Consider the following 56,944-nt stretch of genomic DNA (forward strand, 5'->3'; position numbering starts at 1 on the left):
ACACCACATCATGCCCCGACAGGCGCCCGAAGGTCAGCGGCCCGGAGGGTTCACCAAAAGGGGTATGCATGACTTCCCGACGGGTAATCTCCAGTCCGTTTAACGAGGTCAGGCCGGTGCCGCCAATAATGGCAATGGTTGTATCGGTCATTGTAATGTTGCGCCCCTTTAGGCAATTCATTTAAATATTAGGAGTTACGCAGTTAGCTGATTGATTTTGCTAGGTTCGATTTTATATTTTTCGCGTCTCCAACCTGCGTAACTCCTGTTAAATATGAAGAAAAACGGTGGTATGCGTATCAGTGCTCTTTGACCGCATAGATTCCTGGGGCATTGCGCAGATATTCCTTATAGTCCATGCCATAGCCAAAGACATAGCGATCGGCAACCTCCAGCCCGATAAAATCGGCCTGGAGGCCCGGCACACAGCGATCATGCAGCTTGCGCACCAACACCGCACAATACACCGCCTGCGCCCCTTGTTCCCGGCAATCCTGCAAAATCCCTGCTAAGGTATGTCCTTCGTCGAGAATATCATCCACCACCAGCACCACCCGGTCTTTAAGCGGTGTGCGTGGCCGGGCCAGCCAATGCAAGGTATCCGCCCCGCTAAGCTGTCCCCGGTAGCGGGTGGCGTGCAGATAATCCAGCTCCAGCGGAAAATCCAGCCGGGTCAGCAGGTGTCCTGCGGCGACAATACCGCCACTCAGGACGCACAGCACCAACGGATTTTGCCCCGCCAGACGCTGGTTGATAGCCTGCGCCATCCGATCCAGCGCCGTATCAACGGCCTGGGTTGGGTGCAGACAGTCCGCCTCGGCAAGTACCTGGGCGGCATGATTTGGATCAACAGTCATGATGTTTGCCATGAAAAGCCCGCGCCCCACATCGCGGCGCGAGCTTTTCAGTCCCCTCAAAAATTTAGGATTACCGTTGCGCTCAATAGGTAAATGTCACAGTATCGTCGTCCATCGCCTCGCTGATGACATAGGCCCCGCCTACCGTTTCCTCAATCTCGGGAATCAGATCATCGCCCCACAGCTCCAGGGTCGGCGTGCAAATCTTGAATTTCACCCCGGCCTCGTGCGCATCTTTAATAAAGTCATAGACCGACTTGCTGCTGCCATCCTGCACAAACAGGTTCTCCGCCACGCCCTTTTTCGCCAGTTCACCAGCCCGGCCAGTCATGACCACCTCAACATCAAACTCCATCGCCGCCGCCACGGTGGCCTGAAAAAATGGTGCGCCTAACTCGGTGGGATTATGTGGGTCGGTATTGACCATCACAATCATTAGTTTATTGGCCATAAAAACAAGCTCCTAACATTCTGATTATCATTGAATTATGCTGCTTCGCCCACAATGCGCCCGGAAAAAACTGGCACTGCATTATAGGCAGCTACCACAGACCAAGCCAAGCCCCTGGATCGGGATCTTGGCCGGGTGTATAAGCCTATAATTAAAATCTCATAAAAACCAGTGTTTAACCGATAGCGACTCGTCCAGCCTATTGACCTGATGCTGATCTTGGGTGAATCTATGCGTTTTTTGCACGCAACATGGCGGATTTAAACTTGACGCAAAGCGGGCAATATGTACGTTTGGCGTCAATTTCACCCTGTGTCTTGCTATACTGTAGCGGCAAAATGTGTCCTGGTTTCTGATGGTAAAACTCATGGGGTCAGCATCAGAGTCCAGCGTTTACATGTAAATTAAGCTAAAAATTTTGGAGACTTAGTGAATGGCTAACGAAGACGTTGACCAGGAGCGGCGCCGTTTCCTGGTAACGGCAACGAGTGTGGTCGGTGGTGCCGGCGTTGTGGCCCTAGGCTACCCTTTTGTCGCTTCCTGGAAACCCAGCGCCCAGGCACAGGCAGCCGGTGCTCCGGTTGAAGTAAATATCGGCCAGATGGAGCCTGGCCAGCTGATTCGTGTGCAATGGCGCGGTCAGCCGGTGTGGATTTTAAAGCGTAGCGAAGAGATGCTCGCCACCCTGCCAAAACTGGAGCCACGTCTGGCAGATCCTCACTCCGCCGTGGTTTCACAACAACCCGCCTATGCGCAGAATCAACATCGCTCTCTCAAACCTGAAATTGCCGTGATGATCGGGCTTTGCACCCACCTGGGTTGCACCCCGAATTATCGTCCGGATGTTGCCCCGGATGATTTAGGCCCGGATTGGCTGGGTGGATTTTTCTGCGCGTGTCATGGTTCCTTTTTTGACTATGCAGGCCGCGTCTATCGCAATAATCCGGCCCCCACGAATCTCCCTATTCCGCCCCACATGTACTTGTCTGACACCACGATCCTGATTGGTGAAGACGAAGGAGTTGCATGATGCATAAAGCTTTTAGTGCGCTTCTGAGTTGGGTGTTTGCTCGCTACCCGGTCGAAAAACCGTGGAATGAGCACATGGCGCAATACTACACCCCCAAAAACCTCAATTTCTGGTATTACTTCGGCTCGCTGTCAATTCTGGTGCTGGTGATCCAGATTGTCACCGGTATCTGGCTGACTATGTTCTATAAGCCTGATGCCGAGCTGGCCTTTGCCTCGATTGAGTTCATCATGCGCGATGTGGAGTGGGGCTGGTTTATCCGCTACATGCACACCGTGGGTGCCTCGGCCTTCTTCATTATCATCTATCTGCATATGTTCAAGGCGCTGCTGTATGGTTCGTATAAAGAGCCGCGTGAACTTTTGTGGATCAATGGGGTGCTGATTTACCTGGTGCTGATGGGCATTGCCTTTACCGGTTACATGCTGCCCTGGGGGCAGATGTCTTACTGGGGGGCGCAGGTGATCGTTAATCTGTTCCAGACCATCCCCATCATCGGGCCTGATCTGGTGATCTGGATTCGCGGTGACTTTTTGATCTCGGATGCCACCCTCACCCGCTTCTATGCGCTGCATATCGTGGCCTTGCCGCTGGTGCTGTTTTTGCTGGTATTTATGCATATTGTCGCCTTGCATGCGGTGGGTTCCAATAACCCAGACGGCGTGGAAATCAAGGAAAAGAAAGACAAAACCGGCAAGCCGCTGGATGGCATTCCTTTCCACCCCTATTTCACGGTCAAGGATCTGGTCGGCTTCGGGGTGTTCCTGATTGCCTTCTTTGCCATCATTTTCTTTATCCCCGATGGCGGCGGTTACTTCCTGGAAAAACCCAACTATGAACCGGCCAACCCCTTGGTCACCCCGGATCATATTGCCCCGCTGTGGTTCTTTACGGCATGGTATACCGTGCTGCGCGCTGTACCGGATCCATTCCTGGGCGTGGTGGCGATGTTTGGGGCGGTGTTGATTCTGTTCCTGCTGCCCTGGCTGGATCGCAACCCCATCAAGTCGATTCGCTATCGCAGCGACCTGCACAAGTTCAATATCGCCGTCTTTGCGTTCACTTTCCTGGTCTTGAGCTATCTGGGCACCCAGCCGCCCGAGCCGTTTTTGGGTGAGATGGGGCTGCGCTTTAGTCTGGTGTACTTCCTGTTCTTCTTCGTGATCTGGTTCCACAGCCAGCCGCGTTCCAGGGTGTTTAGCTACGCGGCCTTTGTCCTGCTGGTCGGGCTGTATACCATCTATGACTATCTGCGCCTGGAAACCCGTGAGGTACAGCTGATTATGATGAGCTGGCTGATCCCGACGGGTTATCTGGCGCTGTGTTTGTTGGGGCCATTGTTTACCCGCCTGAATGAGGAAAAACCTGTTCCCGACAGAGTGACCTCATAAGCTCAGGATTTTGGTCTGCTACCCGTCGGCCCTTTGCCTGGTTGTCTTTGGTGCTTGAGTACATGGCATGAGTGAACAAGGGCAAAGGCTGGCGGCTTGAGGCGATGACATGCCGCTCGGTGTGTCCGGCAACGCCGCATGATCTGGCGGGTAAAAGCCCCTTATACCGAACAAAGCTGGCCGCGCCCTTGGTGCGGCTTGCGATCCCTCCCTGGCCTTAAAGGCTTGGGTTTCTCGCGGAGAAGCTGATGAACAGATTGTTGATGCTATTACTTGTGTGGATTTTTCTGGTGCCCGGCGCGGCCTTCGCCGCTGGCCCCAGCGTGCCTTTGGATGCGGTCAAGGTCAATGTACACGATCGCGATGCCTTGCAACGCGGCGCCAAGCTTTTTGCGGGTTATTGCATGGCCTGTCACTCGGCGCAATACATGCGCTATACCCACGTTGCCCGTGATCTGGGCTGGAGCGCCGAGGAAATGCGCGAAAACTTCCTGTTTACGCGCAATCAAGCCGGTGATCCAACCCCGATGGGCGACATGATGCAAGCGGCCATCAGTGACAAAGATGCGGTTGAATGGTTTGGTGTGGTGCCGCCGGATCTGACCCTGTCTGCTCGCCTGTACGGTGAAGACTGGATGTACACCTTCCTGCGCAGCTTCTATCTGGATGAATCCCGTCCTTTGGGGGTTAACAACAGCGTCTTTGCCAGCATCGGGATGCCGCATCCCTTGTGGGAACTGCAGGGCTATCAGGAAAAGGTCGGCTATGAAAACAAACGTCCGGTCTTTGAGCTGACCCAGCCCGGCGGCCTCTCACCGGAAGAATACGATTCCGTGGTGCAGGATTTGGTGACCTTCATGACCTATCTGGCCGAACCGATCAAGCTGCAGCGTGAAAGTATCGGCCCCTGGGTCTTGTTGTTTTTAGCCGGTCTGACCTTCCTGTTTTATCTGCTGAAGAAAGAATACTGGAAGGATGTGCATTGATTTGCACCCGCGCAGCCTCTGATCCAGCGCTGCGGCCCGGTTAGCGGTCTGCAGGCGCGGCGCATCAAGGCCCAGGATACACGGTATTCTGGGCCAACGCGGATATGGGGGCTTTAACAGTTGCCGGTTATGCCGTCTTGTCTGTGGTTAGTTCTGCCGCGCCACCACGGACACCCGATCAATGCAAGTCTGGGTAGCCCCCTCCCTGTGCGGCGTCTTTGATCCTCAACCCGAGTTGCCTTTGCTATGCATGCCCCCTTATCCTCCACACGCCCCTACCTGATCCGCGCCATTTATCAATGGCTGGTGGATAACGATCTAACCCCTTATCTGTTGGTCGATGCCCGCTTTCCGGATGTCTGTGTGCCGCAACAGTATGTGCAGGACGGTCGGATTGTCCTTAACCTTGCGCCGATGGCGGTGCATGGTCTGATGCTTGGTAATGAAGAAGTCAGCTTCAGCGCCCGCTTTGGCGGCAAACCGATCAATGTCACCGTACCCATTGCCCGGGTTTTGGCGATTTATGCCCGCGAAAATGGCCAGGGCTTGATGCTGGGGGAAAGTGATGACCCCATAAGCACCGATGAGCCCCACACACCGCTTGAAGAAGCCGCCTCGGCGGATACCCATGCGCCAAACGGAGAAACCCGCCCGCCGCGCAGGGCGCCGAAGTTGCGCGTGATTAAATAAAAGTACATTGCCCCCGGCAAAACTCCCGGTATTTCGCTACAATGCCGCAGTTTTCAAACTTTTAACCCGTTTGTCATGGTGTCCCCAATATGGCCCAAAACGCAGAGCTGTTAAGCAGACCGCAAGCAATGCTTTACACCCTAGGCATCAATCACAAGACCGCACCGGTGGCGATTCGTGAGCGGGTGGTTTTTCCCCCGGACAAGGTAGAACCGGCATTGCAGGAATTGATCAGCGCGGCCCATTTGCCGGAGGCGGCGATTCTATCCACCTGCAATCGTACCGAGATTTATTTCAGTCAAAATACTGAAAATGGCGATGATGCGGTGATCCGCTGGCTCGGCGAATACCACAAATTGCGTCTGGATGAATTCCGCCCGTATCTGTATCAGCATGGTGAGGCAGACGCTGTGCGCCATGTGATGCACGTTGCCTGTGGTCTGGATTCGCTGGTGTTAGGCGAGCCGCAGATTCTTGGGCAGATGAAAACCGCCTATCAGGCCGCCAATACCGCCGGAACGATGGGACGGGAACTGGGGCGTTTGTTCCAGCATGCCTTCTCGGTGGCCAAGAATGTGCGCACCGCCACCGCCATCGGCGCCAGCGCGGTGTCTGTGGCCTTTGCTGCGGTCTCTTTGGCGCGGCAGATCTTTGGGGATCTCAAGCCGCTGACCGCAATGATGATCGGTGCCGGTGAAACCATCGAACTGGCTGCCCGCCATCTGCATACCAATAAAGTGGGTAAATTGCTGGTTGCCAACCGCACCCTGGAACGTGCCAATGATCTGGCCAGCCAGTTTGGCGGTGAAGGGCTGACCCTGCAGCAGATTTCTGAACGCCTTGCGGAGTGCGATATCGTCATCTCTTCTACCGCCAGCCCGGTGCCGATTCTGGGGAAAGGTGCGGTGGAGCGCGCCCTGAAAATCCGCAAACACCGCCCGATTTTCATGGTCGATATTGCCGTACCGCGTGATATTGAACCGGAAGTCAGTGAACTCGATGATGTTTATCTGTACACGGTAGACGATCTGGAGGAGGTGATTCAGGAGAATCTGCAGTCACGGCGCGAGGCAGCCACCCAGGCGGCGGAGATGATCGAGGCTGAAGTGGCCAGTTTTATGGGCTGGCTACGCGCCCAGGAAGCGGTTTGTACCATCCGCGCCTTTCGCCACAAGGCTCACAGCCTGCAGCACGAAGTGCTCGACAAGGCCCTGCAAATGGCGGCTGCCGGACGCTCTACCGAAGACAGCCTGCGCTATCTGGCGCACACCCTCACCAACAAACTGCTGCATGACCCCTGTCACCGGATGAACGATGCGGCCCGTCAGGGACGGGTTGAACTGCTAGAAGCCGCACACAGCCTGTTTAATCTGCCGGAATCGGCCTTGGTGCGCCGTGGTAAAGAGCAACTGTGAAGGACTCCATCCGCCTAAAGCTTGAGGGCATCAGCGAGCGCTTTGAAGAACTCGGGCGCTTGCTCTCGGATGCGGAAACGATTGCCCAGCAGGACCGTTTCCGCCGTTTGTCGATGGAATACAGCCAGCTTGAGCCGGTGGTGGCCTGCTGGCAAGACTATCATCGGGTCACCCAGGATCTGGCCGCCGCACAGGCCATGCGCCGCGATCCCGACCCGGAGGTGCGCGCCCTGGCCGAGGAAGAACTCGGTCTGTGCGAACAGCGCCACGCAGTGCTGGAACTGGATTTGCAGCGCCACTTATTACCCACGGACCCGCACGATCAAAGCAATATTTTCATCGAAATCCGGGCGGGTACCGGCGGTGATGAGGCTGCCCTGTTTGCCGGTGATTTATTTCGCATGTATGCGCGCTATGCCGAACAGCGCGGCTGGCAAATGGAGGTGCTGTCGATGAGCGAAAGCGAACAGGGTGGCTATAAGGAAATCATCGCCCGCATCATCGGCCATGGTGCCTATTCACGCCTGAAATTTGAATCCGGCGCGCATCGGGTGCAGCGGGTGCCGCAAACGGAATCCCAGGGGCGCATCCACACCTCCGCCGCTACGGTGGTGATCATGCCCGAGCCTGATGAAATCGAGGCCCCGCAAATCAACCCCGCCGATCTGCGCATTGATACCTATCGCGCCAGCGGTGCTGGCGGTCAGCATGTTAACCGCACCGACTCTGCGGTGCGCCTGACCCATCTGCCCAGCGGCATCGTGGTGGAGTGTCAGGACGAACGCTCACAGCATAAAAACAAGGCACGCGCCATGAGCCTGCTCGCGGCCAAGCTGTTTGAGGTGGAGCAAAAGCGCCAGCAAGATGCCCAAAGCGCCACGCGCAAAAGTCTGGTGGGCAGCGGCGACCGCTCCGAGCGCATCCGTACCTACAATTTCCCGCAGGGGCGGGTGACGGATCACCGCATCAACCTGACCCTGTATAAACTGGATGTGATCATGGAAGGCGAGCTGGATGCGGTGATTGAACCGCTGATCAATGAGTATCAGGCCGAACAGCTGGCGATTCTTGCCAACGAGAGCTGAGCCGCCATGAGGTGCGCTTGGCACGCTAAGCATTTGATCTGGTCTAACCATTTTCAACAACCCCGCATAAAACCATAAGGACTTCAAAGCCGATGGCTAAAACCATAATGATTGTCGATGATTCGGCCTCGATTCGTCAGGTCGTCAGTATTGCCCTCAAAGGTGCCGGTTATGAGGTGCTGGAAGCCAGTGATGGCAAGCAGGCCCTAGCGCTGTGTGAACAGCAGAAAGTGCATCTGGTGGTCTGTGATGTGAATATGCCGGTGATGGATGGCATCACCTTTGTCAAAGAGCTCAAAGCCCGGCCAATGAGCAAATTTACCCCGGTGATCATGCTGACCACCGAGGCCGGTGATGCCAAAAAGCAAGCAGGGCAGCAGGCCGGTGCCAAGGCATGGATTGTCAAACCCTTTCAGCCGGCGCAGTTGCTGGATGCCGTTGCCAAGCTGAGCCTGCCTTAAGTCTGGCCTGCGATACGCCGCGTGTCTTTTTGAAATCCTGCCGATGCAATGTTTGATCCAAAGCACTGAGGTCAGCTCTGCCCATCTGTGCCTTAAATTTGAAGGCGAGATGAGCATCTATTATGCCCAGCAGATCAAAGAGGCGCTGCTGGAGGCGATGGCGCAGCCCTACGCCACCCTGGAGCTGGATTTAAGCGATGTCACCGAGCTTGACACCGCCGGGGTGCAGTTATTATTGCTGGCGCAGCGGGAAATGAACGCCGCCGGACGCCAGTTGCGCATGTCGCAGCAAAGCCCGGCGGTGGCGGCAGTCCTGGGTTTGTTGCGCCTATAATCCACGGCACCCGCGATGAACCCGAACTCAACGGCCACGGCAGCAACGCCGCTTCCCCCCTTTTTGGTATCACGCGATGCGCAGATGCTGCTGTATATCCGGGTGCAACCTCGCGCCTCACGCGACAAGATTGCGGGCCGTTTCGGCGAACGCCTGAAAATCTGCATCACTGCACCACCGGTTGACGGCGCTGCCAATGAGCATCTGCTGTGCTTTATTGCCCGACACTGCAAGGTCGCCCGCCGTGACGTGGCGCTATTGCAGGGCAACAGCTCGCGGGACAAAACCATTGCCCTGCCGGTGACGGCGGATTTTTCTGCCCTGCTGGCCTTTGCCTGAACGCTCCCCCGCGCATTCCCCCTGCTAGGCGTGAGCCAGGAGGGGGTCAAGCGGGGTTTCTTTTGAGGGGTTTGGTGCCTTGGGATTCCACAGAGGCCCGAACCGTCTCCAGGGATGCACTGCCGACAGAGCCAACATAGCAAGCACGGTGCCAGAACATCGGCTTCCAGTAAAACGCTGCCAAATGCTCCGCAAAACGATTGCGGGCGCGACGGGCGCTGGCCGTCAATTCCTCATGCAGGCATGGACGGCGGTACGATGTCATAAACCGCGTGAGAACTAGATTTGGTGGGGTTTTCCATGGTTGCGCTTTAATGATTTTAATGGAATTATAGCAACCATGAGCATGAATGGACACCGCTTTCGCTGCTATCCCAATCGCACACAGGAAAATATCCTGCTGCGCTGGATCGGCTGTCAGCGATTTATCTATAACAGCAAGGTCAGGGAAGACCGCTATTTTCGTGCCTTTGCCCGAAAAGCCTTGTCGCTGACTGGGCAAAAACCGCCCATTGATCAGCAATACAGTCAATTCATTGGTCCTGATACGGCATGGTTGCGTGAAGTGCCCTCTCAGGTATTGCGCAATGGCGCGGTACGCTGGAAACAGGCCTACCGTCGCTTCTTCCAGAAACTCTCCGGACGTCCAACCCTGCATGGCAAAGGCGGCGAGCAAAGCGTCTGGCTCACGCGGGAACTGTTTGCTTTCGAGGATGATGGCGAAGGCGGCTACTTCCTTCGTATCGGCACGAAAAAACACCCGCTCGGCAGGTTGCGCTATGTTTCGGATCGGCCCCATGACCTACCTGCATCCATCGTCATCAGCATCAATGCCGGTCAATGGCATGTGTCATTTGCCACCGAGGATGATGTGATCTATCCAAAGCCCGCAGAGATCCAGGCCGAATTATCGCAGTGGGATGAAACCGACTTGAGGGCGGCCACCCTCGGCGTGGACCGTGGCATCGCCAATCCGGCCTGTACCTGCGCGGGAAAAGTCTATGACTTCGACCCGGTGCAGAAAGCGCGGATGGAGAAGAAAATACGCCAGCGTCGGCGCTGGCAGCGTCGGATGGCGCGGCGCACCAAAGGCTCATCGGGCTGGCACAAGGCCCGAAAGCGGGTGGCGCGAACCTACACCTACGCAAGCAATGTCCGAAAGGACTTTGCCCACAAGGTCAGCCATGATCTTGTGACTGCGCCGGGGGTAAGGATGGTGGTCATGGAAGACCTGAAAGTAGCGTCCATGAGCCGTCGCCCCAAGGCTAAGGTCAACGACCGGGGCCGACCCGTGGCCAATGGTGCTAGGGCCAAAGCCGGACTCAACAAGGCGATCCTCAATAGCGCCTGGGGGAGAATCAAAACCTACGCTCAATACAAGGCACCGAGAAACAACGTGCTGTTTCTTGTGGTGCCGCCGCACCATAGCTCGCAGGAATGTGCCGTTTGCGGCCACATTCACCCGGACAATCGGCCCAGCCAAAGCCGATTTGTCTGTCAACGCTGCGGGCAGACCGATCATGCCGATCACAACGCCAGCCGGGTGATTGCCCAACGTGGCGTGAGAAAGGTGGTGGGTCAGTGCAAATCCGATCAAAAGGTAGGGGCGGTACGCCCCGAACCGCTGTCCCCGGACAGCTACGCTGGTGGAGATCAAAATAAGCCGCAGGCGGGTCAACACCCGTCCGCGCACCGATCATCGAAACCAGAAACCATGCCTACAACCGCGCAAGCGGTTTAGGGATGGTAGTTCATAGCACCCCGATCCTTTTTAACCCCGGCACACCGCCATGCCTTTTGGACTTGATATACGACATGAGCGACCACGCACTTGAGCACCATCAGCAACTGGTTCAGGCGCTGCTTGATCCGGCACGTTATCCGCATCCGGTGGAGCGCGTTAGCAAAATCGAGACGCATATTTCCACGGTGCTGCTGGCGGGCGATTTTGTTTATAAACTCAAAAAGCCGGTTAATTTCGGTTTTCTCGATTTCACCGCACTGGCCCAGCGGGGCTTTTTTTGCGCCGAGGAGCTGCGTTTAAATCGTCGGCTGGCGCCGGGGCTGTATCTGGATGTGGTGACGTTGACCGGCACGCCGGATCATCCGCAGTTTAATGGCGCGGGTGAGCCGCTGGAATATGCCGTCTGTATGCGCCGCTTTGATCAGGCGCAGATTCTCGATCAGCGTCTTAAAGCAGACAAGCTGCCGCTGGCGTGGATGGATCAGCTGGCCGCTCAATTGGTGCCCTTTCATCAGCAGGCCGCCGTGGCGACGCTGGATAGCCCGCTGGGAGAACCGGAGGCAGTGTACGCACCGATGCAGCAAAACTTTGACCAGCTGCGTCAATGGCTTAAGGAACCGGCGTTGCTGGCGGAGCTGGATGCGCTGGAACACTGGACCCAGACACGCTATCAGGCACTCAAACCGCTGCTGGCCGAGCGCAAGCAGCACGGCTATGTGCGCGAGTGTCATGGCGATTTGCATCTGGGCAATATCGCCTGGGTGGATGAGGCGGTGCTTCCCTTTGATGGCATTGAGTTTAATGAGGCCTTCCGCTGGATTGATGTCAGCAATGAGGTGGCCTTTTTATTGATGGATCTGGAAGATCGCGGTGCCTTTGCCCATGCGCGGCGTTTTCTCAATGCCTGGCTGGAATACAGTGGTGATTATGCTGCCCTGCCGCTGCTGCGTTTTTATCAGGTATATCGGGCCATGGTGCGCGCCAAAGTGGCAGCGATTCGCCTCACACAAAGCGGACTGAGCAGCGCCGAGCAGGCCGAGATTACCGCCCATTATCAAAGTTATGTGCGGCTTGCGCAGCGTTTTACCCAGCCCACGCAGGCCGCCCTGGTGATCACGCACGGTTTTTCCGGTTCAGGCAAAACCACGCAGACCCAGACCTTGGTGGAGGCGCTGGGGATGGTGCGCATTCGCTCGGATATTGAGCGCAAGCGTCTGGCCAATCTGGCCCCCACACAGCGGGCCACTGCCGCGTTTGCGCAAGGGTTGTACAGCCCGGAGCAGAGCGCAAAGACCTATGAACGCCTGGCCGAGCTGGCCGAGACGGCGCTGCAGGCCGGGTATCCCACGCTGGTGGATGCCACCTTTCTGCAGGCGGCACAGCGTCGCCGCTTTATCGCACTGGCGCAACAGTGTGCGGTTCCTGTAGAGATTATCGATTTTGTGGTGGCCCCGGAGGTGCTCAAGCAGCGTGTGGCCGCCCGCAGTCAGGCCAATCAGGATGCCTCGGATGCCGATGTTGCAGTGCTTTTGCAGCAAATGCAGCAGCATGAGCCGTTACAGGCCGATGAGCCGGTCACGGTCGTTGACGAAACAACCCCGCTGCCGGTGGATGCCTTAGGCCGGAAGCTCAACCTTGCTTGATGGAAAAAAAGCCGATGCTTTCTTGTTTGCTGCGTAGTCCTTACTTTTTACTGATCGTGGTATTACTGACTGGGCTTGGTGGCTGCAGCGTGGCGCTGGATCGCACGCCACTGGAGCGCCACAGCTATTTGCTGCTGGCTGAGCATCCCGCCCCGATTGCCCCGGCAGAACAAGGTCTGAGCCTGGCGGTGGGTGCGGTGAATGTCGCCGCGCCTTTCAATGGGCGCAATTTTATTTACCGCACCGATGCGCTTAACTATGTCTCGGATTATTACCGTTACTGGCTGAGCGCGCCCCGCGACCAATTCAGCACCCTCACCGTGCAATGGCTGCGGGCCTCGGGCCTGTTTGCGCATGTGCAGATTCCGGGCATGGCCCACCGCGCTGATTATCGTCTGGATCTGGATGTGAGCCGCTTTTATATCGACCTGGCTGAGCCCGAGCAGGCCCACGCCGTGCTGCATCTGGCCGCCTACTTAAGCAAGCCGCGCAGTCCGGAATACACCATCCAGCGCTTTAGCTATGCATTGACTGTCCCGCTACAGACTGAGGCAGACCCGATTCATGCCAAGGCCACGGCCTTTAACCAGGTGCTGGTACAGGCCCTGCAGGCGCTGGAGCAGGATTTGGCGCAACATCTGCAATAAGACCGTGTGATGGCGAAGAGCAAAGAAAGTACCCCCCAGACCGCCGCCGCCCTCACCGCGCAGCGCGTCGACAAATGGCTGTGGGCAGCGCGTTTTTTCAAGACCCGCAATCTGGCCATTGAGGCAGTCACGGGGGGCAAGGTGCATGTCAATGATGAGCGGGTCAAACCTTCCCGGCAGGTGCGGGTGGGCGATACCGTCTCCATCAGCAAGGGCGTGGAGAGCTTTGTGGTGTGTGTGCGTGGCCTGCATACCCAGCGCCGCCCGGCCAGCGAGGCGAGTCTGTTATACGAAGAAACCGAGGCCAGCCGCGCTGCCCGCGAACAGGCGCAGGAAGCGCGCCGTCAAGGCTATCTGGCCGACCCGCAGGTAGACCATCGGCCCAACAAACGCGACCGCCGCCACATCCGCCGTTTTATCGGCAAGGATTAGGGGGCGTTAACAATGACCCGTTTTGCCAAGGTGGATGTAAGATCGCTGTATTTGGATGCTTTATGCCCTGCTTGATGCTGCGTGATGACCCGTGGGAGAGGCTTGAACCGCTTCTCCCCGGCAAAGTGACCGACGGTGGTGTGACCGTCAAAGACAACCGCCTGTTTGTCAATGTGGTCTTCTGGATTATCCGCACCGGCGCGCCCAGGGCTTGGCGGCATGTGTTGACATCCTCCCCGCCCTACCTGCCTGCGCCGCGTGCGTCGCGGCAGGCAGGTAGGACGGGGATTCCTAACCTCACGATCAGGACTTTCTGTTTCAACGAGATCAGCCAATGCCGCTTTACAGCAACACGGGACTTACGTTCTCTGTGCAGACTACCCCCGCCAGCCCGGCGGTTAACACATTGCGCGCTGCATTCACATCGCGGTCGTGGAGACTGCCGCATTCCGGGCAGACCCGCGCTCGGACAGACAGCGGCATTTTCGCTACGGTGTGTCCACACTCAGAACAGCGTTTGCTCGACGGATACCAGCGGTCGATGCCCGCCAGCATTCGCCCACACCAGTGTGCCTTGTACGCTAACTGCCGGACGAACTCAGACCAGCTTGCATCGCTGATCGACTTTGCCAGACAGCGGTTCTTCTGCAGGTGGCTCACGGCCAGCATCTCGACGGCGATCACTTGCTTTTCGTTGACCAGCCGGGTTGAGCGCACGTGGCGGACGCATCTTGCGTTCGCTTGGTTTTCAGCGGCACCTGGAAGGTGCCGCCACGTCTTTGAAGGCGCTCGTCGTGTATTCCGCTGACTGCGGGCCGTCCTTGCGCTTGAACGCGGGATACCCGGCGCGTTTGGTGAAGAAGTTGTTGAAGGCCGTTTGCAAATGGCGTAACGCCTGCTGTACCGGAACGCTGCTGACTTCGTTGAGCCACGCATGTTCTGGCGTCTTCTTCAACTCGGTCAGTCGTGCGGAGGTCTCGTGATAGCCGACGCGCTTTTGGTCCTTGAACCACGCATCCGTACGCAGCCGCAGCATGTGGTTGTACGCGAAACGCACACAACCGAACGTCCGGGCAAGGGTTTGTTCCTGCGCGGGCGTTGGATAGAACCGGAAGCGGTAGGCGCGTTTGATGTCCATATCCATACATTACACGCGATAGCGCACTGTGTAAAACCTCAACATAGAAAGGAGCGCGGGAGCAGGAGGCTTGCTTCGCACGCCGCGCTATCCCTCCTCGGCCTTGCGGCCGGGGTTTCCCGCGCAAACTGATGAACTTAGACCGATAGGCGTTGTTCGATCAAGGCTAGTTGCAGGCTGTCTTCGCGCAGGGTTTCGAGGTGGGTTTGCAAGGTGTTGACTTCATGTTGCAGCTTGGCCAGGCGCGGGTCGTTTGCCGGGCGGGCTTTGCGTTGTTCACTCAGGATCGCCGTTTGCACCTCGTATTCCTGGCTTAGGGTCTGTTCCAGCTGTTGATTGGCCTGAATACGGCTTTGTAGTTGTGCCCGCCGGGTTTCCAGTTGATCCCGCTTGACGCGCCCGGCTGCATATTGTGCGCGCAGGCTATCGGCTTCGCGCTCCAGGCGGGCAATGTCTGCGCGGGTGCGTTCATTGTGCGCCCGTGCGGTGTCGTTAAACTCAGCCACCCGCAGCGCCTCGCCTTCGAGCAGATCCTCGGTCGATGCATAGTTCTGCTTGCGCTTGGCGATCTCATTACCCACCATAAAGCCCGCTCCGGCGCCAATGAGTGCCCCCACTGCCGCGCCGCGTTCGCGGTCAATGGCATAGCCCAACAGCCCGCCCAGCAAGGCACCCGCCCCGGCGCCTTCGGTTTGCGTGCGTTGCTCATCGGGTAAATTCGCGCAGGCGCTTAGCAGCAATAAGACGCTCAGGCCGATCAAGGGTGTGTTGCGCATGGCGTTGCCTCCCATTTATAAAAAATACATGTAGTGCCGAGCGGGGGCGCGACGCTCCCATACGGCTTCGTGCCAGGCTGGGGCGCGGTGCTCCCACCGCCCATTTATGGCGGGGTCTCGACAAACTGCGCCTTGAAATCCTCCAGCCAGCTGTCTGGTTCTGCGCGCCGCTGTTCGCTGAAAAACGCCACATGGGTTTTGAGCAAGCCCAGCACCGTCTGTTCCCGTGCGGGGGGTTGCTTTGCCAGCAGGGCGCTAATCGCCTCATCAATATATGCGGCTTCATATTCACCCAATTGGCTGACCTTTTCCCGATAGCCTGCCAGTTGTTCGGCAATGCCGGTATTGATGTCATCAATAGCGCGGTCGATTGAGGCCAGTTGTTCCTGATAGCGGCCAGATAATTCGGCCAGCTGTTGGGCGGCGGTGCGAGAGCGTTGCAGGCTGGTCTGGCGTGCCAGGTAGATGCTGAGATTGGTGCCATTGCGGGCGGCATCCTGGGCCAGACTGCGGGCGCTTTCACGTTGCGCCAGTTCGAGGCGTTCGCGGGCGCGTTCCATATACACCTGAATGGTCTGCAAGGGATCGCGCAATTCGGGATATTGCCCCATCAAGCGCTCCAGCAATGGCTCCACCGTGCCCAGCTGTACGCTGGCTTGGGCCACCAGATTATCCAGGGTGCGCCCCACCGGCATGGCGCGCCGTGTCTGGGCGCGGTAGTCTTCATATTCCTGTTCAATGCGCGCCCGCTGCTGACTATTGACCACGACATTTGAGCCGATGGCCAGCCGGGCGCCGGTATTAAACGAGCGGCGTTCTTCCATCACCCCAAGGTCTGCATTCCAGGCATAGGCATCCAGTTCTGCCCGCCACGCAGTGCGCATTTCTGCCGCCGGGGTGGAGACACTGCCACCGCGCACCGCAACCCCGCCGGGCTTGCCTTGCCCAATCTCGGGGCGAAACAGACCGGCCGTGATTTCCTGCACATTGCCCAGCAGGTCGTGAAAGCCCAGCGCATTGGGTGCGCGCATACCAATGGGGCGCAGTTGATGGCGGGCATTGCCCAGATGCCAGGCGTGTTCATTGAGTGCCTGCACGGCAAACGGCAGACGGTCTTCAAACTGTCCGGCCTCCAAGGCGGGCAGACCACCACGGGCGACATATTCCCATTCTTCTTCAGTCGGCAGACGCATAAAGCCCGGCACACCATCCATGCGCGGCAGGTCAGCAATGCGCTCCGGATGTTGCGGATCAAACAGCCATTGATTGTAGCGGCGCAAAAACACCTGGATATCCTGATAGCTGACAAAGCTCAGTGGCTGCATCAGCGCATCCCGGCGCGCCCGTCCCTGCAGCTCGGCCAGGGTCTGATCCAAAGGGTCATTGCTGACCGCCAGCAGCCCCTCCAGGCCCATGACCGCCATGAATTGTTCTTTGCTCAGCTCGTATTTACCCAGATAGATAAACCAGTCCTGCCCGTCACTGGAGGGAAATGAGCCGCTGATCTGGGTGCGTTGCAGGCCTTCAAAGATGCCGCCGGAGGCATCGCCAATCTGAATTACCCGCGCCGGGTCGCCCCAAAAACCACTGCCCGGCACCTTCACCGCCCGAAAGACCATGCTCACGCCCTCGGGCATGGGCAAGATCAGATCATCAATCGCAGGTTTGGGGTTATAGGACGTGGGCGAGGGCAGGGTTCTGGCCTGTGCCATGGGCATACACAGCCAGACCAGACAGAGCAACCAGAAACAGCGGATACGCCGCGTGTTAGTGTTCACGAACCACCTCCGCAGGGTCGATGCACGTGGTGCGCCAGGCGGCTGCCAGCGAGGCCAATATGGCCAGCACAAGGGTCCCGGCAGCGGCGATGAGGATGTACGCTGGCGGGAGTGTGCAAAAACGCTCACCCGTCGCCAGATCGCTGGCAAAGGTATAATTGATCAGGCTGGCCAGCGCCAGATATCCCGCAAAACTGGTCAGCAGCCCCAACAGGGCAATCCACAGCGCCTGCACCACCGGAAAGAAAAACACCGCCCGCCGCGACACGCCGTTCAAACGCAAGATACCCAGATCACGGCGTCGCCGCTCAACCGCTGCATACAGACTGGCAATCAGCACCGCCGTGCCGCCGCTAATACCCAGCAGGGCAATCAACCAAAACAGTCGCTGCAAACCCGCATCCAGGGTGCGAATACGCGCAATAGTCTCGACTTCAGCAATCACCTCAATACCCTGGGCGTGCAACGCTTCATAGAGCGCGGGCACGTCATCAATGCTGTGCGCATACAGGCGAAAGCCGCGATAGCCGCCGCGCTCCATGACAAAGCCCAGCGGCGGCGCTTCGTAGCGTACCGTGCGCAACGTCGCGGTGCGCAGCAGGCCAAGCAATTCAATCGGGACAATCCATTGATCATTTTCCAGGTCCGGGTGCGGCTGTGAATGCAAGGGAAAAGCCACAGGCTCCACCCCTTGCGCCGTCACCATGATCACCTCATTATTATCCAGCCCTGGCGCCAGCACTTGTGTCAGGCGCTCAACGCTCAAGGCATTGACATCCAGGGCGTCCCACGGCGTTGCCGGCAAGTTGAGTGCCTGCGCCTGCAACGGATGCAAAGACAGACCGGTCAGCAGGAGCGCGTGCCCCGCCGCATCCTGCAGGCTCAGCGTATCCACATAAGGCAGCAGATAGGCTCCCTTGCCGCGCAGCTTTTGTGCCACCGCCTGGATATTGGCGTGCGTGACCGTCGCACCCGGCACAAACAGGGCATAGCCATGCCACGCATCCGACAAACTCACCCCCAGCCGGGCGGCAAGCTGTGCCGGGCTTTGCGCCTCCATACGGGCAAAGCCGGTGTTGATGATCAGCCCGGTGCGCTCAATCGCCGATAAAGGCTCTGGCAATAACAGCAGCACCCCATCAAAGCTGGGGAACGGCGTCGGTGTTTGCCCCGGCCAACCGCGCTGCGGCGCGCCATAGCCTTCCTTGTAGCCTTCAACATCCAGCACCAGCGCCAAATCGGTATAGATACGCGGCAAACTGCCCGCTCGCGGATTCAGCACTCCCACCACCCGCAGCGTAGCGTCTGCACTTTCCACCCGTCCGCCCCGACTACGGGTCACCCGCACCGTGAGCATCTCCCCGGCAACCACGCCCAGTTGCTGCGCGGCGGCATGACTAAGCACACACTCCCCATCCTCAGGAATCGCGGTGCCATTTTCCAATAACAGCGGATCGCCCGCGCCCGTGGGGATCAAATCCAGCGCCAGGGGCTGTTGGGTCTGCGGGTGCATGGCATAGAGCATGGAAGACAGCGGCAATACTGTGGGGGTCAAAAACCCCACGCCCGGCCATTGCGCCACCGCATCAAACCACGCCGGCGGGTATTCACGGGTTTGGGCTGGGCGCAATTCACGAAATACCGGGTCCTCGACCAGACGATCACGCATCAGCTCAATGGTGCCATATTTGAGGCCCAGCAACACCAGCAACGGCGCGATCACCGCCGCCAAGGCAATCACCAGACACAGCGTCAAAATCCATTCATGGCGCAGATGCGCACTCGCCAGTGCTGAAATCACGCGCACAGCAGCTTGCATGGGTACATACCGATTAAGCGGATGAGTCGATAGCAATGCGGTTGAAGCTTATCGCATTTGCCACAAAAAAGCGCATGTATCCAAGCATAAACCATGATGGCCATTATCGCATCATGGTTTATTGAGTGTCGGCGTCGCGCAGCTCTTTGGGCAGGGAAAAGACGACATTTTCAGATTTGCCGGCAGACTCGCGGATCTCGCAAGCGCCTGCGGCTTTGAGCCATCCCACCACCTGGGTGACCAGCAGTTCCGGAGCAGACGCCCCGGCGCTGACCGCAATGCGCTCGCAGCCTTGCAGCCACTGCGGATCAATTTCTTCGGGTCCATCAATGAGATACGCCTTGATCCCCAGCTTGGAGGCGATTTCACGCAAGCGGTTGGAATTGGAGCTATTGGGTGAGCCGACAATCAGGAATAAATCACATTCCGGGGCCAGTTGTTTAACTGCGTCCTGGCGGTTTTGGGTGGCGTAGCAGATATCGTCGCGTTTTTGTCCCTGAATCTTGGGAAAGCGCTGGCGCAGCGCCTCGATAATTCCGACCGTGTCGTCCATCGACAAGGTGGTCTGGCTGACATAGGCCAGACGGTTCGGGTTACGCACCTCAAGCCGCAGCGCATCGTCTACCGATTCCACCAGGTACATGCCGCCGCCCTGCTCCGGGTCATATTGACCCAAAGTCCCTTCCACTTCGGGATGGCCAGCATGACCGATGAGCACAATCTCCTCACCACGCTCGGCGTGGCGTATCACTTCCAGATGCACCTTGGTGACCAGCGGGCAGGTGGCATCAAACACGCGCAGACCGCGCCGCGCCGCTTCTTCGCGCACCGTGCGTGACACCCCATGTGCGCTGAAAATCACCGTCGCTCCATCGGGTACCTCGTCAAGTTCCTCAACAAAAATCGCCCCCTTGGCACGCAGATCATCCACCACATATTTGTTATGCACCACCTCATGGCGCACATAGATCGGCGCATTAAACAAGGCCAGCGCCCGTTCTACAATGGCGATGGCGCGGTCAACCCCGGCACAAAATCCACGCGGATTTGCCAAAACAACATACATTGAATAAAACTCCTCAATCATGCACGACCAAGGCTGCCCACCTTGCTCAATGCGTTAGCCATACGGGGGATTTTATGCCTCTGCGAGGCTGTTATGCTGGCGATAGTAGCGGATGATGGTGCGAATCAGGGTGCGCATGTGATCGCGGTCGGTGTTCAAGACCAGATCAGCGACCTCGCGGTACAAAGGATCACGCACCCGCAGCAGGGCTTCCAGGCGGGCGCGAGGATCTTCGGTTTGCAGCAGGGGACGGTTACGATCACGGGCGGTTCGGCGCAACTGCGTTTTGACCGAGGTCTTGAGATAAATCACCAGGCCGCTGTTTTTGAGACACACGCGGTTTTCTTCGCGCAGCACCGAGCCACCGCCTGTGGCCAGAATAATGCCCGGATACTGGCACAATTCCTTGATCATCGCTGCCTCGCGCAGCCGAAAGCCCGCCTCGCCTTCATATTCAAAAATGGTCGGGATATTCACCCCGGTACGCTGTTCGATTTCATGGTCGCTATCAAAAAAGCGCATCCCCAGGCGCTCACCCAAGTGGCGCCCCACCGTGGATTTACCCGCCCCCATCGGGCCAACCAGAATAATATTGGACATACATCCCCGTTTTTTTGCAGTTGATGCCGCGTCATTGCGCGGCGTGCGTACACGCTGCCAAACACAGTGCAGCGACGCCACTGAAGCCGCCGCTGCACTGTGGGGATCTTGCCCTACATCGGTACGCGCTTGACCCCGGTGCCAGACCCCAAGAGCAGCACATCCGCAGGCCGCTGGGCAAACAAGCCCACCGTGACCACCCCCGGAATCTGATTGAGCTGTGTCTCCAGGGTGATCGGCTCGAGGATTTCCAGATTATGTACATCGAGAATAATATGGCCATTATCCGTGGTAAAGCCCTGTCTCAGGATCGGCTGCCCGCCAAGCTTGACCAGCTCACGCGCCACCAGACCCCGCGCCATGGGAATCACCTCAACGGGCAAAGGAAATCGCCCCAAGACATCAACCAGCTTGCTCTCATCGGCTATGCAGATAAACTTTTCACTGGCGGCGGCAGCGATTTTTTCACGCGTCAGCGCCCCGCCACCGCCCTTGATCAATTGCCGATATGGATTAGCCTCATCCGCGCCATCGACATAAAGCGGCAAAGTCCCCACCGCATTTAAATCAAGCACCGCAATCCCATGATCCCGCAAACGCTGGGCGCTGGCCTCGGATGAGGCCACAGCCCCGTCAATGCGACTCCTGACCCCCGCCAGCAAATCAATAAAATGATTCGCCGTCGAACCCGTCCCCACACCGACAATCATCCCGTTTTCCACATAGGCCATCGCAGCCTCAGCCGCCATTTTTTTCATTTGATCCGGTTCCATTCTCTCTCCTGCATCATGGGTTTATTTTAGGTTTGACAGCCCGCTGCATCAGCGCAGCGAATCTGCAACGCCAGATTTTGGCATGACATTTGGTGAAAAAGATACACGCATCTGCCGGGCAGCTTATCCATTAGGCAACACACATCCCCGAATCTGCGGCAGTCAATGGCTTTCTGAACAGCCCTGTTTTAAGAAATCCAGGGCGGTTTGCAGGTCTTGGCATTGGGGGATGGCGGGGAGGCTTTGCAGGAAGGTGCGGCCATAGGCTTTGGTGTGCAGGCGCGGGTCGCAGATGACCAGCAGGCCGCGATCACTGACATCACGAATCAGGCGGCCCACGCCTTGCTTGAGGTTGATCACCGCCTGCGGGAGTTGATAGCGGACGAAGGGGTTTGCGCCCTGTTCGCGCAGGTATTGCAGGCGCGCTTCGAGTACCGGGTCGCCGGGGGAAGCAAAGGGCAGTTTGTCGATGATCACACAGCTTAATGCCGCGCCGCGCACATCCACGCCTTCCCAAAAGCTTTGCGCGCCGAGCAGGACGGCGCTGCCATGCTGCCGGAATTGGGTCAATAATTCGCCTCGGGGCGCCTGTCCCTGCACCAGGATCGGACGCTGCAGATGCCTTTGCAGCCATTGGGCGGCCTCGCGCAGGGCGCGGTGACTGGTAAACAGTAAAAAACTGCCGCCGGGGTTTTGCTCTAAAATCGCCAAGGTGGCGTTGAGCATGGCCTGGGTGTAGCCGGATTCATTGGGTTGTGGCATTCCCGGTGGGCAGTACAGGCGGGTATTGCGAGGGTAGTCAAAGGGGCTGGGCAGTTGCAGGCAGTGGCTGTCTGACAGTCCCAGGCGGGCGCTGAAATGACTGAAATCACCGTCCACCGAAAGGGTGGCGGAAGTGAAAATCCAGGCCGCGTCGCTGTGTGCGCGATACTCACTGAAAGGCGCAGCGATCTCCAGCGGCGTCAGGTTGAGATTAAAGCCGCGTGCAAAGGTTTCCACCCATAACACGGAGCCTTGCTCGGGCTGCTTGAACAGATTCAGATAATATTTTTGCAGCATCGCACGGCGGGCGCATTGTTCCAGTCCTTTGCCACGTTCGGCGGCCATTGCCAGGTGCTCAATCAGGGTGGCGAGTGTGTCTTCAAGCGCCGCGATGGCTTGAACCAGCCCCGGTTTTTGCATCACTTGCGCCCAGGCGGTGCGCTGATAGGGTTCTCCAAGCTGCTTGCGCACTTGTTCCACTGCGTTGGGCAAGGTGCGGGCAAGCTGCTTTAAATCGCGCATATCAGCGGCATCCTTGCCTTGTTCCGTCAGGATGTCGCGGGAGAGTTCTACCAGTTGCCGGGCGCTGACGGTCTGGGCAAAAAAGTGGGTTGCCGCCTCGGGCAATTGGTGCGCCTCATCGATAATAAAGGCCTCCACCGGCGGTAGCAGTTCTCCCAGGTGATCGCTTTTAAGCGCAATATCAGCCAGCAGCACATGGTGATTGATCACGATGATCTGGGCCTCGTGGCTGCGCCGCCGTGCGGCGAGCACAAAGCAGTCGCTGTAGCAGGGGCATTCCTGTCCCAGGCAGTTCTCTACCGTCGAGGTGACCTGTGGCCAGAGCGCGGAATCCTCAGGGATGCCGCCGAGTTCGGCAATATCGCCGGTGTCCGTGCGCTCAAGCCATTGGCTGATATGCTCCAGATGCTGAAATTCATCGAGCATGTTGGCAAGCTGCCCCTGCGAGCGCGCCAGTTCCAGGCGATAAGGGCAGATATAATTGCTGCGCCCCTTGAGTAAGGCGGTCGGCACATCCAGCCCCAAGGCCCGTTGGACCAGGGGCAGATCTTTGTTATACAGCTGATCTTGCAGATTGCGGGTGCCGGTGGAGATGATCACCGTATCCTCGCGCACCAGGGCGGCCACCAGATAGGCAAAGGTTTTGCCCACCCCCGTCCCCGCCTCAACCATTAAGGTTTGCCGCTGGACCAAGGCCTCTTCCACCGCATGCGCCATCTGCTGCTGACTCAGACGGGCGCGAAAGCCTTGCTGATGCTGGCTGAAGGGGCCGTCATCACCCAGCAAGGCCGCCGCATAATAGATGACCGGGTCCAGGCCGGTCTCCTCGTCGCTATCCATCACGCTAGCCCAGAGCCGCTCCGTCAAGTTCGCGGGCACGCTGCAAGGCCTCATGGGCGCCCTGTTCATCGCCACGCTGGCTGCGCGCCTGGGCAATGATGCGCCAGCTACGCGCCATCAAGCGCCGATCACCCCGCGCAAATTCATTGGCCCGCAAGGCCAGGGTTTCTGCCTGAGTGAGTTGCCCCTGCTCCAGACGCACCAGGGCCAGACGCTGCCATAACAGGGCGTTATTAGGTTCAATGCGCAAGGCCCGCTCCAGCCGGGCGGCGGATTGTTCCGTTTGCCCGCGTTCCAGTAACTGTTCGGCGTCCTGCAATAAGGCCACAACCGCCGGTGAACCCTGCGGGGCGGAGGTATTCTGTGCCAGCGGCGGGGTACTGCTGCGCGCCAGCGCCGGGGCACGCGGGTGCGTTTCCACCCGAGGCGGAGGCTCTGCGGGTCGCGGTGGCTCAGGCGGCGTGAACGCCACGACTTCAGGCGGTGTGGGGCTGGGCGCCGGGGTCGGCACGGGAGCGCTGGGACGGCTGGTGGCCACCGGCGCAGGCGGTATCTCCTGCGCCGAGGGTGCCGGGCGGGTGCTGCGCGAATCTTTGCCTAGCAGTCCACAGGCACTCAGGCTCAAGGCCAACAGGGTAATCAATACAGGTTTGAGCATATCAATCGGCTCCATCACGGCACATTAAAAGATGATCGGGGTGTCGTTGGCATCCGGCGGTGGGCTTGCCGGTCTGGCACAGGGGGCCCAGTCAGACGGAATAAAGGCCTGGACAAAGGGCATCCAGGTGGTTTGTTCGCAATCATCATTGGCCAGCAACCCGGTCTGCTGGTCGATCAAATACCATTCAATCCCTTGCGGCGGCGGCTGTTCCAGGCCGCGCCGTAGCAGCGGCTTCATTAAATCGCCCCATACCGGCAAAGCCCCGCTGGCCCCCGTCAGGCCAGTGGATTGATTATCATCGCGCCCTACCCAGACCACCGCCAGATGTTCACCCGAATAGCCGGCAAACCAGGTATCGCGCAGCTCATCCGTGGTCCCGGTTTTACCCGCCACGGCCTTGTCACGCGGCAAGACATTTTGCAAGGATGCCGCCGTACCGCGCCGGGTGACCTCATGCAAGGCCGCCGTGAGCAGATACACCGCCGCTGGATCAGCCACCTGCCGCAGCGATAAGGGATAGCGCTGTAACAAGGCTCCCTCTGTGCTCAGCACCTCGCGAATGGCGCGCAGCGGGGCGCTATAGCCGCCTGCCGCAATCCCCTGATACATCTGCGCGACCTCAAAGGGCGTCAACTCCACCGCCCCCAGCAACAGCGAAGGATAGGGCGCAGGCCATTTACCCGGCACCATGCGTTCAAACTGGGTCACCACCTGCTCTAACCCCAGCGAAAGCCCCAGCCGGGCCGTGGAGACATTGTACGAACGCACCAGCGCATCCATCAGGGTGACTTGTCCGTGAAACTGGCGATCATAATTGCGCGGTGCCCAGGTGGCCCCGTGCGGCATACGCACTTCCAGCGGATCATCATCCAGCAAGGTTGCCAGCGTGTATTCCTGCGGTCGTTCCAAGGCCGCCAGAAACACCACCGGCTTGATTAACGAACCAATCGGGCGCTGCGCATTCAGGGCGCGATTGAAACCCGCATAACGCACCTGCCGATCACCCACCACGGCCAGCACCTCACCGCCGCTATCCGTGGTGGTGACAACCACCGCCCCCTGCAAGGTGCCCTCCTCCAGGCGCCGCGCTGTTTCCAATTGCCGCAGACGGTTACTCAGCGCCTCCTCTGCGTATAATTGCACCAAAGGATCCAGCGTGGTGAAGATCAGCAGACCCTCCGATTGCAACACCTCTTCGGCATAATCACGGCGCAGCTGTTCGCGCACCAGTTGCACAAAGGCCGGAAACGGCGTAATCCCGGAAGGCGCTTTCTCGGTCACGCCCAAGGGTCTGGCGCGGGCCTGCGAGGCGCTGGCGCTATCCAGCACCCCTTGTGCCACCATCATATCCAGGACCCGGTTGCGCCGCTCCAGCGCACGCTGCGGATGGCGGCGGGGATCATAATACGACGGCCCGCGAATGACCGCGACCAGCAAGGCCATGTGCTCAGCAGACAGTTCGCTTAAATGACGCTGAAAATAAAACTGCGCGGCCAGACCAAAGCCATGAATCGCCCGCGAGCCATCCTGCCCCAGATACACCTCATTCAGATACGCCTCAAGAATATCCGCCTTGCTGTAATGGCGCTCCAGCAACAAGGCCATGATGGCCTCATTGAATTTACGGCGCAAACTGCGCTCACGGGTGAGAAAATAATTTTTCACCAGCTGCTGGGTAATGGTACTGCCGCCCTGCACCGTGCGCCCGGCCTGCAGATTCGCCACGGCAGCCCGAAAGACAGCGATAAAATCAATCCCCAGGTGCTCATAAAATTTGCGGTCCTCCGTGGCCAGCAGCGCATCAATCAAGCTTTGCGGCACATCCTCCAGGCGCACCAACACCCGATCCTCGCCATGCGCGGGGTAAATATTGGCAATCAGCGAAGGCTCCAGGCGCATAATCCCCAAGGATTCACCGCTGCTGACATCCCCCAAACGGCTGATCCGTCCGCCTTCAAAATGCACCCGCACCCGTCGGGCAGGCTCATGCCCATCGGCAAAGGGAAAGCCCCGCGTGTGAATAATCACGCCGCCATCCTGCACCCGAAACTCGCCCGTGGCCTGCGTATCGCCCCGGCGATAATGCAATAAACCCAGCTCGCGCTCCAACGCCGCCTGAGTCAAGGGCAGGCCGACATACAACTCCAAAGGACGCGCAAACACCCGCGCCGGCAAGGCCCAGCGCCGTCCCTCAAATTCCGCCCGGATTTGCTGATCCAGCGGAATACTGTAAAGCACCAAGGCCCCCAGCCCCGCCAGCACGCCCAACAGCGGCACCAGGAACAGCAGCCACAACCAGCCCCGCTGGCGTGAGGGCCTCAATCGAGCGGCGTGACGAGGATTGGGTGATGATCGAGAGGCAGGCATACAATTTACTCACACAATGTAAATTGGCATAGTCTAACAGGGCGGGCGCTGCGGTGGCACAGGATGAGGGCTTATGTGTGATAAACAGGCCGTTATAAAAAAGTCACACTGACCTGAAACAGGCGCTCAACCTCATGGACACGGCGTTTATCGGATAAAAACAAGATCAAATGATCCTCGGCATCAATGCGGCTATCCGCTTGGGCAATGATGATCTCCTGCCCCCGCACAATCGCACCGATGATACATCCCTTGGGCAAACGAATCTGATCAATGCGTCGCCCGACCACCTTTGAGGTAATCGGATCACCGTGCGCGACGGCCTCAATCGCCTCCGCCGCACCCCGGCGCAAACTGTGAACCGCCACCACATCACCCCGGCGAATATGCGTCAGCAACGCCCCAATGGTAATCTGCTGCGGCGAAATCGCAATATCCACATTACCGCTTTGCACCAAATCCACATAACTGAGCCGATTGATCAGCGCCATCACCCGCCGCGTTTTAAGCCGCTTGGCCAGCATCGCCGAGAGAATATTCACCTCATCATCATTGGTCACCGCACAAAACACATCCGTATGCTCGATATTTTCCTCCAGCAACAGATCCTCATCAGCGGCATCCCCACGCAATACCACCACATTATCCAGCGTCTCGGCCAGATACTTGGCGCGCTTGGGGTCTTGCTCAATCAATTTCACATTGCAATGCTCCGAAAGATTTTCCGCCAGATGTTTACCTATATTGCCGCCCCCGGCGATAATCACCCGCCGATAAGGCCGATCCGGGGTGCGCAACTCGCTGGTCACCGCCCGGATATTTTTCTTGGCAGCGATAAAAAAGACCTCATCGCCGGGTTCAATCACCGTATTGGATTGCGGAAAAATCGCCTCCTCATTGCGGAAAATTGCCACCACCCGCGCCTTGACCCCCGGCATGTGCATCCGCAGATTGCGCAGCTCATTACCAATCAAAGCCCCGCCGCGATGCGCCTGCACCGCCGCCAGCGACACCAGCCCATCCGCAAAATCCAGCACCTGCAAAGCCCCAGGGTGCTCAATCAAACGCTGCACATAATTGGTCACCAACTCCTCGGGACTGATCAGCACATCAACGGGCAACGCCCCTTGCGAAAATAATTCCTTATGACGCAAATACTCACGCGCCCGCACCCGCGCAATCTTGGTCGGCGTGCGAAACAGGGTATAAGCCACCTGACACGCGATCATATTAGTCTCATCGCTGTTGGTAACCGCGATGATCATATCCGCATCCCGCCCCCCGGCGGCCTCCAGCACATCAGGATGCGCCGCCATGCCGGTGATCGTGCGCAGATCCAGACGATCCTGCAACTCACGCAAAATCTCGGCGCGGGTATCGACAATGGTGATGTCATTGGCCTCACTGGCCAGACTCTGCGCCACCGAACTACCCACCTGACCGGCCCCTAGAATAATAATTTTCATTTCATCGTCAATGGATTAAAGCATGAATGTAGACCAGGCCCCGCAACAAGCCCCGCCCGCCTGGAAGATGATAGCGCACTTGACCTTAAAGCAACGAATCCCGCAAAACCAAGCCATACAACACCGCCACTCGTTAAAACTCCCTGGGAACGCGGAGCACCCGCTCCGCATAAAAAAACTCCCCTCCTTTTCAAGGAGGGGTGCCCCGTAGGGGCCGGGTGGTTATCAAACACTACCCCAGCCGCCCAAAATATGCTAAGAAACACCTCAAACACACCCCCACCCGCCCCAAAACCAAGGACCGCCGATGACCCCGGAAGACTTCATCACCAAATGGCAAGACACCCCGCTCAAGGAACGCACCGCCGCGCACGAACACTTCCTCGACCTGTGTCGCCTGCTAGACGAACCCACCCCCGCCCAGGCCGACCCCCACGGCACCTGGTACTGCTTTGAAAAAGGCGCCAGCAAAGCCGGCGGTGGCAACGGCTGGGCCGACATCTGGAAAGCTGGCCACTTCGCCTGGGAATACAAAAGCCCCGGCAAAAACCTCCAGGCCGCCTTCAAACAACTCCAACTCTACACCCCCGCGCTGGCCTACCCGCCGCTGCTCATCGTCTGCGACCTGCACACCTTCATCATCCACACCGCCTTCACCGGCACCGTCCCCGAACAACAACCCTCCACCTTCAAGACCTGCGCGACCCCCAGCGCCTGCGCCTCCTCAAATGGGCCTTCAGCGACCCCGAACGCCTGCGCCCCGGCAAAACCACCGCCGCCTTAACCGAAGAAGTCGCCGCCCGCTTCAGCACCCTGGCCCAAACCCTGCGCAGCCGCCAACACCCGCCGCACGCCATCGGCCACTTCTGCATCCAACTGCTGTTTTGCCTGTTTGCCGAGGACATCGAACTCCTCCCCAACAAACTCTTCAGCCGCCTCCTTGACACCGCCCTCAAACGCCCCGAACGCGCCGCCGCCCTTTTACAAGAACTGTTCACCGCCATGGCCCACGGCGGCAACTTCGGCTTAGACGAAGTCCCCTGGTTCAACGGCGGCCTGTTTGACGCCAGCCACCTCCTCCCCCTCGAACAAAACGCCCTGCGCCTCTTGCGCGAAGTCGCCGAACTCGACTGGTCCGCCATCGAACCCTCCATCCTCGGCACCCTCTTTGAACGCGGCCTGGACCCCGCAAAACGCGCCCAACTCGGCGCCCACTACACCGACCCCGCAGCCATCCAGCGCCTGCTCAACCCCGTCATCTTCCACCCCCTGCACCGCGCCTGGGAACACGACAAAACCCACATCAACCACCTCCTCGACAGCGCCCAACACGCCAAATCCGCCGCCGCCAAACGCAAACACCACGCCGCCGCCACCGCCACCCTGCAAGCCTTCCTCGAACGCCTGCGCGCCTATCGCATTCTCGACCCCGCCTGCGGCTCAGGCAACTTCCTCCTGCTCGCCCTCAAGGGCCTCAAAGACCTCGAACACCAAGTCCTGCTCGAAGCCGAAGCCCTCGGCCTGGGGCGCTACTTCCCCGCCGTCGGCCCGGAAAACGTCCTCGGCATCGAACTCAACCCCTACGCCGCCGAACTCGCCCGCGTCACCGTCTGGATCGGCGAAATCCAATGGATGCTCGCACACGGTTTTTCCCTCGCCATGAATCCCATCCTCCGCCCCCTGCACACCATCGACCAACGCGACGCCCTGCTCAACGACGACGGCACCGAAGCCCCCTGGCCCAGCGCCGATGCCATCGTCGGCAACCCGCCGTTTTTAGGCGGCAGCAAAAAACGCGGCCTGTTAGGCGATGATTATTTCCACGCCCTGGAGCGCGTCTATGCCGGACGTGTCCCCGGCGGCGCAGATTTAGTCACCTACTGGTTTGAAAAAGCCCGCGCCCAATTAGCAAACGGCCACGCCCACGCCGCCGGCTTAGTTGCCACGCAATCTATTCGCGCTGGCGCTAATCGCAAAGTATTGGAGCGGATAGTACAAAGCGGAAAAATTTTTGAGGCTTGGAGTGATGAACCGTGGGTCAATGAAGGCGCCGCCGTGCGCGTATCACTGGTGGGCTTTGGACGAATGGAAGACCACGCCGATGCTCAGCTCAATGGGCAAAAGGTCGAACACATTTACCCGGATCTCACCGGATCAGAAGCGGGTGGCGAGGATCTTACACAAAAAAAATTACTCGCAGAAAACGCAAATAGCGCTTTTAAGGGACCAGAAAAAAGTGGGGCATTCGATATACCAGGGGACTTAGCACGACAATGGCTTGGATTGCCCAATCCAAACAATCGCCCAAATAGCGATATTTTGAAGCCTTGGGTCAACGGCAAAGATATTGCCGGACGCCTCACAGATACATGGGTTATTGATTTCGGTGTAGATACAAACGAAGAAGATGCTTCACTCTATGAGGCTCCATTTCAGCATATCTTGCAGCATGTGAAGCCCCAGCGTCAGAATAGCCGAGACAATGGTCGTCAACGATATTGGTGGAGATTCGGGCGTAACGGAGCAGATTTTCGAGGCGCAACAAAAGGCTTACAGCGTTTTTTAGTTACGCCACGAGTAGCCAAGCATCGATATTTTGTTTGGCTGAGCAGTGTTGTTTCGTCAGATTCCAGATTATTGGTCATCGCACGCGAAGACGATACCACCTTTGGCATTCTCTCCTCGCGTATTCATCAAGTGTGGGCACTGGCCAACGCCTCACGGCATGGCGACGGTAATGAAGGAGGGCGACCAACCTACAACGCCAAATCCTGCTTTGAAACCTACCCCTTCCCCAATGGCCTCACCCCCGCCGACACCGGCCAAGGCACCTACACCCTTGAAAGCGGCGCCATCGTCCCCCACGTCGCCCCCGAAGTCAGCGACCACGCCCGCGCCATCGCCCAAGCCGCCCACCGCCTAAACACCCTGCGCGACAACTGGCTCAACCCCCCGAATGGACCGAACGCCAGCCCGAAATCCACCCCGGCTACCCCGAACGCATCCTCCCTAAACCCGGACACGAAGCCGACCTCAAACAACGCACCCTCACCCACCTCTACAACCAACGCCCCGCCTGGCTCCAAAACGCCCACCAAACCCTCGACCACGCCGTCGCCGCCGCCTACGGCTGGCCCGACCACCCCCTCCCCGAAACCGACATCCTCACCCACCTCCTCACCCTCAACCGCAGCCGCTAACCGGGAGCGCGGAGCTTAAGCTCCGCACCGGGGGAGGGAGAACTCCAGCTCTCCTGTTTTATTATAAGACGTGGCGGCAAAGACTCTCCCCCTGTCAAGGGGGAGTCAGAACCACCCCGGCGCTACGCGCCACCCCTCCTTGAAAAGGAGGGGAGTTTTTTGTGATGACTACGCCGCTTTTTGCTCTAACACCGTCTCAATGCGCGCCAGTAATTCCGGGAAGTGTTCTGCATAATACAGCGGCTGGGTTTCTCGCGGGTTTTGTGCGCTGGTTTCGTTGCGTCCATAGCGTAAACCCGCTTCGGTGAGATGTTTAAAACGCTTGCTGCCGCTGCGGCTGGGGCGGGTGAGTTCTTCCAGTATCCCCATATCAAGCAATACCCGATTGACCGCCCGGGCGCTGTAGCGGCTGTGGTGTTGTTTGAGCAGGGCGGTGAGGGATTGCACCACGGGTTCTTCGCTGTAGGCGGGGAGAAAGCCGGTATCCAAGCCTTCACTGGCGCCAAGTTCATGGAGCATTCGCAGGATGCTGGGTTGGGAGGGTTTGAGAATGTGTACCGAGGTTTTGAGTAATTCGCCCTTGGCACAAACCCGCTCAATCAGGGGTGTCACCGGGCTGGGTGGGAATAAGACGGTGGCGGGTGGGGAAAATGGCGGTGAGGTGGCGGCTGTCTGCTGGGCTTCGAGTTCTTGCCAGCGAGCGATGATACGCATCCTCAAGACGGGATCATAACCACTGACCAAGGTTAGTGTAGTTAATTTATCCAGCCGGTACTGCGTTCGTTTTTTTCCTTGCACATCAACATAAGATTCTGATTCACAATGCCAATCCAGATTTGGATCGGCCTCCAGGCGCGTAATCATGGTGCGTATGTCCCGCAGGATATGCGGATGTTGTTTTCCGGTCAGGTCCGCAATTTCGCGGCTGGTCATGGATAATGCCGGATTCAAGAACGTTTGAGACATGAGCAAGTTTCTCCGTAAATTTAAGGATAAACCGCCGTATATAGTGCAAAGTATAGGGACGGCGGATTGCGCAAGGTTTGCACTACCGTTACAGAGAAACCGGCCACCGGGAAGGTGCCCTGCGCAAGCCACCACAGCGAAATGATAGGCAGGAAAAAACGCGCCGGATTATGGCGAGCGTGGGTTATGGTCTCTGTTTTCGGGGTGCAAATCCCGACACCATTTACACGGTGCATGGCAAGCTTAGGCAAGCCCATTCGCCCTGTCAACCGGGTGTGAAGGAGCGCCGAGTGGTACTCGGCCAGCTCCAACGCCAGGCTTAAAACCCGCCGAGTGCAACTCGGCGATCCCAGTGGCGGCATCATCCTGATGCCGCAAACAGAAAGCGACACCTGGAAGGTGTCGCCACACAGCGACGGCTGCCTGCCTGCCGCGACGCACGCGGCGCAGGCAGGGAAGCCGCCGCCACGAAGGCCAAAAGCCCATTACTGTCGCGCGCGAACGAGACGCACCCGGTTTGCAGAGATTCATGCCGCTTCGATTTGCGAGTAGTGCAGCACCATCAGATCCATTTCTTCAACACCAACTATCGCATAAGCTTTGCCGTCATCTCCGCAAAACTCGACTTCATAGGCCGATGCTCCAAGCCTTTCCACGACAGTACCCACTTGTCCCCTGACGAGTTTTGCTTTTGGTTGGTTGCGCAGCAAAGCGACAACATCGAATAGTTCAATTTTTTTTGACACCATCACAATGGCCTCATAACACGCAACAGGAAGTTAGATAGGGTATGGTTTCGCCGGTTTTAATGATCCATGTACTTCTGATCATGGCTTTTTTACTACCCCGAACGTACAAAAAATCAACAAGATAACGCCTGCCATATTGGTCGATTTCACCAACTGTACACTTTTCGGTGAGGATTTTTTGCCGCAAAATATCTGCAAGCTCGGGTGCATCAGTGCGATTCAGGCCCAATGCTGAGAGAAATACCCGCGCCTTATGTTTTCCTCTTGGATGTTGGTGATTTAGACAATAGTTTTCAATGTGCCGAATATCAACAACAGCTTGTTCTGCATTTGGAACGTTCACTCAATTCTCGCGGCATTGTGCTGAGTATCCCGGCAACGATCCCAGTGGCGGCATCATCCTGATGCCGCAAAAAGAAAGCGACGGCTGTAAGGTGTCGCCACCGGTTTGTGTCAAAGACTCTCCCCCCCTGCCAAGGGGGAGTCCCGCCGCAGGCGGGGAGGGGGTCAAAAACGACCCATAACCACCCCGCCCCTGACGGGGCGCCCCTCCTTAAAAAGGAGGAGAGTTTTTTTGTGGCTGCGTCATCTTGATGCCGCAAACAGAAAGCGACACCTGGAAGGTGTCGCCACGCTAAAAATAACCCTGAGTTAAAGATCGCTTTCTGTTAATCCAGCTAATTTCATCAGGTTTGATAACGTTCCATGCTTCAAGTCTCGATTTGCGTGCACGGGAACGGTAACCGACATTCCGCAGATGACTTCTAACGCTTTGATATTAAAGCATGGAAAAAATCTTGCCAAAAAATAAATATATTTTTATTCAGTAACTTGTAATTTTACTGCGGAATGTCGGGGTAAGAATGTGATTTTGTTCTTCATGTACATAGATATAATGGCTACCCTGAATGCGCTTCAGAATCCATCCCTGCGCTTTAAGGATTCTGCATAGTTTTTGCCTGATATCGATTTCACAATTCAATTTCTTCGATTTGAATATGTGCTTCTCGATGTGCTTGCTCGGTGGCGACGATCATCCAGCCTTCCGCCGCTTCGCGAATATTGGCCAATGTCGTGGGCAGATCGTCTCCCTCGGAAACGCAACCCGGAAGCGCGGGAATTTCGGCCCAAAAACCGCCCTCTTGCGCCGGATGTACATGCACTTTGAGTTTCATCGTTTCATCCTCATTATCGTTGCGGTTAAACGGGAGGACGCCCGTTTTGATCGTTTTCTCGCACTGGCAGTCATACCGATCGCTGGTGCTATGTGGCGGCATCATCTTGATGCCGCAAACAGAAAGCGACACCGGGAAGGTGTCGCCACACAGCGACGGCCAAAAGCCCATTACTGTCGCGCGCGAACGAGACGCACCCGGACGGCATAGCCCTTGGAGTAGTGGTTGACAAGACCGTAATGGAAGTACACGTACCACGCACGGCCACCATTATTGGCATAGGGCGAAGACGACCAAAACCAACCCGCAGGCGTGTTGGGAAAAACCGCCGCATTGATGGCAGGCAACCAACAGCTTTGCTCTACAATGGATTGCAGCTCGCGACGGTTGGGTAAACGCCAATCCGCATAGCCTGCAAATTGGGTGTTTTGTGCAGCAGCCTGTAGGGCATCTGCCCAGGTATAAGTTGATGCCTCTCCACTACAGTTAGCCCCGTCCCAGGTCTGCCCTAAGCTACAGCGCATCCACATTAAGCCGGTTGGGGTGTGCGTGACGGTGCCATCGTTGTGCAGCACAAAATCACTGGTGGGGGTGGTGATGGGCACTGCAGGATTGCGGTTTTCGCACACCACCTCGGCCGTTACCACTGCGGGCAGGAGCAAAAACAGCATTAATACAATGCTACGTATATGATATGTTAGTTTTAAAGGCATGGCGTGTAGGCTCCTTTTATATGCATTCAGCATTAAAACGTAGGTAGGGATTTCAAAATATCAAAATATTGGCTCTGTGGCAGATAAAGCGTGCGTACACACCGTCGCTTAAGTCCCCCTTTTAGATAGCCTTGTTCACTGCAAAAAATATAATAGCGTTGTTGTGCTTCCAACTCGCTTTGTACATCGGCCAAACGCTGCATCGGCACAGACCAGGCGGCAAGGTGCGCACTGCCTTGATATACCTTAGCCTTGATGTGACCGGGCAAGGCGCTGCAGAGTAACTCCCGGCCACATTCTACTAACAAAATGCTGCCCGGGTAGTGGGTTTGATACCAACGCCACTGTGTACTCATAGATGTGACGCACTCTGGTTGCCAACGCGGCCTTTGGCACAACACATCACAAAATAACAGTGCAAGCCATGGAAAATCATGCAAAATTTGTGCGTGTAAACGGTAGCTTTGTGCGTGGCGAAAATGCCCGCCGTAACTGGCCAACGTAGATCGCAATGCATCACGCCACTTGGGTGTAAGTTCCAGGCGATAGCCTTGTGCAACAGGCAGCATGCATTGTTTTGTCTGTATGTGCAGTGTGTTATACAGATTAGCAACCACCCGATGCCGCACTAGCAAATAGCTTGGGCGGACAATATAGCCTAGAAAATTGGCACCATTTTGTATGGGCGCTAGCGTCACGGGGGTTTTAAGTCTTAGATGCAGCGTATCATGCAAGAAGCTTGCAATGGCATCTTGCCAGTGTTGCAACTGCCGGGCGTGCGCATGCAATATGATAAAATCGTCGACATAACGAACATAGTGCCGACAGCGCAGTTGATGTTTGATAAATTGATCCAATTCATTAAGATAAAGGTTAGCAAAAAACTGGCTTGTCAGATTACCAATGGGCAATCCCGTATGAGGAGGGGCGCATTCCAGACGTTTGTGCATGGGAACCCGTTGATACGCCTCCTTGGCACTGATATGGATAGCCTGCAAGGCACACGGTTGCTCGATAATGCGCTGTGCAACCTCAAACAGCACACCTGCTTTAGCGCTTGAGAGGCCATGCCGACGCTGCGCTTTTGCCAGCTTATGCGCTAACAGCGCCAACAAGGTGGGATGATGGATGCTGTTGAAGAAATTACTGATATCCAACTGCAAAAACCATGCTTTAGTGTGATAGCAACGCATGAAGCGTTGCAAGCGAGCAACGGCAAAATGGGTGCCACGTTGCGTTCGATTCGCCGCCGCATCATGAATAAAATCCCGATCTATCAACGCTTCCAGTTCTCTGACAAGCCAATGATGCACCACCCGATCTTGGTAGTGCGCGGCATATACCTCTCGATTTTTGGGTTTGGTTACGGTAAAAACAACAGGTGGCCTGGGAAACCAACTCTGATGCGCTAGGGCATCTCGTGTTTGCACGAGATGATCCAGTAGTTGTTGCTCATACAGACAAGCTTGGTATGTTTTGCGCTTGCGTTGTCGACAGCGACGATAGGCCTGATCAATGGCCTGCAAGCTCAGATACCCCGCAGTTTCACTCTCGCGCGCGAACGAGACGCACCCGGTTTGTATTGTTCTTGTTGTTATTGTTGACATGACCGTTATTGAAGTTCACGTTCCACGCATGGTTACTATTATTGGCATTGGGCGAAGACGACCAAAACCAACCCTAGCCTGTTTACTTGGTTGCCTCAAACGCCATCCGACAACGGTAGGCGCTTAAGTGGATTATCCCATGGCTTATGTGGACATGGAGAAACAGGCGCACAGTGAATCGGGTCACGCAAGACGGGACTGAGACCGTTTTGCTTCTGCCCGGGTCTGTTTAAGCCAACCACCTGCCTGGCGTCCCAGATTAACGGCCTGTTCGGCCACCCGCTGAAACTGAGAAAAATTACGAAAGGCTTGTACCTCTTTGGCGAGCTGGATCTGAAGCTTGAGGTCATCAATTAACTCGGATAGTTCTTGTACCAACCGAGCACGGCTGTGCTGACGTGAATGAGCGCGGTGAATCGTCTGGCAGATGCGATACGTTGTTTTGCGCAATTCATTACCAAGTGTATATTTATGATAACGAGGAAATTCACGCACAATCTTTTCCATCTCCGTAACGAGACGGGTTGCATCCCGCCAGAGGGGTAAATAGTTCAAATGACGCATGGCTTGATCCGCTCACTCAAAAAATGGGGTTTAGTTTAAGTTTCAAGATAGCCCCCTATCTGCCCCAGGATATGCGACCTGCATACCTTGCGTGGGGTTTAAACCTTAGATACTAAAACTTTGCCGTCTAGTCTGCCCACCCTTTGCAAGTGGGCAGCTCCGTTAAGGCTCTACCAAAAGCCAATTACTGTCGCGCGCGAACGAGACGCACCCGGCATGTATGGTCCTTGAAGCCGCCGACACGACCGTTACTGAAGCCCACGAGCCACGCATGGACACTACTACCGGCATAGGGCGAAGACGACCAAAACCAATTAGATGGCGTGTGGGGGAAGTGGCTGATGTCAATGGCAGGGCTATGACGCCCCGCATGGACGAGTGATTCCAGCTCCACGCGCGTGGGCATGCGCCAGTCATTCGCGCCGCACAGCCCTTGAGCATTGATCGCTTGCACATAGCCGAGGGTGTCGCAGTCACTGCCTACGCAAAGCCCCCGGTTCTGGGTGCCTGCACGACCACCGTTGGTATTGGGATCGGGGTTGTACCAGGTGTAGGTGTGGCCATGATGGCGCAGATGGTTGCGATCATTGACCTTGACCTCCCAGATCAGACCGGTGACGTTGTCTTGCACGCATGACCAGCGTGTGCCATCGGTCTCATTGCCGCCATCACTCCAGGGCATGTTCTGAATGGCCAGCGGTCTGCCGTTGGCATCGAGCTTGGTGTAGTCAAAGCCGGCTGCACCTGCACCTATCTTTTGCAGCTGTCCCTGACGTGCCAGGGCATCGCGGCCAAAATCAGCATCCTGCCCCGGATGACTCTCTACTGGGCTTTTAAGATTGTTGCTGCTGTTATCCGCCCACCAGTCGATACCGGTGTCGTTCAGGCGACTGGTTACTGTAGCAGCATTGATCAAGACGGCACCTTCCTGCAAGGTTATTCCACCGGGTTGGTCTTTGATGGTATAGGTCTGTGAACCTGCTTGCCGTGGTGTACAGCTAAAAGTATGGCGCTGTGCGGTACCACCGGGATTTTTATTGCATTCTGCATCGGTGATCGCCATCGCCAGCGTTGCCGGTAGATTTGTCCCTGTCACGGTAAATACGGTGGGCTGATTCAAGGCTGCTGTTAAAGGCGATACTGCTGTGATTTCAATGCTTGGCGGTGGTTCATCCAGGGTACTGATTTCCCACGTATGCGTGAAAAAAAGCTCTCCGCGCATACCCCGTGCGTGTACGGTTATCCGATAGTTTGTTTCACTATCTAAGCCACTGAAAATATAGGAGGCGTTTTTGAGTTTTTTTGCAGACTGGTGCGTCTCACAGTCTTCACTGTGCGGCAGCAGGCATAGTTCTGCCGGTGCCAGATAAAGATCGTAGGTCAAGTCATTAATATGATCCCAACGAAGGTAAATACTGCGATCATAAGCTGTTGCCGTTAAATTAGAAAAAGGTCTTTCATTAAGGTCTTGCAACGGAATTTTTATGGCAACCCCCGCAGTAACCAAGCTGTCTAATAATTCTTGAGAAGAAAAATCCAGTTGATCTGACCACATCGGTGCATATAAGGAGCCTTTTACCATATAGACGGCATGTTCAGCGCCTTTGTTATGGTTGGTTATAGGAACAAGGACAGGTTGCTCTGGCTTGCCGTGAATTCTGATGGGCAGTTGTACTGCACCACGAATCACGGGAATCATTGTCAGCGTTTGATTTTGTGGCAAATTTCTTAGCATTAGAGGAATACTGCTGGTAAATTCAGTTTCCATGGGATGCGCTAAAAAGCTGGCTTGCGGTGCTGGCAAGTCCCATTTTGGCATGATGTGTACATCATAGTTGTGCTCCCATGCGTAAAAAAATGAATCTCTCGCCGTGCTTTCGGCCATCTTTTCATCGGGCAGCATGGTTACATAGTGTCTTACACGATAATACCCCGGGTTTTTCAATTGGATAAAATGCTGACTGGCTTGCGTTGATGATTTTGCATGTGCTCCATATAAATTGAGAGTCATTGCGTTGTTTGATGCACATTTATTAATCATTTCTGAAAATATTAGTTGCTCTGTATTTTCTACCGCGTTGGTTAACACTGAATTTAACACACATCCCGGCATCGGTGCTGATCTGTCTCCACTCCTTACAAGTAACTGGTATGCAAGCTGACCGTTTATTTGAATGCTGCTGTTAAGCAGAACTGAGCGTGGCAAAAAGTTGTTTTGAGTTAGATAAGTTTTAAACCCTGGGTTGACCACGATGCGTGCGGTAGCAGGTCTGAATGAAATTTCTCCTGATGCAATAACCTGGCTTGGAAGCCGTGGATAGCTGATATTATCGGCATCCAGAAAGCTCATATGAAATATATTAGGCTGACTTGAAATAAAAATGTGGGAATCAAATTTGCTGCTTGTCAATACAGAGGAATAAATGCCAACATTTCCATTTGCATTATTTACCTGGTAAGGAAGTTCATTGGGCAATGTTCCCCAATGATAGGCCATCGCGGCTGTTTCGCCCACCGCACGGGCAACATTGGCACCGCGAACAAACGGAACCACTTTGGCAAGCTGACTGGCATACTGATAGGTTGCAAATTGAATGGCTGCATTTGCATAAGTCTCACCTATTTGCTGAGCGACTTCTTTGCCAACTTCAACAGCAAACTTTTTTGCCCCATCTATGGTGTTCTTTAAACTAATTACACGGCTTCCATCTGTTACAGAGTTGATAAACTTGATTAGCGTGACGCTGGTATCTAATAAATAAAGTGCATCTGCAAGGAACGCATTTTCACCTGTACCTACTTGTACGTAGTCCTGGGGATAACGAATCACCTCTTTGCCTTTGCCTTGGAATAGATACACAATAAATTTTGTCAAAGCACGTTTTTCTTCTGTGGACAGCGTCTGCCCATCCTGAAGTTTATAGATAATTGTTATAAGGTGAACATGTTTTCCATTCTCATTTACGTAAATTGGTGGAAAAATTGCGAGTATAAAATCACGAACAAATGATCGTTCTATACCTGAATCTTTTATTTTTTTTACGTATTCTGCAAACTGTATAATATTTCTTGAGTGGATAATTTCTCTTAAGGCAAGATTTTCATTTCTTGAATCCAGTTTATCCAGTGTAATGCCTTCAAGCGGATCATCTCCTTCAATGAAGGCTTCAAGCAATAAAAATATTTTGTTATTAACATCTATAAACTGAGATATATAGTGTTCTATATCTTTAAGCACCTTTCTTTCAAAAGAGTCAGCCGGATTTTCATCTAGTGCATGAACAATTAATAACCCTATTTCTGAAAAAGCTTGAATTGCTTTTGCAAAGCTTTCAAGTCCATTTCGCATCATCTCTATATTATCTTGTAATTCTGTGGCAACACGAGATACTTCAGTAGTGTATCGTGTTAACTGCGCACTAGAACCAAGCAGGTCCTCTAGCGTCAACAAAATGTTAAATAAGGTCGGTTGATTCAGGCCGAAGGTGTTAAAAGCAATATAATCAACGGTATTTCCTCCGGTGGATGGAAAACTTCCATCAAAATCACCACTGGCTGGCCTGTTGTTCCAGGTTGTGAAATCTTTTATTGCGCTATCTAGGCGGTTAGGCGTAATAAATTTTCCTGCAAAGAATTGGTTTTGCTTGTCTTCTTCTACAATCGAATATCCAATCCAGGTTTTGTTTCTGACATCAAATTTAAAATTATTATTATTGGTCACCTCAGATTTGCATTCAAACTTTAAATAATTGTCTTCATAATTTGGAGTAGCGCATCGGTATTGCCCTGCACGCTCTGAAGCCATGCGTAACATATTTCTGGCTTCTCGGACTGAGGTATGGCTTCTTATACTAGCCGATGAGCGTATCAGGGAGGTTGCATTTTCCTGCATGGTTTGTCTTGCTAAATCTGCAACAATCTGAGCTGCTAAGCGTGTTGCGGTGGGATTTCTTGTAAAAGGTGTTCCCGCATCCATGTCTTCTTGAATAGTTGTGCTAAGCGCTCTAAAAGCGGGCATATTGAGCATTTGTTGGTAAAATTGATCGCGTTCATGTTGCCCGAGCGTACCTAGATTGATGCTAAGCCCCAACATAACCGCAGAAACTGCACTGGATTGTGCATTAATCTGCCCCCGCAAAGGCGTAACGTTAGCAGCCATTGCATGAATATTATTGTGGTTTTGCTCATCTACGCGGATGGCCTGAATAATTTGAGGTATGTTTTCTATGCTGTTTGTTACGTCTTGTCCAGTCATGGAAACGAGGCGAGTTCCTGAGGCTTGCGGGCTTTGGTCTGCCACTGGAACATATTCTTGATAGTGAGTGCCTGTGGGAAATAAATCCTTGAGTTGTTGACGGCGCAGTGCGGCTAGGGTAAAGGCTTCGCCGGCGGCTAATTCTGCAAACCAGGAATATTGCCCAAATTCATTAAGAATTTTGGATGAATCTGCCGTTGAAACCGGCTGTAAAAACTGCTCTGCGTGCAGTCCTAGTACCCCTGATAGGTCGGACAATGCACGATGCAGCAGTTCGGTTGGTGTATTTGCGCTTATTCCATCAGCATAGATTGTCAAGATAGTACTATAGGGCGTAATGTTTGGTGGTATGTGTTGATTACGCGTTGAGTAGAGTCCCTGAAGTTCATCTTCGTCCCATTGCGCAATTACTCGTACATCCGTCACTGCTTCTGGAATAGAGCAGGTAAATTGGCCTTGCTGGTCTGTTTGTGTTGCACAAATCTGGGTACCAGCTGTGACAGTATTTTCTGTCAGTCCAGCAGGCGAGGTTTCTACGGCGAGTGCTTCAATATAAATCTGGGCATTAGCCAAATGAGTATGGGTGAAAACGCGCCCAGAAAAATTTTGCATTGGTTGTTCTGGCTGTTCTCCCGGTAAGCTTGAAGCAATAAGCTGCTGGGTGTTGACATCTACCTGAATGCGAGTAAAGGCGTCGTTCTCGCCAATGCGAATGTGTGCAGTTTCTCCTTGGCTATTTAAGGGCAGACTGAGCATAAGAACACCGGCATGGTGAATCTCTACGCGGCCCGTATTGGCATTGAAGCGGTATGTGTATTGATCGCTGTGTGGCAGGGTGAATTGCGCATGACGGGCAATGGCGGCGCTGATGTGGGCGATACGGGCGTTGGTATCTTGCAGGGTAATATCCAGCGTGCCGTATTGGGTGTTAGGCCGTGGATGAAGGTTGACGGTGCCAGTGATCTGAACGGTGGTATTGGTGCTGTCAAGGTAAGCCGTGCCGCCATTTAACTGTAAAACGGTTGCCTGTACAGCGGGCAGGCTACTCACGCCGAATAAGAGCAGTAGAAAGACGATGGTATGCCGTAGGTGGTGTTGGGATCGTAGTGAGTCCATGATGAGTCGATGCTCTAAGGTTGGGTTAGGTCAGTGCCTTTGGGGCGCGAGTGATGACAACGGGCGTTGTCAGGGAAAACAGGAACGTGTAAAGAGGCTCCAGATATCTGGCGCGTGGGTAGGATTTCTTGGTGCGGTTACGGTTTTGCGTGTTCACGTCCAGATGCCATGCTTATGTTTATCCCACAGGATTTTTGGATTGATCCTGATACGGGTAACGATATGCAAACAGCGCAGCAAAGGCAAGGCTTTTTTGATGAAAAAATTGATTTATATCAATCATTTGGCGTTTTGTGAACTATAAAATCTACCCGCGACTACACCGTGCAGAGGTGCATCGTTTTCGCTGTGTTTGTGTGTCGCTCAGGGGCGCTGGGGGCGGATGCCGCGAATGTCTTGCCACATGAGTAATAAATCCTCTGCCAGGACGTAGTAATCGAGGCTGCCTCGGCTGCGTGGGCTGTAGAGTTGGATGGGTTTTCTGGCGGCGAAGGCCTCGGCCAGGCGGATGTCGGTGCGGATGCCGCGCAGCAGGCGTTGGCGTCCGTATTGCAGGGAGATGTTGCTACCTCGGAAAAATCAAAACACCGTATCTTCGTCTGGCTTGATGCACGCATTGCACCAGACAATCGTTTAATTGTCATTGCACGCGCAGATGACACAACATTTGGTCTACTTTCGTCACGCATTCATGCTTGTTGGGCGCTGGCTGTAGGATCAACTTTGGAAGATCGTCCAGCTTATGCCACAAGGACGTGCTTTGATATGTTTCCCTTCCCCAACGGCCTCACCCCCGCCGACACCAGCCAAGGCACCTACACCCTTGAAAGCGGCGCCATCGCCCAAGCCGCCCACCGCCTAAACACCCTGCGCGACAACTGGCTCAACCCCCCCGAATGGACCGAACGCCAGCCCGAAATCCACCCCGGCTACCCCGAACGCATCCTCCCCAAACCCGGACACGAAGCCGACCTCAAACAACGCACCCTCACCCACCTCTACAACCAACGCCCCGCCTGGCTCCAAAACGCCCACCAAACCCTCGACCACGCCGTCGCCGCCGCCTACGGCTGGCCCGACCACCCCCTCCCCGAAACCGACATCCTCACCCACCTCCTCACCCTCAACCGCAGCCGCTAACCCATAGCGGCGGTTATCTGGATCGCCGAGTGGTACTCGGCCAGTCGGAACACACACTAAAAGCCCGCCGAGCGCAACTCGGCGCTCCCCTTCACAGTAATTATCCCCGCTTGCGGGGACTCGCAAGCGGGGCTACACTGCAACGTTATCTGAACCGGAAGAGAGGTGGGTCGATCATGGCTAACACTCCTTTTGGGCGGTGGGAATGTTAACAGGCGATGGTTGATTTAGACTCATACGTTTCCGTGAAAAACGGCGCCAGGCGCCGTTTTTTGTGGCCGCCTGTCACGGTTTATGAAGCATTGCGGCTGTTTTTTGTTTATTGACCTTTATGTATTGAGAGTATCTGCTGATGAGTGATATGCAAGCCATTATTGAAGAGGCCTTTGAGCGCCGCGCCGAGATCCATCCGCGCAATGCCGAGGGGCCAGTAAAAGAGGCGGTTGAGGCCGCGTTGGAGATGCTGGATCGGGGAACCGCACGGGTTGCCGAGAAAAAAGACGGTCAGTGGATCGTCAATCAGTGGCTGAAAAAAGCCGTGCTGTTGTCGTTTCGCCTGAATGATAACCAGCTCATGCCTGGTGGTTTTACCCATTATTATGACAAAGTGCCTTCCAAATTTGCCGGACTGGGGGAGCGCGAATTGCGTGAAAGCGGGGTGCGCATTGTGCCACCGGCCACTGCCCGGCGCGGCGCCTATATCGCCCCTGGGGTGGTGTTGATGCCCTCGTATGTGAATATCGGCGCCTATGTAGATTCCGGCACAATGGTCGATACCTGGGCTACCGTCGGCTCCTGTGCGCAGATTGGCAAAAACGTCCATCTTTCCGGCGGGGTTGGCATCGGCGGCGTACTGGAACCCCTGCAGGCTGCCCCGACGATTATTGAAGATAACTGCTTCATCGGCGCCCGTTCTGAGGTGGTGGAAGGGGTGATTGTCGAAGAAGGCGCGGTGATCTCAATGGGAGTCTACATCGGCCAAAGTACCCGCATTTATGACCGCGAAAAAGACGAGGTCATTTATGGGCGTGTGCCTGCCGGGGCGGTGGTGGTATCGGGCAACCTGCCCTCCAAGGATGGCAAATACAGCCTTTATTGTGCGGTCATTGTCAAACGGGTGGACGAAAAAACCCGCGCCAAGGTCGGCATTAACGCCTTATTGCGCGATATTTAAGTAAGATCTTTATGCCACGCGGATGCGTGGCGTTCCATACATCTCATGCGCCTTTGCCGCCTGCGCGCCCGGATATTCGGGCCGCAACACGCTCACCCGTGGGCTGCAAACGCGCCTGTGCATGATCCATAAGCCGCAAGGCATCACCAACACTGCGCTAAACGCAGCCATTTTTTTTCGGAGCATCATTGCGTATGTCAAGCTACCTAAACGAGAAGCTGGAATCCATTTATCAGGAAGTGCTGCACAGAAACCCCGGTGAAACTGAATTTCATCAGGCGGTGCGTGAGGTGCTCGAATCCCTGGGGCCAGTGCTCGTAAAGTATCCGGAATTTGCCGATCAGAAAATCATCCAGCGTCTGTGCGAACCAGAGCGCCAGGTCATCTTTCGCGTGCCGTGGCAAGACGATCGTGGACAGATTCATATCAACCGCGCCTTCCGCGTGGAATTTAACAGCGCGCTGGGGCCTTACAAAGGCGGGATGCGCTTTCATCCCTCGGTCTATCTGGGGATCATCAAATTCCTCGGCTTTGAGCAGATCTTTAAAAATGCCCTGACCGGGATGCCTATCGGCGGCGGCAAAGGCGGCAGTGATTTTGACCCCAAGGGCAAATCCGACGGCGAAATCATGCGCTTTTGCCAAAGCATGATGACCGAGCTGTATCGCTATCTGGGCGAATATACCGACGTTCCGGCAGGAGATATCGGCGTAGGCCAGCGCGAAATCGGCTATTTGTTCGGCCAATACAAGCGCATCACCAACCGCTATGAATCCGGCGTCTTCACCGGCAAGGGCCTTGACTGGGGCGGCAGCCGCGCCCGCAAAGAAGCCACCGGCTATGGCACGGTGTTTTTCCTGGATGAAATGTTCAAAGTGCGCGGCGACAGCCTGGAAGGCAAGACCTGCGTAGTCTCGGGCTCTGGCAACGTCGCCATCTATGCCATTGAAAAAATCACCTCGCTGGGGGCCAAAGTGGTTGCCTGCTCCGATTCCAACGGGGTCATCGTGGACAAAGACGGCATTGACCTCGCCCTGTTAAAACAGATCAAGGAAGTCGAACGCCGCCGCATTAGCGCCTATGTGCAGGAAAAAAAGAGCGCCACCTACATGGAAGGCGGCAATATCTGGACCGTACCCTGTCAAATTGCCCTGCCCTGCGCTACCCAAAACGAACTCAATGGCAAAGATGCCAAGATCCTCGTCGATCAAGGCTGTATCGCCGTGGCAGAAGGCGCCAACATGCCCACCACCCCGGAAGGCATTCATGTCTTCCAGCGGGCCGGTATAGCCTACGCCCCCGGTAAAGCCGCCAATGCCGGCGGAGTAGCTACCAGCGCCCTGGAAATGCAGCAAAATGCCAGCCGTGACCTGTGGAGCTTTGAATACACCGAAAAGCGCCTGCAGGAAATCATGGTAGACATCCACCGCAACTGCTACGAAACCGCTGAAGAATTCGGCGCCAGCGGCAATTATGTTGTCGGTGCCAACATCGGCGGCTTTTTGAAAGTAGCCAGCGCCATGGTCGCCATGGGCGTAATCTGATCTCCCCGTTACCTTCTTGTTTTAAAAAAGCCCACGCAAGTGGGCTTTTTTGTGGGCGCGTGTGACGGCATCATTTCGTGGCGGCATCATCTTGATGCCGCAAAAAGAAAGTGACGGCTGCCTGCCTGCCGAGACGCATGCGGCGCAGGCAGGGAAGCCGCCGCCACATTGCGCCCGCGTGGGGCGCGACATCAGTTTATCTCGCTCCTGGCTGGCAAAATGCGTTTCAATCCACGCGCCCGCGTGGGGCGCGACAATAGAGGCGTTACGCTTCGCGTGTGGAGGCCGGATGTTTCAATCCACGCGCCCGCGTGGGGCGCGACTGGCTGCCCCGTGTGCCTTGCGCTGTTCCCGTGTGTTTCAATCCACGCGCCCGCGTGGGGCGCGACCAGATCATGTCTTCACTGCCAGCCTCATTCTCCAGGTTTCAATCCACGCGCCCGCGTGGGGCGCGACCAGCAACTCAAAACGCTTTGGATCACGGGTTAAGGTTTCAATCCACGCGCCCGCGTGGGGCGCGACTTGATGGCGATATTCTAAAGATGCGAGTATATCAGTTTCAATCCACGCGCCCGCGTGGGGCGCGACGCAAATGCGACACGGTGATCACCACCATGCGCAAAGTTTCAATCCACGCGCCCGCGTGGGGCGCGACCGGGTCGTGACCGAGCTGAGCGCCGCTGAACAGGCCGTTTCAATCCACGCGCCCGCGTGGGGCGCGACCAAGTAACTAGCGCCATGTTGGATCATGCATTAAGGTTTCAATCCACGCGCCCGCGTGGGGCGCGACTGCGATCTGCCTGTGACCGCATGGAAAACAGCTTAAAGTTTCAATCCACGCGCCCGCGTGGGGCGCGACTAATGGAGTTGTCCAAGATCAGTTTAAAGGGTACAGTTTCAATCCACGCGCCCGCGTGGGGCGCGACTGGATACGCTATCAAACCTCGATCCTAGTGGCATGGTTTCAATCCACGCGCCCGCGTGGGGCGCGACGTGGCAATATGTGCCATTTCGGCAAGCATATTGATGTTTCAATCCACGCGCCCGCGTGGGGCGCGACGTACTGGATTCTTGCAGTGTCTCGGCTGGCAATTGTTTCAATCCACGCGCCCGCGTGGGGCGCGACGTAGTTCTGATTGCGCTCAGTGCCAGCTTGAGCGTTTCAATCCACGCGCCCGCGTGGGGCGCGACAATTAAGCGCCTGCTAGATCATGGGTGCAAGGAGGTTTCAATCCACGCGCCCGCGTGGGGCGCGACCTTTGGGATCGGGAATCAAAGACATAGCCCAAAGCTGTTTCAATCCACGCGCCCGCGTGGGGCGCGACTTTCCGCCAGCGTCTCGCCGGTGGTGTCGGTACAGTTTCAATCCACGCGCCCGCGTGGGGCGCGACTCGAAGGCGGTATCGAAAACATCCATATCGCAATGTTTCAATCCACGCGCCCGCGTGGGGCGCGACATGAATTATACAGGCGATCCTGCAAATAAATGGGTTTCAATCCACGCGCCCGCGTGGGGCGCGACCTGGCCAAGCTGGCCCGATCAATATTGTGCTTCCTGTTTCAATCCACGCGCCCGCGTGGGGCGCGACTGTGCCTTTTCTATTGCTTGAATCGGCGGAATAAATCATCGCATTTCCGCGAACCTCTATACAAGCTTTCGGATTACGCTCGTGTTTGGCCTGCGGACGTGCAAGAGGATTTCTATGTTATTAATTTTTAAGCTTTTGCGAATCTACCGAAAATTTGCTGGTCGCTTGGGGTTCGCGATCGTCGTGACGAATGACTACAAAATCAGCGGCCCGTTGAGGTCCAGTACTGGTTTTGCGCCAATGTGTTCGACCCGAGTCTTCCAGTGGCGTCCGAGGTAGTAAAACCGCAAACTGTCTTCGTCAGGGTCGATCAGCTTGCACAACCGGTCCTTAAGGAACGCCCACTGCGCTGCATCTACTTCGATCTCGAAGACGGAGCAAAAAAAAGTTCTTGATTTTTTCTTCATTGTTTATCAGAATTCTCCATTGTAGATAGGTTATCTACAAGCGCGAAGGTTTCGCGTTCCATGGTCGGGGTCGAAGTCGAATCGCAAAGTTGTTCTCTGTTCAGGATGAACGCCGAGGCCACTTTTATGGCGCAAGCTGGGTTTCGACGGCTGAAACCGCCCATGTTGCCGGTGTTGACCGGCCATTCGGTTGGGACTGCTCAACCAGGACTCCAGTTGCTCGCCCGCAAGGGTGTTATCAACGGAGAGCGAAGTGCCTAAAAATCGCATAAGCAACTTTGTTTAGGTTTTTAGGAACAGTATTGCACGCGCTGACCGAAATCGAGGCAAGCCTTGGCGATTTTGCGCAGGCGCTTGTCGCCATTCGGTGAGCTGGTTTTCACATCATAGCTGACCAACACCATCATTATCGTTACTCACTTCCACAGAAAAGGTGGGTATGCATCCAGGTCGCCGCGTAGATGCCTGGCGAGCAACTGCGCCTGGATGGCGGGAAAAAGGCCGATTTCGACCTTCTCATCAAGGAAGGCGTGGCGCAATTGCTCGCGCTTGCGCTCCTGATAGGCGGTAAGCACGGTCTTGCGTGCGTCCTCCTTCAGCAATACCGCGCCGTTGTCCAGACGGGTGAAGTCACGTGCGGACACCTGCTTGCGGTTGATCAGCGACAGGGCCAGGCGGTCGGCGAGCACAGGGCGGAACGCTTCGACGAGATCCAGCGCCAGGCTGGGGCGGCCGGGGCGGTCACGGTGGAGAAACCCCACAGCGGGGTCGAGGCCCACAGTTTCGAGTGCCGAGCGGCAATCGTGGGTCAGCAGTGTGTAGAGGAAGGACAGCAACGCATTCGCCGCATCGGTGGGTGGACGCCGACTGCGCCCGCCAAAACGCATCGCCGCATCCGGCACGCGAATCAGGTGGTCGAGCACACCGAAATAGGTTTGTGCCGCTTCGCCTTCCAGGCCGCGTAGTACATCGACCGAGGCCTCGGCAAGCAGCCGCACACCGATGCGCTTCAAGCGCTTGTCGGTATGCGACAGTGCATCACGCGCTTCCGACGGCAAATCGTCGCCATAGTCGCGCAGTCCGCGCGACACCACGGCACGCTGGTTATGCACCTTGCCCACCAGCAGGTTGCGCACGATGGCGGCACAGTGCTGCCCATCGTCGCTACGCCGGTACTGCTCGCGGCGCAGCAACACATTGCCGGAAACCGGCCCTTCCACGCGGGCGAGGAACTTGCCGTTGGGGGTCAGATAGCTCACGCAAATCCCCTGTTCGGCGCAGTAGCCGAGCAGGGGCGGCGACACCAGCACGCGGCCAAAACACACCAGGCCGTCCAGCATATGAGCAGGCAGACGGGCGCGAGTTTCGCCTTCCACTTCCATGACGATGTTTTCGCCATCCTTGCGTAACCACGCGCCTTCGGTGGTCACATACACGGTGTTGAGCTGGCGGCGCATGCGTCAGGGCTCCTCGGCAATTTGCTCGCGCAGCCAGGCTTCGACGGTCCGTCCCTTGCCGAGCAGCTTCGGTTGGCACAGTTCGATGAGCGAACAGGCGTCACAGCGTTTTGCCAGATAGTTTGCCATCGGTGTTTGCCCCGTGCGGATCATCTCGTGCGTGGCCTGTATGGTTTCCAGGGTCAGCTGACGTAGCGCGTTGTCAAACACCACCGTCTGTCGGCGACGGGTCTGACCGTAGAACAAGGCGCCTTCCTCCACCCGGCAGCCAAACATCGCTTCCAGGCACAGCGCTTGCGCGCACAGCTGCACCTCGTCGGCACGGTGGGCCTTGGGGCGACCGCGCTTGTACTCAACCGGCACGGGATGCTCTCCCCCCGCGTCCGCCCGGAACTCGACGACATCCGCCACCCCGGCGATGCCCAGTTCCGCGCTGGCCAGCGGCATCGAGGTAATCGTGCGCACACCGTGGCGGCGCTCGATCTGCGGGTTATCGGCGCGGTCATGCAGCAAACGCCCTTCTGCGGTCTGGCGATTCTCGGCCCATAGGCGTTCGATGTGGATCAGTGCACACTGGCGCGGGCAGTAGAGATAGTGCTGTAGCGCGGACAGGGGGACGAGATCGTCGGACTCCTCCATGCTTGGCTCCCCCTCCGCCCGCTGCCTTACAGTAGCTCGCGCACGCTCACGCCCTTGGGCATGGCTTTTGCATCGACGTTGACGCGATAGTCCGCAAAGCTGCGGGCGGGTCGGTCTTGTGTGCCTTCGGTACGCTGTATCTTGACGGCATCGAAGAGGACATGCGCGGGGGCGTTGCCCATGGCGCTTTCATGCTCAAACACGATCAATTTGCGGGCGGCCATTTCGCCACGGGCGGCGGAGCGGTCGTGCTCGAACATGTTGATGAGGGCGTTCCACAGCAGTTGCAGGTCGTCATCGGAGAAGCCGGTGCGTTCGGCCAGCTTGGCAGAGACGAAGCCGTGGGCGCGATACAGCCCGTAGGGCAGGATGTGTTTGCGGCCCATGGTGCGGTTGTCGCCGCTTTGGGCTTCGGCTTCTTTTTCGGTGGTGACGGCCATGCGGGTGATGGCGATTTCCAGCGGCAGTACCGGTTCAATTGAGGTGGCAAAGGCGAGTTGTACCGGGCCGCGCACTTGACCGGCATTGATGCCGGTGGTCATGACCGCGCCGAAGGTGCGCACGTCGAAGAAGTTGGCGCACATCCAGGCGGTGATCGCACGCGCCTTGGCTTCGTCTTTGGGGAGCTTTTTGTCCTCCGGCTTGATCTCCAGTGCTTCGTAGGCCCGTTTGTGCTGGTTGTTGAGCACGGCTTTTTCCTGCATGTAGATGGCAAAGCCGGGGGCGCTGTCTTTGTCCAGGGTGACGTAGTTGCGGATTTTGCGCTTGAGGGACACGTCGGTGACCAGGCCGCAGTTGGTTTCCGGGTCCAGGCGCGGCAGGTTGCCGGCGTCCGGGTCGCCGTTGGGGTTGCCGTTGGTCACGTCGAACAGATAAACGAATTCATAGCGGTGGGTGATGGCGGTCATTGCTCGGCTCCTGCGGTTTCGATGTCAGTGGGTTCGGCGGATTCGGCGGCGGGCGCGTCCCCTGCCTCGTCGCGGCGCGTGAAGTAGGATTGCGACTGGTGGTAGTAGCCGATGGCGAAGCGCCCCTGGTCTTCGATTTTGAGGCTGCGTGGGAACTGCTCGGGCAAGCCGCCGATAATTTCGTGGATGTCTTTTTCCAGGTTGACCGCGTGGCCGCGTCGTTCTTTGCGTAGTTTGCTGAGGTGGTTTTGGGTGTTGCGCAATAGCACCGGGAAGATGGCGGCTGGCGTGGCTGATGCCGCGCCGTAGTAGCGGTCGCGGATCGTGGCGTTGATCTGGCTGCCCAGGGCGGCGCGCTGTACCGATTCGAGTACCGCGAATAGTCGCCCGAGGAGATAGCCGGGCTGGGTGGATTGCTTGTCGAGACTCACAGGGATTTCCTCCTTGGATGTACGAATGCCCCGGCGCTGTTCACGCGCCAGGACGGCTTTGCATAGGGCTACGCGCAGGCCGTTGATGTTGCCGTCTGCACGTAACCGCATGAGAGTGTTGGCCAGCAGGCTGCGCGGATACCGTCCGCCGCTGAGGATGGCGCGCATGAACTCGCCCGCCAGCAGTGGAGACACGTCCTCGCTTTTGGCGCGCCCGTCGCGGGATGGTGCGGTCGCAAGCACGAGCCGCCAGACGGATGGTTCAGTACGCCACGGCAGTGGCTCCAGATGCAGGTCTTCCGCATGCTGGGCGATGCGGCCAATGAGCACCCCCAACGTATCCACTTGCCAGAAGCGCACCGACAGGCGCGAGGCATTGGGCGCAAGGCCCAGCACATACATGCGGGTGCCGGGTTCGAGATTGGGCGCGAGGTCCGCCACTGGGCGACCTTTCGCGATGCGGTCCAGCACCGCGCGCACTCGGGCCGCCTCCGAGGCGTCATCAGCGGGCGGGCTGAGCAGGGTGGCAAACAAATCCTCCGCCGCGCTCGCCCGCTGTGCATCGGCGGCTTCGGCCCAGAACACCACCGAGGCATCGCCTACCCGTAGGCGCTGGCGATTGTGTTCGCCCTGGCGCAGCAGATAGTTCAGAACAGTCGTATAGGCAAAAGCAGCCCGCGTAGACACAGGTGCGTTTTCACCTTGGCTTTTCGCATACGATTCGAAAGACGACTTGTTGAAGGACACGATCGACACGCCTGAGCTTTGAGCGTCGCTTCGATTCATCTTGATCGCGGGATGCAAGCGGGCCACCGGTGCTACATCCCCATTAACAAGGCAGACCGCACTGTTTGCCGACGTTTCTTGCCCCTCGTCGCCTGCAAGCAATCGGGCGCGCACAGCCCGCGCGGCTGGCCGGTCGTGCAGATAGCAATGCTCGCCGTCCATCCGGAACACGAGGTTGGCGTCGACCATGTCGGCAGGGAAGCCACGTTCCTCGAACTGCTCCGGCGACCAGCCGCGCAGGAAGCTGAGCAAGGCCTTGAGTCCGGGGTCGTCCGCACCGGCAAGCACGGTTTCGTGCAGTTCGACAAAGGCCTCATGCTCTTTGTCGGCGCGCTTGCTGGTGTTGCTCACGCCCAGGACGTAGCTCGTTTTGTCCCACAAAAAAAATGGTTTAGCGCCTGTTCCGGGGCGTTTGAATGCGGCGGGAACCAACAGTATTTTCGGTTGTGGCTTTTTTTGTGAGGTATCGCGGATGTCGTTGATCTGGGCAACGGCGCCGTCTCGTGTCAGCAAAATTTCAAAACTGATTTTTTCGGGGCTGTAGCCGAAGGGCGCGATGTCTTTAATCTGTTGCTCAACCAGGCGTTGATAATAGCGGCTTAGTGCTTGCAGGATCATGCGCTGACCTCCGTGCTTTGCCAGGGCGGCACCTCAATAACGCCCCCTTTGAGCTGGGCACGAAAGAAGCGCGGTGTCATATCTTGGGTAAAGTCGATGTCGTGCAGCATCCAGCCAAGATCCTTATCCGCATCGCGCTCGGGATGCGCCTCGGGTAGCGGCTGGCCGTCCTCTATCAGGCTGAAATGGGCAGGAAACTCGCGCACACCAAGACAGGGCGCGTGAAAATATTGTCCCTTGCGGGCGCGGCGGTTGAAGATGTCGAGGTGTTTGCCTACGGACTCGTCTGGCCCGACGGCATCGGTAAATTCAAAGTGTGCCTCAATGACGTAGGCCACATCACGCAGTATGGTTGCTGCGCGTTGTTGGCGGTCGTTATCAACGTAGGCCACCAGTCCGGCTGTCGTTCCGGCTTTCATGGCCTTGCTGACGTTGCCGGGCGACAGCTTGCTGCCGACTTCGTTGCGGCGGATGGATTCAAAGCGAATGGGTTTGAGGACATGGATACGATCCACGATCCAGCGAATTGCCGGTTTCCAGTGGATGGCCTCCAGGATGCCGCGTGCGGCCGACGGCGTGATGACATCGTAGCTCACCCGCTCCACTTTCATTTCCGGCCGTGTAAAGCAGGCACGATCGCCCCAAACATGCAGGCGGATTCCGTAGCTCATTGATACCCTCCCTATCAAAATTGTGCTGTGCGCTTGTCGTGTACATATTCGATGCACTGAAGGACAAGGCTTCTTCTTGCTGGGTTGTGCCTCCGACAAGCTGACCTGCCGGAGGCACGGTTTCATCAAACGCTTTCAGCTAACAGCTCAATGTTTCAATCCACGTCGCCCGGCGGGGCGACGAGCAAAATAAGGTACAGCAGCTCTGCCGCGTGCGGCAGTCGCTACGCAAAGGCCACGGTGTTGGCCAACACTGTGGCCCTCGCCATTTGCGCAGTTAGCCTATCTGGAGAAGCGGGGTGTTGTCAATATTTATTATCATCGCTTTCAGCTATTAGTTCAATGAATAATCTATAAAGTAGTCCCATGAACGCTCACCAAAGCAGTTGCTCTGTTTTCACAAACGCCGGATCATCCCAAGACAAGCCGAATTGCTGGTTGTAGAGGTCTTGATTCACCAGTTCCATAAATTGTTCGCCCCACTTTTCCGGGGCAATTGGCTGAACCGCACCCGCTTTGCGCAGTGCGTCGAATTTATCGCGGGGGAGTTGTACCAGGTAAAGCTGGAGTTTGCGCGCAAGGCTGCCGCTGCTTTGTGCATGGCGCAGACTGTTGATGAGCTGACGGGCCTCGTCGTTGAAGGGCACGATGACTGGCATCTGCACCGTCTCGATGATGCGGAATTTGGCCGCCAGGGTTTCCAGTGGCAAGGTGTCTATGGGGCTTCCCGCGCACAGGCCGAGCAGGTTCGCGGCATCCAGTTCTTTGTCGCCTTTCTGCCAGTAAAGCAGGCGGAAGTAGGCTTCGATCGCGGGCGGCGACAGCGGATCGTCGCGGAACTGCGGCTGGCGCATGATCTCTCTTGCCTTCTCAGCGAACTGGCGCAGCTCCGGCGGCGGTGCCCAGTCGCTGTTTGCGGTGGCGAACACGCGCACCTCGCTCAGCTCCGCTGCGCGCTCGCCGTTGCGGTTACACCGCCCTGCCGCTTGGGCAATGGAGTCTAAACCGGCCTCGGCGCGATAAACGGTGGGCAAGGAGATATCAACGCCGGCTTCAATCAGTGAGGTGGATACCAGACGGCAGGGTTTGTCTGCTTTGAGGCGGGCGCGTACCTCGGCTAAGACCTCGCTGCGGTGTTTTGCACACATCAAGGTCGTCAGGTGGCGACTGCCGGGCAGATCGGCGAGAGATTGATACACGGCGCGGGCGTGGCGGCGGTTGTTGACGATGCACAGCACACGATCCAGGGCGCGCAGTTGTGCCGTGAGGGCGTCATCTTCCAGGGTGCCGACATGGCGCACCCGTACCCGCTCCAGGGTGCGAAACAGTTGCGCGGGCTTTGGCGCGAGTTCACGCACATTTTCCAGACCGCCCGCAAACTCGGGGGCATTCAGGGCCGGTTGGGTGGCGGTACACAGGACGATGCTGCTGCGGTAGTTGCGGGCCAGTTCGTCGATGGCCGCGACGGTGGGGCGCAACACCTTGAGCGGTAAGGTCTGGGCCTCGTCGAGAATGACCACGCTACCGGCAATATTGTGCAGTTTGCGACATTGAGACGGGCGTGCTGCAAATAAACTTTCAAAGAACTGCACCGCCGTGGTGACGATAATCGGGGCATCCCAGTTTTCCATGGCCAGGCGCAGCTTTTCTCGGGATTGATAGCGTTCGGCCTCCGCATGGGCGGGTTGTGCCGTCACAAAGGCGCTATGGTGCTCAAGGACGGCTGCTTCGCCATATTTGCCGAGTGCGGCACGAAATACAGCAGCGTTTTGTTCGACGATGCTGGTAAAGGGAATCACGAAGATGACCCGCCGTAGGCCGTGTTCAATGGCGTGATCCAGTGCAAAAGCCAGTGAAGCCAGCGTTTTACCGCCACCGGTTGGCACGGTCAGCGAGAACAGGCCGGGGGGCTGTGGTGCGGCGTTACGGGTGTGCGAGAGGATCTCTGCGCGCACGCGATTGACGTGAGTATCGGCGGAAAAGCCGCAAAGATAGCTATTGAGCTGTTCTCGCAAAACCTCCAGCGAGGGGGACTCAAGTGCGCGTGCCGTGCTGCGTTGCCGGGTCTGTTCTGGTGATGCAATACGGTCATAGAAAGCCTCGGTGTCAAGGTAATCGGCATCCACCAGACAGGAAAACAGCATCCGCACGAAAAACGTTAGCTGAAAATTGCCCCGTTCTTTGTGTATGTCGAGCGGAGGCCAGGGGAGCTTTGATGGCAGGCTAATCTCGCCTTGCCAGGCGTCGTGTAATGGCGGCAATCCGGTGCCTTTGAGCCGATCAGATAGCGCCGTTCGTTCACCACCTTCTCTGCCGTTAGCTAAACCGGCGTGGTGCCCCGCGATGCCATAGGCCAGGAGATAACCCAATTGATCGAATTTTTCAACGGCGAGCATGGCGCCTCGCGTGGCGTGGTCAACCCGCAGTTTTCCGCCTTTGAGGCGTTCCTGAAACGTCTGCGTGTATTTCCCAAGATCGTGCAACAGACCCGCTACACTGGCGAACTCCTCAGCGCCAAAGGGCTGGGCAAACTCCCCAGCGCGTTTGGATGTTGTTATCAAATGCTCGGAAAGCCGTTGCCAATCGGCTTTGTCATCGGTTTGTGTGGAATGCGCAAAATAGACGGTCATTTCGAAATCCTCTCAGTTGTTCCAACCAGTTCAGGCAGGCTGAAACTATACGAATTCCGATGCCCAACTTAAAAGCAGCCGAGTGCAACTCGGCGCTCCAGATACCCCCACCCCTCCTTAAAAAGGAGGGGTGTTTTTGACGTGGCGGCGGCTTCTAGCCGTCGCAGCTTGTGGCGGACGCATCTTGCGTTCGCTTTTATGCGCAGCGGGTGCTGCGCGCTCCCGGGAAGCGCCTTTTTGCAAGGCCAAGCTGGCCCGTCTATAGGTTCACCCTGACCGGTCTGTAGGGTCAGGCATGACCTAAACGTAGGGTCAACCCTAACCCACCAACGGGCTGACAGAACGGATGCGCATAAACGGAAATACTATGAACGCCCCCCTAACCCCCCAACGTGGCGGCTTTTGAGCGTGCGCCCTTGGGACCGCGCAGCACTGGCTGCGCACAGCTAAACCCAAACCCCGCGAGGCCTGCGGCCTCGGTGCGCAGCCGGTGCTGCGCGGTCCCAGGGGGGCTAAAAAGTAACAAAAGGGG

Annotated in this window: 52 protein-coding genes, 3 pseudogenes and 1 CRISPR repeat array (1 of these 56 only partly in view); of the genes and pseudogenes, 21 read left to right on the forward strand and 34 right to left on the reverse strand. The window is 56.6% G+C overall.

The window, feature by feature from the left end:
* The 3 genes from THISIDRAFT_RS05965 to THISIDRAFT_RS05975 form a co-directional block, all read right to left on the reverse strand.
* Positions 1-151: the start of an S-methyl-5'-thioinosine phosphorylase gene (locus THISIDRAFT_RS05965; protein WP_006786459.1), read on the reverse strand. Its footprint begins 596 nt before the window's first position; the window shows 151 of its 747 coding nt (coding positions 1-151); its start codon is at positions 149-151; the stop codon falls past the left edge of the window.
* 148 nt (positions 152-299) lie between these two features.
* Positions 300-857, reverse strand: a complete 558-nt coding sequence (locus THISIDRAFT_RS05970) for a hypoxanthine-guanine phosphoribosyltransferase (protein ID WP_040851524.1) — start codon at positions 855-857, stop codon at positions 300-302.
* An 82-nt stretch (positions 858-939) separates the two neighbouring features.
* A complete protein-coding gene (locus THISIDRAFT_RS05975; RefSeq protein ID WP_006786457.1) occupies positions 940-1,308 on the reverse strand; it encodes a DsrE family protein in 369 nt (122 codons plus the stop codon).
* A 433-nt stretch (positions 1,309-1,741) separates the two neighbouring features.
* Here THISIDRAFT_RS05975 and petA point away from each other — a divergent pair, with 433 nt between their 5' ends.
* The 9 genes from petA to THISIDRAFT_RS06020 all read left to right on the forward strand — a co-directional run bounded on the left by petA (position 1,742) and on the right by THISIDRAFT_RS06020 (position 9,039).
* Positions 1,742-2,338, forward strand: coding sequence for a ubiquinol-cytochrome c reductase iron-sulfur subunit (gene petA / locus THISIDRAFT_RS05980; RefSeq protein WP_006786456.1), 597 nt, complete (start codon positions 1,742-1,744; stop codon positions 2,336-2,338).
* The gene (locus THISIDRAFT_RS05985; RefSeq protein WP_006786455.1) at positions 2,338-3,729 is read left to right on the forward strand and encodes a cytochrome b; all 1,392 of its coding nucleotides are present in this window, start codon (positions 2,338-2,340) and stop codon (positions 3,727-3,729) included. Before petA ends, THISIDRAFT_RS05985 begins: the two co-directional genes overlap by 1 nt.
* A gap of 248 nt (positions 3,730-3,977) precedes the next feature.
* Entirely contained in the window at positions 3,978-4,715 is a 738-nt protein-coding gene (locus THISIDRAFT_RS05990; protein WP_006786454.1) for a cytochrome c1, read from the forward strand.
* A 246-nt stretch (positions 4,716-4,961) separates the two neighbouring features.
* Positions 4,962-5,405, forward strand: coding sequence for a ClpXP protease specificity-enhancing factor (locus THISIDRAFT_RS05995; RefSeq protein WP_006786453.1), 444 nt, complete (start codon positions 4,962-4,964; stop codon positions 5,403-5,405).
* Between the two features lie 128 nt (positions 5,406-5,533).
* On the forward strand, positions 5,534-6,820 hold the full coding sequence (gene hemA / locus THISIDRAFT_RS06000) for a glutamyl-tRNA reductase (RefSeq protein WP_040851505.1): 1,287 nt from the start codon (positions 5,534-5,536) through the stop codon (positions 6,818-6,820).
* Positions 6,817-7,905, forward strand: a complete 1,089-nt coding sequence (prfA, locus tag THISIDRAFT_RS06005; protein WP_006786451.1) for a peptide chain release factor 1 — start codon at positions 6,817-6,819, stop codon at positions 7,903-7,905. The genes hemA and prfA overlap by 4 nt, the downstream gene beginning before the upstream one ends.
* A gap of 92 nt (positions 7,906-7,997) precedes the next feature.
* Positions 7,998-8,366 (forward strand): response regulator, encoded by a 369-nt coding sequence (locus THISIDRAFT_RS06010; protein ID WP_006786450.1) that lies wholly within the window; start codon positions 7,998-8,000, stop codon positions 8,364-8,366.
* A gap of 43 nt (positions 8,367-8,409) precedes the next feature.
* The gene (locus THISIDRAFT_RS06015) at positions 8,410-8,700 is read left to right on the forward strand and encodes an STAS domain-containing protein (protein ID WP_006786449.1); all 291 of its coding nucleotides are present in this window, start codon (positions 8,410-8,412) and stop codon (positions 8,698-8,700) included.
* An 84-nt stretch (positions 8,701-8,784) separates the two neighbouring features.
* Positions 8,785-9,039, forward strand: coding sequence for a DUF167 domain-containing protein (locus tag THISIDRAFT_RS06020; protein WP_040851522.1), 255 nt, complete (start codon positions 8,785-8,787; stop codon positions 9,037-9,039).
* A gap of 46 nt (positions 9,040-9,085) precedes the next feature.
* Here THISIDRAFT_RS06020 and THISIDRAFT_RS15310 read toward each other — a convergent pair whose 3' ends face one another.
* On the reverse strand, positions 9,086-9,304 hold the full coding sequence (locus THISIDRAFT_RS15310) for a transposase (protein WP_083824561.1): 219 nt from the start codon (positions 9,302-9,304) through the stop codon (positions 9,086-9,088).
* A 75-nt stretch (positions 9,305-9,379) separates the two neighbouring features.
* On the opposite strand from THISIDRAFT_RS15310, the gene THISIDRAFT_RS06030 reads away from it, so the two are divergent.
* From THISIDRAFT_RS06030 to THISIDRAFT_RS14730, 5 genes and pseudogenes are all read left to right on the forward strand, one after another.
* Complete coding sequence (locus THISIDRAFT_RS06030) at positions 9,380-10,780, forward strand: RNA-guided endonuclease InsQ/TnpB family protein (RefSeq protein WP_006786447.1); 1,401 nt, start codon at positions 9,380-9,382, stop codon at positions 10,778-10,780.
* Positions 10,781-10,854: 74 nt separating this feature from the next.
* Positions 10,855-12,426, forward strand: a complete 1,572-nt coding sequence (locus tag THISIDRAFT_RS06035; RefSeq protein WP_040851502.1) for a bifunctional aminoglycoside phosphotransferase/ATP-binding protein — start codon at positions 10,855-10,857, stop codon at positions 12,424-12,426.
* Between the two features lie 14 nt (positions 12,427-12,440).
* Complete coding sequence (locus tag THISIDRAFT_RS06040) at positions 12,441-13,073, forward strand: ABC-type transport auxiliary lipoprotein family protein (protein WP_006786445.1); 633 nt, start codon at positions 12,441-12,443, stop codon at positions 13,071-13,073.
* A gap of 9 nt (positions 13,074-13,082) precedes the next feature.
* Entirely contained in the window at positions 13,083-13,505 is a 423-nt protein-coding gene (locus THISIDRAFT_RS06045; protein ID WP_006786444.1) for an RNA-binding S4 domain-containing protein, read from the forward strand.
* Positions 13,506-13,567: 62 nt separating this feature from the next.
* Positions 13,568-13,723, forward strand: a pseudogene (locus tag THISIDRAFT_RS14730) (transposase); the annotation flags it as partial.
* Between the two features lie 124 nt (positions 13,724-13,847).
* On the opposite strand, the gene THISIDRAFT_RS14735 reads toward THISIDRAFT_RS14730, so the two are convergent.
* The 12 genes from THISIDRAFT_RS14735 to trkA form a co-directional block, all read right to left on the reverse strand.
* Entirely contained in the window at positions 13,848-14,222 is a 375-nt protein-coding gene (locus THISIDRAFT_RS14735) for an RNA-guided endonuclease TnpB family protein (protein ID WP_006786442.1), read from the reverse strand.
* A gap of 31 nt (positions 14,223-14,253) precedes the next feature.
* Positions 14,254-14,643 (reverse strand): RNA-guided endonuclease TnpB family protein, encoded by a 390-nt coding sequence (locus tag THISIDRAFT_RS14740; RefSeq protein WP_246585335.1) that lies wholly within the window; start codon positions 14,641-14,643, stop codon positions 14,254-14,256.
* A 137-nt stretch (positions 14,644-14,780) separates the two neighbouring features.
* Entirely contained in the window at positions 14,781-15,419 is a 639-nt protein-coding gene (locus tag THISIDRAFT_RS06060) for a glycine zipper domain-containing protein (RefSeq protein WP_006786440.1), read from the reverse strand.
* Positions 15,420-15,523: 104 nt separating this feature from the next.
* Positions 15,524-17,197, reverse strand: a complete 1,674-nt coding sequence (locus THISIDRAFT_RS06065) for a formylglycine-generating enzyme family protein (protein ID WP_006786439.1) — start codon at positions 17,195-17,197, stop codon at positions 15,524-15,526.
* Entirely contained in the window at positions 17,187-19,016 is a 1,830-nt protein-coding gene (locus THISIDRAFT_RS06070; protein ID WP_006786438.1) for an ABC transporter permease, read from the reverse strand. The genes THISIDRAFT_RS06065 and THISIDRAFT_RS06070 overlap by 11 nt, the downstream gene beginning before the upstream one ends.
* A gap of 118 nt (positions 19,017-19,134) precedes the next feature.
* A complete protein-coding gene (ispH, locus tag THISIDRAFT_RS06075) occupies positions 19,135-20,082 on the reverse strand; it encodes a 4-hydroxy-3-methylbut-2-enyl diphosphate reductase (RefSeq protein ID WP_006786437.1) in 948 nt (315 codons plus the stop codon).
* Positions 20,083-20,154: 72 nt separating this feature from the next.
* A complete protein-coding gene (aroK, locus tag THISIDRAFT_RS06080) occupies positions 20,155-20,682 on the reverse strand; it encodes a shikimate kinase AroK (protein ID WP_006786436.1) in 528 nt (175 codons plus the stop codon).
* A gap of 113 nt (positions 20,683-20,795) precedes the next feature.
* The gene (gene rpiA / locus THISIDRAFT_RS06085; protein WP_006786435.1) at positions 20,796-21,455 is read right to left on the reverse strand and encodes a ribose-5-phosphate isomerase RpiA; all 660 of its coding nucleotides are present in this window, start codon (positions 21,453-21,455) and stop codon (positions 20,796-20,798) included.
* Between the two features lie 162 nt (positions 21,456-21,617).
* On the reverse strand, positions 21,618-23,579 hold the full coding sequence (locus THISIDRAFT_RS06090) for a DNA repair helicase YoaA (protein ID WP_246585336.1): 1,962 nt from the start codon (positions 23,577-23,579) through the stop codon (positions 21,618-21,620).
* Positions 23,580-23,583: 4 nt separating this feature from the next.
* Positions 23,584-24,237 (reverse strand): tetratricopeptide repeat protein, encoded by a 654-nt coding sequence (locus THISIDRAFT_RS06095; RefSeq protein ID WP_006786432.1) that lies wholly within the window; start codon positions 24,235-24,237, stop codon positions 23,584-23,586.
* Between the two features lie 24 nt (positions 24,238-24,261).
* Positions 24,262-26,607 carry a penicillin-binding protein 1B gene (gene mrcB / locus THISIDRAFT_RS06100; protein WP_006786431.1) on the reverse strand — a complete coding sequence of 782 codons (2,346 nt, stop codon included), beginning with the start codon at positions 26,605-26,607 and terminating at the stop codon, positions 24,262-24,264.
* A gap of 92 nt (positions 26,608-26,699) precedes the next feature.
* Positions 26,700-28,073 (reverse strand): Trk system potassium transporter TrkA, encoded by a 1,374-nt coding sequence (trkA, locus tag THISIDRAFT_RS06105; protein WP_006786430.1) that lies wholly within the window; start codon positions 28,071-28,073, stop codon positions 26,700-26,702.
* 307 nt (positions 28,074-28,380) lie between these two features.
* Here trkA and THISIDRAFT_RS06110 point away from each other — a divergent pair, with 307 nt between their 5' ends.
* The 3 genes and pseudogenes from THISIDRAFT_RS06110 (at position 28,381) to THISIDRAFT_RS15460 (ending at position 31,292) form a co-directional block, all read left to right on the forward strand.
* A complete protein-coding gene (locus THISIDRAFT_RS06110) occupies positions 28,381-28,857 on the forward strand; it encodes a hypothetical protein (protein WP_006786428.1) in 477 nt (158 codons plus the stop codon).
* A 119-nt stretch (positions 28,858-28,976) separates the two neighbouring features.
* Positions 28,977-29,075, forward strand: a pseudogene (locus THISIDRAFT_RS15455) (hypothetical protein); the annotation flags it as partial.
* Positions 29,076-31,292, forward strand: a complete 2,217-nt coding sequence (locus THISIDRAFT_RS15460) for a class I SAM-dependent DNA methyltransferase (RefSeq protein WP_006786427.1) — start codon at positions 29,076-29,078, stop codon at positions 31,290-31,292. It abuts the pseudogene before it with no gap.
* Between the two features lie 149 nt (positions 31,293-31,441).
* Here the strand turns inward: THISIDRAFT_RS15460 and THISIDRAFT_RS06120 are convergent, their stop codons facing one another.
* The 10 genes and pseudogenes from THISIDRAFT_RS06120 to THISIDRAFT_RS14750 form a co-directional block, all read right to left on the reverse strand.
* Positions 31,442-32,239: a Rha family transcriptional regulator gene (locus THISIDRAFT_RS06120; RefSeq protein WP_006786426.1), complete on the reverse strand. Its 798-nt coding sequence runs from the start codon at positions 32,237-32,239 to the stop codon at positions 31,442-31,444.
* 527 nt (positions 32,240-32,766) lie between these two features.
* Positions 32,767-32,988: a DUF4926 domain-containing protein gene (locus THISIDRAFT_RS06125; protein WP_006786424.1), complete on the reverse strand. Its 222-nt coding sequence runs from the start codon at positions 32,986-32,988 to the stop codon at positions 32,767-32,769.
* A gap of 10 nt (positions 32,989-32,998) precedes the next feature.
* Positions 32,999-33,331 (reverse strand): DUF6883 domain-containing protein, encoded by a 333-nt coding sequence (locus THISIDRAFT_RS06130; RefSeq protein ID WP_139063952.1) that lies wholly within the window; start codon positions 33,329-33,331, stop codon positions 32,999-33,001.
* Positions 33,332-33,811: 480 nt separating this feature from the next.
* Positions 33,812-33,970 carry a type II toxin-antitoxin system HicA family toxin gene (locus tag THISIDRAFT_RS15315; RefSeq protein ID WP_217159109.1) on the reverse strand — a complete coding sequence of 53 codons (159 nt, stop codon included), beginning with the start codon at positions 33,968-33,970 and terminating at the stop codon, positions 33,812-33,814.
* Positions 33,960-34,295, reverse strand: coding sequence for a type II toxin-antitoxin system HicB family antitoxin (locus THISIDRAFT_RS14745; RefSeq protein ID WP_246585338.1), 336 nt, complete (start codon positions 34,293-34,295; stop codon positions 33,960-33,962). Before THISIDRAFT_RS14745 ends, THISIDRAFT_RS15315 begins: the two co-directional genes overlap by 11 nt.
* A 38-nt stretch (positions 34,296-34,333) precedes the next feature.
* Positions 34,334-34,876, reverse strand: a complete 543-nt coding sequence (locus tag THISIDRAFT_RS06145; RefSeq protein ID WP_006786422.1) for an Lcl C-terminal domain-containing protein — start codon at positions 34,874-34,876, stop codon at positions 34,334-34,336.
* A gap of 32 nt (positions 34,877-34,908) precedes the next feature.
* Positions 34,909-36,189, reverse strand: a complete 1,281-nt coding sequence (locus tag THISIDRAFT_RS06150; RefSeq protein WP_159098499.1) for an RNA-directed DNA polymerase — start codon at positions 36,187-36,189, stop codon at positions 34,909-34,911.
* A 232-nt stretch (positions 36,190-36,421) separates the two neighbouring features.
* Positions 36,422-36,541, reverse strand: a pseudogene (locus THISIDRAFT_RS15025) (DUF1566 domain-containing protein); the annotation flags it as partial.
* 125 nt (positions 36,542-36,666) lie between these two features.
* Positions 36,667-37,047 (reverse strand): four helix bundle protein, encoded by a 381-nt coding sequence (locus tag THISIDRAFT_RS06160; protein WP_006786420.1) that lies wholly within the window; start codon positions 37,045-37,047, stop codon positions 36,667-36,669.
* 184 nt (positions 37,048-37,231) lie between these two features.
* Positions 37,232-42,418 (reverse strand): Lcl C-terminal domain-containing protein, encoded by a 5,187-nt coding sequence (locus tag THISIDRAFT_RS14750; protein WP_006786419.1) that lies wholly within the window; start codon positions 42,416-42,418, stop codon positions 37,232-37,234.
* Between the two features lie 66 nt (positions 42,419-42,484).
* Between THISIDRAFT_RS14750 and THISIDRAFT_RS06170 the strand changes: the two genes are divergently transcribed.
* The 4 genes from THISIDRAFT_RS06170 (at position 42,485) to gdhA (ending at position 46,276) form a co-directional block, all read left to right on the forward strand.
* Complete coding sequence (locus THISIDRAFT_RS06170; protein ID WP_139063951.1) at positions 42,485-42,715, forward strand: hypothetical protein; 231 nt, start codon at positions 42,485-42,487, stop codon at positions 42,713-42,715.
* Positions 42,716-42,967: 252 nt separating this feature from the next.
* A complete protein-coding gene (locus tag THISIDRAFT_RS15180) occupies positions 42,968-43,558 on the forward strand; it encodes a type IIL restriction-modification enzyme MmeI (RefSeq protein ID WP_336245412.1) in 591 nt (196 codons plus the stop codon).
* A 352-nt stretch (positions 43,559-43,910) separates the two neighbouring features.
* On the forward strand, positions 43,911-44,732 hold the full coding sequence (dapD, locus tag THISIDRAFT_RS06180) for a 2,3,4,5-tetrahydropyridine-2,6-dicarboxylate N-succinyltransferase (RefSeq protein ID WP_006786417.1): 822 nt from the start codon (positions 43,911-43,913) through the stop codon (positions 44,730-44,732).
* A gap of 194 nt (positions 44,733-44,926) precedes the next feature.
* Positions 44,927-46,276 carry an NADP-specific glutamate dehydrogenase gene (gene gdhA / locus THISIDRAFT_RS06185; protein WP_006786416.1) on the forward strand — a complete coding sequence of 450 codons (1,350 nt, stop codon included), beginning with the start codon at positions 44,927-44,929 and terminating at the stop codon, positions 46,274-46,276.
* A gap of 223 nt (positions 46,277-46,499) precedes the next feature.
* Positions 46,500-47,865: a CRISPR direct-repeat array (repeat unit 32 nt; unit sequence GTTTCAATCCACGCGCCCGCGTGGGGCGCGAC).
* A 194-nt stretch (positions 47,866-48,059) separates the two neighbouring features.
* Here the strand turns inward: gdhA and cas2 (THISIDRAFT_RS06190) are convergent.
* The 8 genes from cas2 (THISIDRAFT_RS06190) to THISIDRAFT_RS06225 form a co-directional block, all read right to left on the reverse strand.
* Entirely contained in the window at positions 48,060-48,272 is a 213-nt protein-coding gene (gene cas2, locus THISIDRAFT_RS06190) for a CRISPR-associated endonuclease Cas2 (protein ID WP_006786415.1), read from the reverse strand.
* 290 nt (positions 48,273-48,562) lie between these two features.
* Complete coding sequence (gene cas2, locus THISIDRAFT_RS06195; RefSeq protein ID WP_006786414.1) at positions 48,563-48,679, reverse strand: CRISPR-associated endonuclease Cas2; 117 nt, start codon at positions 48,677-48,679, stop codon at positions 48,563-48,565.
* Positions 48,680-48,688: 9 nt separating this feature from the next.
* On the reverse strand, positions 48,689-49,729 hold the full coding sequence (cas1c, locus tag THISIDRAFT_RS06200; RefSeq protein WP_006786413.1) for a type I-C CRISPR-associated endonuclease Cas1c: 1,041 nt from the start codon (positions 49,727-49,729) through the stop codon (positions 48,689-48,691).
* Positions 49,730-49,732: 3 nt separating this feature from the next.
* Complete coding sequence (gene cas4 / locus THISIDRAFT_RS06205) at positions 49,733-50,368, reverse strand: CRISPR-associated protein Cas4 (protein ID WP_006786412.1); 636 nt, start codon at positions 50,366-50,368, stop codon at positions 49,733-49,735.
* 26 nt (positions 50,369-50,394) lie between these two features.
* Complete coding sequence (gene cas7c, locus THISIDRAFT_RS06210) at positions 50,395-51,276, reverse strand: type I-C CRISPR-associated protein Cas7/Csd2 (protein ID WP_006786411.1); 882 nt, start codon at positions 51,274-51,276, stop codon at positions 50,395-50,397.
* A complete protein-coding gene (gene cas8c, locus THISIDRAFT_RS06215) occupies positions 51,273-53,111 on the reverse strand; it encodes a type I-C CRISPR-associated protein Cas8c/Csd1 (protein WP_006786410.1) in 1,839 nt (612 codons plus the stop codon). Before cas8c ends, cas7c begins: the two co-directional genes overlap by 4 nt.
* A complete protein-coding gene (gene cas5c / locus THISIDRAFT_RS06220) occupies positions 53,108-53,782 on the reverse strand; it encodes a type I-C CRISPR-associated protein Cas5c (protein ID WP_006786409.1) in 675 nt (224 codons plus the stop codon). The genes cas8c and cas5c overlap by 4 nt, the downstream gene beginning before the upstream one ends.
* Positions 53,783-54,156: 374 nt before the next feature.
* Positions 54,157-56,412 carry a CRISPR-associated helicase/endonuclease Cas3 gene (locus THISIDRAFT_RS06225; RefSeq protein WP_006786408.1) on the reverse strand — a complete coding sequence of 752 codons (2,256 nt, stop codon included), beginning with the start codon at positions 56,410-56,412 and terminating at the stop codon, positions 54,157-54,159.
* Between the last annotated feature and the right edge of the window lie 532 nt (positions 56,413-56,944).

The sequence above is a fragment of the Thiorhodospira sibirica ATCC 700588 genome, from assembly GCF_000227725.2.
GTDB lineage: Bacteria > Pseudomonadota > Gammaproteobacteria > Ectothiorhodospirales > Ectothiorhodospiraceae > Thiorhodospira > Thiorhodospira sibirica.

Bases quoted from the DNA above. Each gene is read 5' to 3' on its own strand.
- THISIDRAFT_RS15460 (WP_006786427.1), top strand. From the start codon at position 29,076: ATGGCCCACGGCGGCAACTTCGGCTTAGACGAAGTCCCCTGGTTCAAC.
- THISIDRAFT_RS06225 (WP_006786408.1), bottom strand. From the start codon at position 56,412: ATGACCGTCTATTTTGCGCATTCCACACAAACCGATGACAAAGCCGAT.
- cas2 (WP_006786415.1), bottom strand. From the start codon at position 48,272: ATGAAGAAAAAATCAAGAACTTTTTTTTGCTCCGTCTTCGAGATCGAA.
- cas2 (WP_006786414.1), bottom strand. From the start codon at position 48,679: ATGATGGTGTTGGTCAGCTATGATGTGAAAACCAGCTCACCGAATGGC.
- cas1c (WP_006786413.1), bottom strand. From the start codon at position 49,729: ATGCGCCGCCAGCTCAACACCGTGTATGTGACCACCGAAGGCGCGTGG.
- THISIDRAFT_RS06125 (WP_006786424.1), bottom strand. From the start codon at position 32,988: ATGGTGTCAAAAAAAATTGAACTATTCGATGTTGTCGCTTTGCTGCGC.
- THISIDRAFT_RS06040 (WP_006786445.1), top strand. From the start codon at position 12,441: ATGCTTTCTTGTTTGCTGCGTAGTCCTTACTTTTTACTGATCGTGGTA.
- trkA (WP_006786430.1), bottom strand. From the start codon at position 28,073: ATGAAAATTATTATTCTAGGGGCCGGTCAGGTGGGTAGTTCGGTGGCG.
- THISIDRAFT_RS06015 (WP_006786449.1), top strand. From the start codon at position 8,410: ATGCAATGTTTGATCCAAAGCACTGAGGTCAGCTCTGCCCATCTGTGC.
- THISIDRAFT_RS06095 (WP_006786432.1), bottom strand. From the start codon at position 24,237: ATGCTCAAACCTGTATTGATTACCCTGTTGGCCTTGAGCCTGAGTGCC.
- cas4 (WP_006786412.1), bottom strand. From the start codon at position 50,368: ATGGAGGAGTCCGACGATCTCGTCCCCCTGTCCGCGCTACAGCACTAT.
- THISIDRAFT_RS15310 (WP_083824561.1), bottom strand. From the start codon at position 9,304: ATGACATCGTACCGCCGTCCATGCCTGCATGAGGAATTGACGGCCAGC.
- THISIDRAFT_RS06020 (WP_040851522.1), top strand. From the start codon at position 8,785: ATGCTGCTGTATATCCGGGTGCAACCTCGCGCCTCACGCGACAAGATT.
- THISIDRAFT_RS14750 (WP_006786419.1), bottom strand. From the start codon at position 42,418: ATGGACTCACTACGATCCCAACACCACCTACGGCATACCATCGTCTTT.
- THISIDRAFT_RS05970 (WP_040851524.1), bottom strand. From the start codon at position 857: ATGACTGTTGATCCAAATCATGCCGCCCAGGTACTTGCCGAGGCGGAC.
- cas5c (WP_006786409.1), bottom strand. From the start codon at position 53,782: ATGAGCTACGGAATCCGCCTGCATGTTTGGGGCGATCGTGCCTGCTTT.
- THISIDRAFT_RS06045 (WP_006786444.1), top strand. From the start codon at position 13,083: ATGGCGAAGAGCAAAGAAAGTACCCCCCAGACCGCCGCCGCCCTCACC.
- THISIDRAFT_RS06145 (WP_006786422.1), bottom strand. From the start codon at position 34,876: ATGCCTTTAAAACTAACATATCATATACGTAGCATTGTATTAATGCTG.
- THISIDRAFT_RS06070 (WP_006786438.1), bottom strand. From the start codon at position 19,016: ATGCAAGCTGCTGTGCGCGTGATTTCAGCACTGGCGAGTGCGCATCTG.
- dapD (WP_006786417.1), top strand. From the start codon at position 43,911: ATGAGTGATATGCAAGCCATTATTGAAGAGGCCTTTGAGCGCCGCGCC.
- THISIDRAFT_RS06090 (WP_246585336.1), bottom strand. From the start codon at position 23,579: ATGGATAGCGACGAGGAGACCGGCCTGGACCCGGTCATCTATTATGCG.
- petA (WP_006786456.1), top strand. From the start codon at position 1,742: ATGGCTAACGAAGACGTTGACCAGGAGCGGCGCCGTTTCCTGGTAACG.
- THISIDRAFT_RS06030 (WP_006786447.1), top strand. From the start codon at position 9,380: ATGAGCATGAATGGACACCGCTTTCGCTGCTATCCCAATCGCACACAG.
- hemA (WP_040851505.1), top strand. From the start codon at position 5,534: ATGCTTTACACCCTAGGCATCAATCACAAGACCGCACCGGTGGCGATT.
- aroK (WP_006786436.1), bottom strand. From the start codon at position 20,682: ATGTCCAATATTATTCTGGTTGGCCCGATGGGGGCGGGTAAATCCACG.
- THISIDRAFT_RS05985 (WP_006786455.1), top strand. From the start codon at position 2,338: ATGCATAAAGCTTTTAGTGCGCTTCTGAGTTGGGTGTTTGCTCGCTAC.
- THISIDRAFT_RS14740 (WP_246585335.1), bottom strand. From the start codon at position 14,643: ATGGACATCAAACGCGCCTACCGCTTCCGGTTCTATCCAACGCCCGCG.
- THISIDRAFT_RS05975 (WP_006786457.1), bottom strand. From the start codon at position 1,308: ATGGCCAATAAACTAATGATTGTGATGGTCAATACCGACCCACATAAT.
- ispH (WP_006786437.1), bottom strand. From the start codon at position 20,082: ATGTATGTTGTTTTGGCAAATCCGCGTGGATTTTGTGCCGGGGTTGAC.
- THISIDRAFT_RS06060 (WP_006786440.1), bottom strand. From the start codon at position 15,419: ATGCGCAACACACCCTTGATCGGCCTGAGCGTCTTATTGCTGCTAAGC.
- mrcB (WP_006786431.1), bottom strand. From the start codon at position 26,607: ATGCCTGCCTCTCGATCATCACCCAATCCTCGTCACGCCGCTCGATTG.
- THISIDRAFT_RS05995 (WP_006786453.1), top strand. From the start codon at position 4,962: ATGCATGCCCCCTTATCCTCCACACGCCCCTACCTGATCCGCGCCATT.
- THISIDRAFT_RS06010 (WP_006786450.1), top strand. From the start codon at position 7,998: ATGGCTAAAACCATAATGATTGTCGATGATTCGGCCTCGATTCGTCAG.
- THISIDRAFT_RS06035 (WP_040851502.1), top strand. From the start codon at position 10,855: ATGAGCGACCACGCACTTGAGCACCATCAGCAACTGGTTCAGGCGCTG.
- THISIDRAFT_RS06160 (WP_006786420.1), bottom strand. From the start codon at position 37,047: ATGCGTCATTTGAACTATTTACCCCTCTGGCGGGATGCAACCCGTCTC.
- rpiA (WP_006786435.1), bottom strand. From the start codon at position 21,455: ATGGAACCGGATCAAATGAAAAAAATGGCGGCTGAGGCTGCGATGGCC.
- gdhA (WP_006786416.1), top strand. From the start codon at position 44,927: ATGTCAAGCTACCTAAACGAGAAGCTGGAATCCATTTATCAGGAAGTG.
- THISIDRAFT_RS06110 (WP_006786428.1), top strand. From the start codon at position 28,381: ATGACCCCGGAAGACTTCATCACCAAATGGCAAGACACCCCGCTCAAG.
- THISIDRAFT_RS06120 (WP_006786426.1), bottom strand. From the start codon at position 32,239: ATGTCTCAAACGTTCTTGAATCCGGCATTATCCATGACCAGCCGCGAA.
- cas8c (WP_006786410.1), bottom strand. From the start codon at position 53,111: ATGATCCTGCAAGCACTAAGCCGCTATTATCAACGCCTGGTTGAGCAA.
- cas7c (WP_006786411.1), bottom strand. From the start codon at position 51,276: ATGACCGCCATCACCCACCGCTATGAATTCGTTTATCTGTTCGACGTG.
- THISIDRAFT_RS05990 (WP_006786454.1), top strand. From the start codon at position 3,978: ATGAACAGATTGTTGATGCTATTACTTGTGTGGATTTTTCTGGTGCCC.